At 63.7% G+C, this 57076-nt stretch carries 56 protein-coding genes and 1 riboswitch (1 of these 57 running past the window's edge); of the genes, 40 read left to right on the plus strand and 16 right to left on the minus strand.

Features of this window, described 5'->3' with window-relative positions; translation table 11 throughout:
- Positions 1-47: 47 nt before the first annotated feature.
- The 5 genes from ACZ51H_RS01205 to ACZ51H_RS01225 are packed head-to-tail and all read right to left on the minus strand — an operon-like array spanning position 48 to position 5049.
- Complete coding sequence (locus ACZ51H_RS01205; protein ID WP_196225420.1) at positions 48-1328, minus strand: pilus assembly protein CpaE; 1281 nt, start codon at positions 1326-1328, stop codon at positions 48-50.
- A gap of 2 nt (positions 1329-1330) precedes the next feature.
- On the minus strand, positions 1331-1972 hold the full coding sequence (locus ACZ51H_RS01210) for a CpaD family pilus assembly protein (protein WP_449471299.1): 642 nt from the start codon (positions 1970-1972) through the stop codon (positions 1331-1333).
- 17 nt (positions 1973-1989) lie between these two features.
- Entirely contained in the window at positions 1990-3510 is a 1521-nt protein-coding gene (locus ACZ51H_RS01215; RefSeq protein ID WP_464802197.1) for a type II and III secretion system protein family protein, read from the minus strand.
- 1 nt (position 3511) lies between these two features.
- Complete coding sequence (cpaB, locus tag ACZ51H_RS01220; RefSeq protein WP_464802198.1) at positions 3512-4525, minus strand: Flp pilus assembly protein CpaB; 1014 nt, start codon at positions 4523-4525, stop codon at positions 3512-3514.
- A gap of 50 nt (positions 4526-4575) precedes the next feature.
- A complete protein-coding gene (locus tag ACZ51H_RS01225; RefSeq protein ID WP_460987543.1) occupies positions 4576-5049 on the minus strand; it encodes an A24 family peptidase in 474 nt (157 codons plus the stop codon).
- Between the two features lie 41 nt (positions 5050-5090).
- Between ACZ51H_RS01225 and ACZ51H_RS01230 the strand changes: the two genes are divergently transcribed.
- The 3 genes from ACZ51H_RS01230 to ACZ51H_RS01240 all read left to right on the plus strand — a co-directional run bounded on the left by ACZ51H_RS01230 (position 5091) and on the right by ACZ51H_RS01240 (position 7796).
- Positions 5091-6056, plus strand: coding sequence for an alpha/beta hydrolase (locus ACZ51H_RS01230; protein WP_464802199.1), 966 nt, complete (start codon positions 5091-5093; stop codon positions 6054-6056).
- A complete protein-coding gene (locus ACZ51H_RS01235) occupies positions 6053-7156 on the plus strand; it encodes an NAD(P)/FAD-dependent oxidoreductase (RefSeq protein WP_464802200.1) in 1104 nt (367 codons plus the stop codon). The genes ACZ51H_RS01230 and ACZ51H_RS01235 overlap by 4 nt, the downstream gene beginning before the upstream one ends.
- A gap of 277 nt (positions 7157-7433) precedes the next feature.
- Entirely contained in the window at positions 7434-7796 is a 363-nt protein-coding gene (locus ACZ51H_RS01240; protein WP_449471309.1) for a UrcA family protein, read from the plus strand.
- Between the two features lie 34 nt (positions 7797-7830).
- Here ACZ51H_RS01240 and rnhA read toward each other — a convergent pair whose 3' ends face one another.
- From rnhA to ispH, 3 genes are read right to left on the minus strand one after another with little or no spacing between them, the layout of a single operon-like run.
- Positions 7831-8277, minus strand: coding sequence for a ribonuclease HI (gene rnhA, locus ACZ51H_RS01245; RefSeq protein ID WP_464802201.1), 447 nt, complete (start codon positions 8275-8277; stop codon positions 7831-7833).
- A complete protein-coding gene (thrB, locus tag ACZ51H_RS01250; protein WP_449471312.1) occupies positions 8274-9251 on the minus strand; it encodes a homoserine kinase in 978 nt (325 codons plus the stop codon). Before thrB ends, rnhA begins: the two co-directional genes overlap by 4 nt.
- Before the next feature lie 4 nt (positions 9252-9255).
- A complete protein-coding gene (gene ispH / locus ACZ51H_RS01255; RefSeq protein WP_464771922.1) occupies positions 9256-10203 on the minus strand; it encodes a 4-hydroxy-3-methylbut-2-enyl diphosphate reductase in 948 nt (315 codons plus the stop codon).
- A gap of 151 nt (positions 10204-10354) precedes the next feature.
- On the opposite strand from ispH, the gene ACZ51H_RS01260 reads away from it, so the two are divergent.
- The 10 genes from ACZ51H_RS01260 (at position 10355) to tatC (ending at position 18272) form a co-directional block, all read left to right on the plus strand.
- On the plus strand, positions 10355-10963 hold the full coding sequence (locus tag ACZ51H_RS01260; RefSeq protein ID WP_464772567.1) for a hypothetical protein: 609 nt from the start codon (positions 10355-10357) through the stop codon (positions 10961-10963).
- A gap of 121 nt (positions 10964-11084) precedes the next feature.
- Positions 11085-12812, plus strand: a complete 1728-nt coding sequence (gene argS, locus ACZ51H_RS01265) for an arginine--tRNA ligase (protein WP_464802202.1) — start codon at positions 11085-11087, stop codon at positions 12810-12812.
- 20 nt (positions 12813-12832) lie between these two features.
- Positions 12833-13543 (plus strand): SPOR domain-containing protein, encoded by a 711-nt coding sequence (locus ACZ51H_RS01270; protein WP_464802203.1) that lies wholly within the window; start codon positions 12833-12835, stop codon positions 13541-13543.
- Between the two features lie 69 nt (positions 13544-13612).
- Positions 13613-13987, plus strand: a complete 375-nt coding sequence (locus tag ACZ51H_RS01275; RefSeq protein ID WP_464802204.1) for an endonuclease domain-containing protein — start codon at positions 13613-13615, stop codon at positions 13985-13987.
- A gap of 85 nt (positions 13988-14072) precedes the next feature.
- On the plus strand, positions 14073-15086 hold the full coding sequence (nagZ, locus tag ACZ51H_RS01280; protein WP_464802205.1) for a beta-N-acetylhexosaminidase: 1014 nt from the start codon (positions 14073-14075) through the stop codon (positions 15084-15086).
- Positions 15087-15379: 293 nt separating this feature from the next.
- The gene (locus ACZ51H_RS01285; RefSeq protein ID WP_464802206.1) at positions 15380-16162 is read left to right on the plus strand and encodes a segregation and condensation protein A; all 783 of its coding nucleotides are present in this window, start codon (positions 15380-15382) and stop codon (positions 16160-16162) included.
- On the plus strand, positions 16162-16752 hold the full coding sequence (gene scpB / locus ACZ51H_RS01290; RefSeq protein WP_464794332.1) for an SMC-Scp complex subunit ScpB: 591 nt from the start codon (positions 16162-16164) through the stop codon (positions 16750-16752). Before ACZ51H_RS01285 ends, scpB begins: the two co-directional genes overlap by 1 nt.
- Positions 16753-16781: 29 nt before the next feature.
- The gene (locus tag ACZ51H_RS01295) at positions 16782-17024 is read left to right on the plus strand and encodes a twin-arginine translocase TatA/TatE family subunit (protein ID WP_196225436.1); all 243 of its coding nucleotides are present in this window, start codon (positions 16782-16784) and stop codon (positions 17022-17024) included.
- A gap of 31 nt (positions 17025-17055) precedes the next feature.
- Complete coding sequence (gene tatB, locus ACZ51H_RS01300) at positions 17056-17481, plus strand: Sec-independent protein translocase protein TatB (protein WP_464794333.1); 426 nt, start codon at positions 17056-17058, stop codon at positions 17479-17481.
- Positions 17478-18272 (plus strand): twin-arginine translocase subunit TatC, encoded by a 795-nt coding sequence (gene tatC, locus ACZ51H_RS01305; RefSeq protein ID WP_449471326.1) that lies wholly within the window; start codon positions 17478-17480, stop codon positions 18270-18272. The genes tatB and tatC overlap by 4 nt, the downstream gene beginning before the upstream one ends.
- A gap of 54 nt (positions 18273-18326) precedes the next feature.
- On the opposite strand, the gene ACZ51H_RS01310 is transcribed toward tatC, so the two are convergent.
- Entirely contained in the window at positions 18327-18455 is a 129-nt protein-coding gene (locus tag ACZ51H_RS01310; protein ID WP_196225439.1) for an entericidin A/B family lipoprotein, read from the minus strand.
- Positions 18456-18796: 341 nt separating this feature from the next.
- On the minus strand, positions 18797-19711 hold the full coding sequence (locus ACZ51H_RS01315) for a cell wall hydrolase (protein ID WP_464802207.1): 915 nt from the start codon (positions 19709-19711) through the stop codon (positions 18797-18799).
- 185 nt (positions 19712-19896) lie between these two features.
- On the opposite strand from ACZ51H_RS01315, the gene ACZ51H_RS01320 reads away from it, so the two are divergent.
- From ACZ51H_RS01320 to ACZ51H_RS01450, 27 genes are all read left to right on the plus strand, one after another.
- Complete coding sequence (locus ACZ51H_RS01320) at positions 19897-20892, plus strand: cysteine synthase A (protein WP_464771930.1); 996 nt, start codon at positions 19897-19899, stop codon at positions 20890-20892.
- A 40-nt stretch (positions 20893-20932) separates the two neighbouring features.
- Entirely contained in the window at positions 20933-21238 is a 306-nt protein-coding gene (locus ACZ51H_RS01325) for a hypothetical protein (RefSeq protein ID WP_449471330.1), read from the plus strand.
- Between the two features lie 469 nt (positions 21239-21707).
- Positions 21708-22205, plus strand: a complete 498-nt coding sequence (locus ACZ51H_RS01330) for a division/cell wall cluster transcriptional repressor MraZ (RefSeq protein ID WP_464771931.1) — start codon at positions 21708-21710, stop codon at positions 22203-22205.
- Entirely contained in the window at positions 22202-23167 is a 966-nt protein-coding gene (rsmH, locus tag ACZ51H_RS01335; protein WP_464802208.1) for a 16S rRNA (cytosine(1402)-N(4))-methyltransferase RsmH, read from the plus strand. The genes ACZ51H_RS01330 and rsmH overlap by 4 nt, the downstream gene beginning before the upstream one ends.
- On the plus strand, positions 23164-23814 hold the full coding sequence (locus ACZ51H_RS01340) for a colicin transporter (RefSeq protein ID WP_464802209.1): 651 nt from the start codon (positions 23164-23166) through the stop codon (positions 23812-23814). Before rsmH ends, ACZ51H_RS01340 begins: the two co-directional genes overlap by 4 nt.
- Entirely contained in the window at positions 23814-25526 is a 1713-nt protein-coding gene (locus tag ACZ51H_RS01345) for a peptidoglycan D,D-transpeptidase FtsI family protein (RefSeq protein ID WP_449471336.1), read from the plus strand. The genes ACZ51H_RS01340 and ACZ51H_RS01345 overlap by 1 nt, the downstream gene beginning before the upstream one ends.
- Before the next feature lies 1 nt (position 25527).
- Positions 25528-26970: a UDP-N-acetylmuramoyl-L-alanyl-D-glutamate--2,6-diaminopimelate ligase gene (locus ACZ51H_RS01350; RefSeq protein WP_464802210.1), complete on the plus strand. Its 1443-nt coding sequence runs from the start codon at positions 25528-25530 to the stop codon at positions 26968-26970.
- Entirely contained in the window at positions 26967-28346 is a 1380-nt protein-coding gene (locus ACZ51H_RS01355) for a UDP-N-acetylmuramoyl-tripeptide--D-alanyl-D-alanine ligase (protein ID WP_464802211.1), read from the plus strand. Before ACZ51H_RS01350 ends, ACZ51H_RS01355 begins: the two co-directional genes overlap by 4 nt.
- Positions 28346-29419: a phospho-N-acetylmuramoyl-pentapeptide-transferase gene (gene mraY, locus ACZ51H_RS01360; protein WP_464802212.1), complete on the plus strand. Its 1074-nt coding sequence runs from the start codon at positions 28346-28348 to the stop codon at positions 29417-29419. Before ACZ51H_RS01355 ends, mraY begins: the two co-directional genes overlap by 1 nt.
- A gap of 5 nt (positions 29420-29424) precedes the next feature.
- Positions 29425-30786, plus strand: coding sequence for a UDP-N-acetylmuramoyl-L-alanine--D-glutamate ligase (murD, locus tag ACZ51H_RS01365; protein ID WP_464802824.1), 1362 nt, complete (start codon positions 29425-29427; stop codon positions 30784-30786).
- A gap of 33 nt (positions 30787-30819) precedes the next feature.
- Positions 30820-32022 carry a putative lipid II flippase FtsW gene (gene ftsW, locus ACZ51H_RS01370; RefSeq protein WP_464771937.1) on the plus strand — a complete coding sequence of 401 codons (1203 nt, stop codon included), beginning with the start codon at positions 30820-30822 and terminating at the stop codon, positions 32020-32022.
- A complete protein-coding gene (murG, locus tag ACZ51H_RS01375; protein ID WP_464802213.1) occupies positions 32019-33185 on the plus strand; it encodes an undecaprenyldiphospho-muramoylpentapeptide beta-N-acetylglucosaminyltransferase in 1167 nt (388 codons plus the stop codon). Before ftsW ends, murG begins: the two co-directional genes overlap by 4 nt.
- Before the next feature lie 64 nt (positions 33186-33249).
- Positions 33250-34668: a UDP-N-acetylmuramate--L-alanine ligase gene (gene murC, locus ACZ51H_RS01380; protein WP_464802214.1), complete on the plus strand. Its 1419-nt coding sequence runs from the start codon at positions 33250-33252 to the stop codon at positions 34666-34668.
- A gap of 49 nt (positions 34669-34717) precedes the next feature.
- On the plus strand, positions 34718-35608 hold the full coding sequence (gene murB, locus ACZ51H_RS01385; protein ID WP_464802825.1) for a UDP-N-acetylmuramate dehydrogenase: 891 nt from the start codon (positions 34718-34720) through the stop codon (positions 35606-35608).
- A 121-nt stretch (positions 35609-35729) separates the two neighbouring features.
- On the plus strand, positions 35730-36689 hold the full coding sequence (locus ACZ51H_RS01390) for a D-alanine--D-alanine ligase (RefSeq protein WP_464802215.1): 960 nt from the start codon (positions 35730-35732) through the stop codon (positions 36687-36689).
- Complete coding sequence (locus ACZ51H_RS01395; protein ID WP_449471349.1) at positions 36682-37620, plus strand: cell division protein FtsQ/DivIB; 939 nt, start codon at positions 36682-36684, stop codon at positions 37618-37620. Before ACZ51H_RS01390 ends, ACZ51H_RS01395 begins: the two co-directional genes overlap by 8 nt.
- Before the next feature lie 5 nt (positions 37621-37625).
- Positions 37626-38912, plus strand: a complete 1287-nt coding sequence (gene ftsA, locus ACZ51H_RS01400) for a cell division protein FtsA (protein WP_464771941.1) — start codon at positions 37626-37628, stop codon at positions 38910-38912.
- A 110-nt stretch (positions 38913-39022) separates the two neighbouring features.
- Positions 39023-40483, plus strand: a complete 1461-nt coding sequence (ftsZ, locus tag ACZ51H_RS01405) for a cell division protein FtsZ (RefSeq protein WP_464802216.1) — start codon at positions 39023-39025, stop codon at positions 40481-40483.
- A 120-nt stretch (positions 40484-40603) separates the two neighbouring features.
- Entirely contained in the window at positions 40604-42271 is a 1668-nt protein-coding gene (locus ACZ51H_RS01410; protein WP_464802217.1) for a tetratricopeptide repeat protein, read from the plus strand.
- Positions 42272-42281: 10 nt separating this feature from the next.
- Positions 42282-43439 (plus strand): deoxyguanosinetriphosphate triphosphohydrolase, encoded by a 1158-nt coding sequence (locus ACZ51H_RS01415; RefSeq protein ID WP_464802218.1) that lies wholly within the window; start codon positions 42282-42284, stop codon positions 43437-43439.
- Positions 43440-43485: 46 nt separating this feature from the next.
- Complete coding sequence (locus ACZ51H_RS01420) at positions 43486-43779, plus strand: hypothetical protein (protein WP_464802219.1); 294 nt, start codon at positions 43486-43488, stop codon at positions 43777-43779.
- Positions 43780-43846: 67 nt separating this feature from the next.
- Positions 43847-43946, plus strand: a riboswitch (glycine riboswitch).
- 176 nt (positions 43947-44122) lie between these two features.
- Positions 44123-45274 carry a glycine cleavage system aminomethyltransferase GcvT gene (gcvT, locus tag ACZ51H_RS01425; RefSeq protein WP_464802220.1) on the plus strand — a complete coding sequence of 384 codons (1152 nt, stop codon included), beginning with the start codon at positions 44123-44125 and terminating at the stop codon, positions 45272-45274.
- A 60-nt stretch (positions 45275-45334) separates the two neighbouring features.
- Positions 45335-45706: a glycine cleavage system protein GcvH gene (gene gcvH / locus ACZ51H_RS01430; RefSeq protein WP_464779059.1), complete on the plus strand. Its 372-nt coding sequence runs from the start codon at positions 45335-45337 to the stop codon at positions 45704-45706.
- Between the two features lie 145 nt (positions 45707-45851).
- Positions 45852-47210: an aminomethyl-transferring glycine dehydrogenase subunit GcvPA gene (gene gcvPA / locus ACZ51H_RS01435; protein ID WP_464802221.1), complete on the plus strand. Its 1359-nt coding sequence runs from the start codon at positions 45852-45854 to the stop codon at positions 47208-47210.
- Positions 47207-48778 carry an aminomethyl-transferring glycine dehydrogenase subunit GcvPB gene (gene gcvPB, locus ACZ51H_RS01440; protein ID WP_464802222.1) on the plus strand — a complete coding sequence of 524 codons (1572 nt, stop codon included), beginning with the start codon at positions 47207-47209 and terminating at the stop codon, positions 48776-48778. The genes gcvPA and gcvPB overlap by 4 nt, the downstream gene beginning before the upstream one ends.
- A complete protein-coding gene (locus tag ACZ51H_RS01445) occupies positions 48775-49422 on the plus strand; it encodes a DUF938 domain-containing protein (protein WP_464802223.1) in 648 nt (215 codons plus the stop codon). Before gcvPB ends, ACZ51H_RS01445 begins: the two co-directional genes overlap by 4 nt.
- A 57-nt stretch (positions 49423-49479) precedes the next feature.
- A complete protein-coding gene (locus tag ACZ51H_RS01450; RefSeq protein WP_464802224.1) occupies positions 49480-50355 on the plus strand; it encodes a hypothetical protein in 876 nt (291 codons plus the stop codon).
- On the opposite strand, the gene ACZ51H_RS01455 is transcribed toward ACZ51H_RS01450, so the two are convergent.
- From ACZ51H_RS01455 to ACZ51H_RS01480, 6 genes are all read right to left on the minus strand, one after another.
- Positions 50312-52285 (minus strand): ATP-binding protein, encoded by a 1974-nt coding sequence (locus ACZ51H_RS01455; RefSeq protein WP_464802826.1) that lies wholly within the window; start codon positions 52283-52285, stop codon positions 50312-50314. The genes ACZ51H_RS01450 and ACZ51H_RS01455 overlap by 44 nt on opposite strands.
- A 141-nt stretch (positions 52286-52426) precedes the next feature.
- Complete coding sequence (spt, locus tag ACZ51H_RS01460) at positions 52427-53689, minus strand: serine palmitoyltransferase (protein WP_464802225.1); 1263 nt, start codon at positions 53687-53689, stop codon at positions 52427-52429.
- 129 nt (positions 53690-53818) lie between these two features.
- Positions 53819-54061, minus strand: coding sequence for an acyl carrier protein (locus ACZ51H_RS01465; RefSeq protein ID WP_464791739.1), 243 nt, complete (start codon positions 54059-54061; stop codon positions 53819-53821).
- A 122-nt stretch (positions 54062-54183) separates the two neighbouring features.
- Entirely contained in the window at positions 54184-54462 is a 279-nt protein-coding gene (locus ACZ51H_RS01470; protein WP_460987583.1) for an ETC complex I subunit, read from the minus strand.
- Between the two features lie 59 nt (positions 54463-54521).
- Positions 54522-56969 carry an ATP-dependent helicase HrpB gene (hrpB, locus tag ACZ51H_RS01475; protein WP_464802226.1) on the minus strand — a complete coding sequence of 816 codons (2448 nt, stop codon included), beginning with the start codon at positions 56967-56969 and terminating at the stop codon, positions 54522-54524.
- 78 nt (positions 56970-57047) lie between these two features.
- On the minus strand, positions 57048-57076 hold the end of the coding sequence (locus ACZ51H_RS01480) for a TSUP family transporter (protein WP_464802227.1). The gene runs 718 nt beyond the window's last position; 29 of the gene's 747 nt are visible here — the last part of the coding sequence; the start codon falls outside the window, past its right edge; the stop codon is at positions 57048-57050.

The raw sequence follows: 57076 nt of genomic DNA on the forward strand, positions 1-57076 counted from the left end.
TTCCGTTAAAAGGTATGCCGCCAGATGACGGCATGCCAGAACCAAATCTAGGCCTTGGCCTTGTCCTTGCGCGCCGGGATCAGCCCCCGGAGGTCGCCGATCTTGCCGAGCAGGGAGTCGCCCTTTTTCTTTGCGGGCTTGCCATCGACGGCTTCGCTATCCTCGGCTGCCCCCATGGTGGCGTCGAGCAGGCTGACGCACGCGGCGCCGACCTTGCTGCCCTTGGCCGCCTCGGCCAATGTCTTGCCCAGCTTGGCGGCCTGCGCCGCGACCCGCAGGTCGAAGGGGATCAAAATGTCGACCTTGCGTTCGATCGAGGTTTCGAAATCCTTGCGGCTGATTTCCTGCGCGCTTGCATGGACGCGGTTGGCAACCACGATCACACGCGTTTGGGGGGCGTTGCTCTTCAGCCAGGACAGGATGCGAATCGAATCGCGCGCCGCCGCCAGCGTCAGTTCCGTGACCACTACGGCGACATTGACGTCGCTCATCAGGTGCGGATGCTGGATCAGCATATGGCGCGGCAGATCTACGACGCTGCATTCGAAAGCGGCGCGGAACTCCTCCAGCAGCTGGTAGAAGGCGCCACCATCGGTCAGCATCGGCTGGCTGATCGGTGCTTCGGCCGACAGGATCGCCAGCGTGTCGCTCGCCCGTACCATTGCGCGCTCGATGAAAAGACCATCGATGCGGCTGGGGTTATCGATCGCGTCGGTCAGGCCACGGCCCGGCTCCAGGTCCATCGCCAGTGCGTTGGTGCCGAAATGAACGTCGAGGTCGAGCAGCGCGGTCGGCCGCTTCTGCTTGTCGCTAAGTAGCCAGGCGAGCGAGGTGGCGATGCTGGAAGCGCCCACGCCGCCGCGCGTGCCGATGACGGCGGTGGTCAGATGCGGCCGTTCAGGCGCCGCGTCGCGCGGGGCGAAGAACACCGCCTGCGCCTGAGCCAGTGCGTCGCGAAGCTGGTCCGCACCAAAGGGTTTCAGGAGATAATCCTGAATGCCGCTGGCGACGAGGTCGCGGTAAAGGCGCACGTCGTTGACCTGACCGGCGGCGATCACCACCGTGCCGGGTTCGCACACTTCGGCAAGGCTGTTGATGTCGTTCAGCGGGTCGCCGCTTTCGGACATATCGACGAACAGGATTTGCGGGCTGGCGCTGACCGACAGGCTCTGCACGGCATTGCGCATGCCGCCCTTGTTCACCTTTTCCGGTGCCCAGCCCATCTCGGCCGCGACCATCGCCAGCAGATCGTGGCTATGATCGTCGCAAACAAAGGCGTGGAAGGGATCGCGCTGTCCAGACATGGCAGGTTTCCAGGGTGCGTTCATGATCAGCGTCCTAAGTTCTTGAGATCGCCCGAACCGGTCGGCGTCTTTTCACGGTAGGTCGAAATGGCCCGGTTGGATGTCGCTGTGCGCAGGTCGCTTTCGCTGCTCTGGCCGCGCACCAGATCTTCAGGATTGGCGACCATCGCGGCAAGATTGCTGTTCACGGCGCAACCGTAGTTGGAGGTGGCGCCGAGCTGGGATTCGGTTTCCTTCTTGCTCGACCAATCGGGGCAGCCGGGCACGCGTGCCGTTGCACGGCGCACCACCAGCCGGACGCTGCCAGCAGGCGCGGAGCCTGCCGCAGCGGAGCTGTCCTCACCCACCAGCATGCCGTGGCGGGCGACGACATCGGCGATGCTTTCGCGCAATTCAGGACTGTAATAGGCATCGGTAACGATCGCGACCTGATCGCCATAGCCAAGGCCGATGGAAGCGAACCAGTCGTCCAGGCGCCGCGCTTCCGAAGGGGCAATGGCGCCGTCAGGGCCAGCCTGAACGTCGAAAGTGTAGGTATCGTGGCTGACGACCGGCTGATGCACCGATTCGACCCCGCGATTGACGCTGGAATTGCAGGCGGCAAGCGGCAGCGCCAACATGGCGAGCGTGCCGAAGCGGAGGATATTTTTGGCGGACAGGGAAGTCATGACTGTCGTCCTTCCGATCAGAAGCTGAAGCCAGGCGCGGCGGCGGCTTTCGCCGAACGCTTGCCTGAGTCGCGGGGAGCTACCGCCCGCGGGTCGGACGTCGGCGCCGGGCCGGGTTCGCGGCGTGGCAAGGGCGCGCGCGCGCCGCTCACCCCGTCATTCCCCTGCTGGAGCAGAAGGCCCTGGGCGATATTGGCATTGCGGAAGCCATCGGTCGGCAAGTGCACGTCCGACGCGTTCATCGGCTTCACCAGATAAGGGGTGACGACGATGACCAGTTCGGTCTCATGACGCTGGAACCGGCGTGACTTGAACAGGCTTCCAAGGATCGGGATTTCGCCGAAGCCCGGCGTCTTGCTGATCGAGTTGGCGGTGTCGTTGTTGAGCAGGCCAGCGATCATGAAGGCCTGGCCCGAACCCAGTTCGACCGTCGTTTCAGCCGTGCGGCTCTTGAGCGCCGGGACGGTGGTGTTCACCGAGAAGTCGAGGCTCGACACGGTGGGGCGGACGCGCAGCGAGATGCGGCCATCGGCCAGCACGGTCGGCGTGAAGGCAAGCTGCACGCCATATTGTTTGAACTCGATGCTGTTGCCCTGCGTGCCGTTGCTGACGGTGTAGGGATATTCACCACCCGCCAGGAAGCTCGCCGTTTCGCCCGACAGCGCGGTCAGGTTCGGCTGGGCCAGCGCGGTGGCAAGGCCGCTCGATTCGGCAAGGTCCAGCGCACCCGCGACATCCATGCCGAGCAATTTGGCTACGAAGCCGAGCGACGTGGTGCCGTCGATCGGGCTGTTGAACGTCCATTGACGAGTGATATCGCCATTGGGAAGGCCCGGCACGAAACTACCTGAAGTCGCGAAGCCACGATCGGATCGGTTCATGTAGCCGCTGAAGTTGCCTGATCCCGTCCCAAGACCCCTCAGATTCACGCCGATCTGATGCCCTATGTCGCGGCTGACTTCCGCGATCTTGACCTGAAGATTGACCTGAAGCGGCGTCGCGGTGCGCAGGCGGCTGACCACGGTCACTTCCTTGCCCACAAAGGCCTGCGTCAGCCGTTCGGCCTCCGCTGCATCTTCTGGCGCGGCGACGGTGCCGGTCAGCAGGACCATGCCGTTCATCTTATTGACGGCGATGGCGGCCTCGGGCATCGCGAGCTTCAGCATTTCGTCGATATTCGACAGGTTGTTGCCGACCCGGACGGTGCCGGAAAACAGCACCTTGCCGTTGGTCGCGGTGGCGAAGACGGTGGTTTCACCGGCTGCCTTCGCGATCAAATAGAGCTGGTTCTGGGCACGGACATGGACGTCGACCACATTGGGGTCGCCGATCACCACGTCCGACATCTTCGCGCCCAGGTTGATGACCTTGCTGCCGCCCACCGACATCAGGATCGCATTGTCCTGCATCGATGAAGGCGCGGCGTTGAGTGCGGTGGTCGGCGTGGCGGCCATGGCGGCGGCGAGGCCGAGAGCGATCGCGGGGCCGATGAGCGGTTTCACCGCCTTCTTGCCCGCATCAATGTTGATACGCTTCATCTTATTTCCCCCCGACCGGAACGACGGTCACATTGGTGCCGCGAGCGATGCGGATCACAGGTCCGCTGACGCCGCCCGGCGCTGCCTGACCGCCGCCCGCGGGCACTTCGATTCCGGCGGTCTGCACTGGCTTGGCGGGGACGGAGCTGCGCTGGTAGCGAGATACGTCCGCGCCTGTGGAAAAGGTGCTGCCCTTGTCGACCGGGCGAGCGGCGAGCTTTGCGATGATCTTCTTTTCCGCGTTCGGATTGGCGCCATCAGGCAGATCGACGTCGGCGCCAGCTATGGCGGCGTCGAGGTCCGATGCATTGTCGGCGATCGAGCGCAGCGTCAGCGACAGCGAACCGATGGTCTGCGCCACCGCGATCTTTTCCGCGATCTTGGGTGTCACTTCGATGGTGACGTTGGAATAGGTTTGCACGACCGGCTTTCCGTCCGCGCCCAGCGCGTCCATGCGCTGGTCGGTGGCGAGCACGCGCAGGTTGCGCAGGATGGTTTCAGACACCTTCAGCGCTTCACCGTCGCCGCCGCCCGCTACGCTCTGCGTCAGCATCAGGTCGACGCGGTCGCCGGGGAACACGAAGCCCGCGACCGAATTTTGCGCGGACACCGGCACGGTGATGGCGCGCATGCCCGGCCCGAGCGCTGCGGCGAGGAAACCGCGCTCACCCGGCTTGATCACCGAACCGACGGTCATCGGCTGACCGGCCGAGATGGCGGTGCGCACGACGCTGCCCGCCAGCTTGGCGGGATCGGTCTGGCCCTGAATGTAATAGGCCTGCTCGACCAGATCTTTCGGCCATGGCTGGAAGCGGAAGCTTTCCGCGTCGAGGATGGTGCCCACTGGGAGCGCCTTGGTCGCGACCAGCACATGAGGCTGATCCGCTTCCACCGGCATGGATGAAGCACTAGCCTGGGGCGCGCTAGACGAACTCAGCATGTTGCGCGCGAGAAGAGCTGTTGTGACCGCTATGATAAGCGCCCCCGCCAGCAGCACGATTTTCTTGCCGTCCATGATGAAATTCGCCTCCCTCAGTCAGGCAAGTGTCGCCCGAACCCCGAATTTTACGCAAAATGGTTAAGATATCGTTCGCCAATCAACCAAAGGGCTGCGACCGATATTGCGATACCGTAAGGAATCTGCGGCTGGCCCAGCCGTCGGGTCGTCCGGTGGTGGACCACGGTGACGATCGTCACCACGCCCCCGACCATGGCCATGACCATCAACATCGACAGCACGGCTTCCCACGGGAACCACAGCGCCAGCGCGCCCAGCAGTTTGACATCGCCCCCGCCCATGCATCCCATGGCGAAGAGCGCGGCGAAAAGCGCGAACACGGTCAGTGCCAGTGCGACCTGCAACAGCATGCCCGGCCAGACTGGCATGCCATTGGCGATCCACCACAGCGGAGCGAGCGCAGCGATGACCAGGTTCAGCCGGTTGGATATGATCCGGGACCGCAAATCCGTCACCGATGCGATGACCAGCAGCACGCCAAGGGCGCACAGCAGCGCCGTCGTGAAATATTCCCCCGTCATGAATCTAAACCCTAGACCGAATGGCTTACCAAACCGTAACCATGCGCCCCATGGATTCGCCCGTGTCTGTTCCCCCGGCCTTTGACCGTCGCGCATGGCCGATGGATGGGCGGCTCGATTACTGGACCGCGCCCGATGGCTGGCCGTTGCGCCGCTATCGGCTGGGCGAGGGACAGCGCGGGCGGTTGCTGATGCTCGGCGGGCGCGGCGACATGATCGAGAAATATCTCGAAGTCATCCACCACTGGGCGGACCGGGGCTGGGCGGTCAGCGCCTTTGACTGGCGCGGGCAGGGCGGCTCGGGCAGGCTGAGCAGCGATCCGCTCTGCGGCCATATCGACGATTTCGCGCTATGGGTTGCGGACCTGGAGGCTTTCGTCGCCGATTGGCGGGCGCGGGGGACAGGGCCATGCGTGATCGTAGCGCACAGCATGGGCGGGCATCTGCTGCTGCGCGCGCTGGCCGAGGGCATGGCCCCGCCCGACGCTGCGGTCGCCGTCGCGCCAATGATGGGCGTCCATACCGCCCCGCTGCCACGCTGGCTGGCGGTGCTGATCGCCCGGACCATGTGCGCGCTCGGCTTGTCCCACCGGCAGGCCTGGGCCCAGAAGGAAGATTCGCAGCGGCAGCGGGCAATGCGGCAGAAGCGGCTGACGCATGATCCGGAACGCTATGCCGACGAACTCTGGTGGCGCGATCATAGCCGGGACGTGGCGCTTGGCGCGCCCAGTTGGCGCTGGGTGGTGGAGGCGCTGCAATCGACCTTCGCGCTGGAGAAGGGCGGCAAGCTGGAGCGCATCGCCGTGCCGCTGCTGATCCTTGCCGCCAGTGCCGACCGGCTGGTGTCCACGCCCGCCATCCGCCGCATCGCCGCGCGCATTCGGGGCGCGCGCCTGCATGTCTATGGGCCAGAGGCTGCGCATGAGATCTTGCGCGAAATCGACCCGGTACGGCTGGATGCCCTGCGGCGGATCGACGCCTTTCTGGATGAGAACGCGCCAGCATGAGCCGTTTCGACATCGTGATCGTCGGCGGCGGCATAGCAGGTGCCAGTCTGGGCGCGGAACTGGCGGGCCAGGCGTCGGTGCTGATCCTGGAACAGGAGGAAAGCGCTGGCTATCACGCCACCGGCCGCTCCGTCGCTTTCTGGGAGGAAACCTATGGCGGGCGGCAGGTGCAGCCGCTCACCACGGCGTCCGGGCCGCTGTTGCACTCGCCCGATCCGGCCTTCGCAAGCCGATCCTTCCTAACGCCCCGACAGACGCTGTTCGTCGGGCGGGAGGCCGATAGGGCAGAGCGCGACCAGTTGATGCGGGAATTTTCGGGCTGCGTCGAACTGCGCCCCGTTGATCCCGCCGCGCTGGTAACGGGGCTGCGACCCCATTGGACGATCGGCCTGCTGGAACCGGGCGTGTGCGACATCGACGTCGCCGCATTGCACCAGGCGTATCTGAAGCGCTTCCACGCGAAGGGCGGCAAATTGCGGCTGGGCACTGTTTTCGAGCAGGCGACCGCAACGCCGGGCGGCTGGCGCATTCAGACGAACGGCGGCGTCATCGATTGCGGCATCATCGTGAACGCTGCTGGCGCATGGGCCGATGATGTCGCACGGCGCAGCGGCGTCGCTGCGATCGGCATTACCCCCTTGCGCCGCACCGTCGTGCAACTGCGCGTGCCCGCGATGCCGTCACCCGACCTGCCACTGGTCATGGACCTTGGCTCCAGCTTCTATTTCAAGCCGGAAGGCGAGGGGCGCATCTGGCTGACCCCGCATGATGAAGAACCTTCGCCACCCTGCGACGCCGCGCCCGAAGAACTGGCGGTGGCGCAGGCGATCGCCCGCTTCGAAGATGTCGTGGACTGGCCGGTCGAGGCGGTCGAACGCAAATGGGCAGGGCTGCGCAGCTTCGCGCCGGATCGCGCGCCTGTCTATGGCTTTGACATCGATGCACCGGCTTTCTTCTGGTTCGCGGGGCAGGGCGGTTTCGGCATCCAGACCGCACCCGCAGCGGCGTTGCTGGGATCGGCGCTGGTGACCGGCGGATCGATGTCCGAAGCGGTGAGCGGGATCGATCCAGCCGCTTATTCTCCCGCCCGTTTCAAGTAAACTAAGGCCGGGGTACGGCTATTCGGAACGAAGAGGCGGCCATCACGTTGGGTCAATGGCCGCGCCCATATAGATGGGATACAATAAAGATGCGGCCGATCCTAAAGCATTTTCGAAGCGGATGGGATCATCTGCTGGGTAAGAAAATGCGGAAAACAAAAGACAATTAGAGCATGATCCAATTCAGTCTGATCGGCTCATGCTCTAGGAGTAGGAGAATGCCGTGATGAGAAAGTCGATATTATCAGGGTCGGTCCTGATCCTGTCAGGACTTTTTATGGCAAGTAGCAGCACCAGCTTTGCTCAGCCAACAGAGGAAATTATCGTGACGGGTCGCTATAGCGACGCCCAATCCCTTTCACAGAATGTCAGTTATGCCGATCTCGACCTCAGCACAAAGGCCGGGAAGGACGAACTGCGCCACCGTGTCGCGCTGACCGCCCGCTATCTGTGCGACAAGCTGGGCGAATCGGGTTCCTCGTCAGCCGTCGTGCCCAGTTGTCGGGATGCCGCGGTGAAGGACGCGATGGGACGGGTCGGCACGGTCGAAGAGGGCTTTGCGCCGCGTGGGACGACATGGGTCGCCGGTACGCGCTGGCAACCGCCTTATCCTGCGGACTGGACAGCAAAATATCCCTGAGCCCTGTCGGGGGAGCGGCGTTTCGCTCCCCCGTTCAGATGCGGAAGAGTTCGGCGGCCGCGCAGGCGAGTTGATCGGCGCGCTCATTTTCAGGGTGACCGGCATGGCCCTTCACCCACTGCCAGCTGACCTTATGCGGCGCGGCTGCTGCCAGCAGCGCCTGCCATAGCTCGGCATTCTTGACCGGCTTGCGATCGGCGGTCTTCCAACCATTCTTCTGCCAGCCGAACATCCATTTGGTGATGCCGTCCATCACATATTTGCTGTCGGTGTAGAGCGTCACCTGACAGGGCCGCTTGAGCGCATTCAGTGCTTCGATGGCGGCCGTCATTTCCATGCGGTTATTGGTCGTTTGCGCCTCTCCGCCGGAAATTTCCTTTTCCGTGGCCCCAGAGCGCATCACCGCGCCCCAGCCGCCTGGGCCGGGATTGCCCTTGCACGCGCCGTCGGTGAAGATTTCGACCTGCGACAGCGCGCTCACGCTCGCAGCAACTCGGCCGGGGCGGTCTGCGCATAGAAATCCAGCCGCCGCAGATAGGCCAGCGGGTCCTTGCGCGTCACCAGCGCGTCGGCGGGCGTGTTGATCCAGTCATAGGCTCTCGTCAGCAGGAAGCGGAGCGCCGCACCCCGGCACAGGATCGGGAAGGCGGCCTGCTCGGCATCCGAAAGCCCATGCGCCGCCTGATAGCCAGCGAGCATTGCGGCCGACCGATCGGCAAAGAAGTGCGCGCCATCATTGCTGAACACCCATGCGCTGTGCGTGACGGCCAGGTCATAGGCGCGGATATCGGTGCAGCTGAAATAAAAGTCGATCAGGCCCGTCACCTCATCGCCCAGCATCAGCACATTGTCGGGGAAAAGGTCCGCGTGAATGACGGCGCGCGGCAGCTCGGCGGGCCAGTGCGCGTCGAGATAGACAAGTTCATCCGTGACCCGCTGGCCAAGGCCGGGCGCGATATCATCGAAATGGTCGCCGCACTTTGCCGCCAGATCGTGCCAGCCAGCGATGTCGAGCGCGTTGCGGCGTTCGCCCGCAAAGCCTTCCGCCGCGCGATGCAGCTGGCCCAGCGCCGCGCCTGCGGCTTTCGCCTGTCCGGCGGTCGGCTCGGTGACGGATATGCCGGTCAGGAACTCGATCAGGCAGGCGGGTCGTCCGCCGAGCTGTTGCAGGCGCTTGCCCTCTCGGTCCGCGATAAAGCGCGGCACCAGACAGCCGCGCGCGCCGAGATGATCGAGCAGGTCCATGAAGAAGGGCAGATCCGCTTCATCCACCCGCTTCTCGTAGAGAGTTAGGATATAGCGGTGGCCATTGCCGTCCGCGCCGGTGGTTTCCAGCAGATAGTTGCTGTTTTCCACCCCCTCGGCGATCCCCTTGGCGGAGACCAGCCGTCCCGCGTCATAGCGAGTCAGGAAGGCGTCGATTTCCTCGGCCGGGACATGGGTATAGACCGCCATAGTCTTACGCCGCTCCCAATTCGCGGGGAAGCTTGAACGAGATGGTTTCGCGCGCCGTCTCCACCTGCTCCTCCGTCACGTCGAATCGGGCGGCGAGCCGGTCCACGACTTCGCGCACCAATATTTCGGGGGCGGAGGCGCCTGCGGTCAGGCCGAGGGTCGCTACATTCTCCAGCCACGCAAAATCGATGTCGTCCGCGCGCTGGATCAGCCGGGCCGGCGTGCCCTCGCGTTCGGCCACCTCGACCAGACGCAGCGAGTTGGAGCTGTTGGGCGCGCCGATCACATAGACCGCGTCGCAGGCGGCGGCGATCGCCTTCACCGCCGCCTGTCGGTTCGACGTCGCGTAGCAGATGTCCTCGCCCTTGGGCGCGTGGATCGACGGGAATCGGCGCTGAAGCGCTTCGACAATCGCGGCCGTGTCGTCCACCGACAGGGTGGTCTGGGTCAGGAAAGCAAGATTGTCGGGATTTTCGGGGATGAAGCTCTCCGCATCCTCGACCGTTTCGATCAATGTCATGTTGCCTGCATCGACCTGCCCGAAGGTGCCGACGACCTCGGGATGTCCCTTGTGACCAATGAACAGAATATGGCGCCCTGCCTCGACCTGCCGCTCTGCCTGCCGGTGCACCTTGCTGACCAATGGGCAGGTGGCGTCCAGATAGTCAAGGCCGCGTTCTTCCGCCTTTGCAGGCACCGCCTTGGGCACGCCATGGGCGGAAAAAACCACGGGTACGCCGTCGGGCACTTGATCCAGTTCCTCGACGAAAATCGCGCCCTGCGCCCGCAGATTGTCCACGACATATTTATTATGGACGATCTCGTGTCGGACATAGACGGGCGCGCCATATTTCTCGATCGCCTTTTCGACGATGATGATGGCGCGGTCCACGCCAGCGCAAAAGCCGCGCGGGGCGGCGATCAATAGCTTTAAGGGAAGACGGGCGGTCATGGCTGCCGCTTAGGCCAATGTCGCGCCGGAAGGAAGGGGTGAGGGGAGGCGCGTTCCTTTCGGTTGCGTGAGCGGCGGGGTGCGGATAAGAAGCCCCAGCCTGTTCCCAAGGGATTGCCTCGTGACCTTTTCTCGACTTGCGCTGACCGGAATGCTCGCCCTTGCCCTTGCGGGCTGCTCGCGCCGGGGAGAAATCGATGCCACGGGTGGCGTCGTCGCCGTCCGCTCGGCCTGCCCGACCGCCGCGATCCCCGCCTATACGGGTGACGTGACGCTGTTCAATCCTGCTGGCAGCACCGACGCCCGCGCGATCGACGTGGTGGCGAACATCACCGACCTGCGCGCCACCTGCTCAGAAGGCGCGCAATTCTACAGCGAGGCGAGCTTCACCGTGAACGCCCGCCGTTCCGACGCCACCGCCGCGCGGCAGGTGACGCTGCCCTTCTTCTCCGCCGTGGTGCGTGGCGGCAACGCCGTCGTCGCCAAGCGTGTCGGCCAGGTCGTGCTGGACTTCCCCGCTGGCCAGTATCGCGCCACCGCGACCGCGAAGGCAGGCTCCTATGTCGACAAGGCCGCAGCGACGCTGCCCGCCGACATTCAGGCGAAGATCACGCAGAAGCGCAAGGCGGGCGATGCCGACGCGGCGATCGATCCCTTCGCCCAGCCCGACGTCAAGGCGGCGCTGCAACGAACCAGTTTCGAGCTGCTCGTGGGTTTCAACCTGACCCAGGACCAGCTCCGATATAACGCGACACGTTAAGAGCGAACCCAATCTTCCGTTCGCCCTGAGCTTGTCGAAGGGCTCTACTTCTTGCAGGGAAGGATGAGGCTTCGATTTTAGCCCAGCCCGGACGGGTCTTGTGCTTTTCGAGGAAACACCCTTGTCTCTCTACATTCGTTTCACTGCCCATCTGAATGCCGTGCTGGACGCGCTGGAGGCGGAGGGCACCTTGCCCGCTGGCCTCAATCGCAAGCCGGTCACGGTCGAGCCGCCCCGAGATGCCAGCCATGGGGACCTCGCCACCAACGCGGCCATGGTCCTCGCCAAGCCCGCAGGCACCAACCCGCGCGCGCTGGCGGAAAAGATCGTCGCTGGCCTTGAAAAGCTGGAAGAGGTGGAAAGCGCCACCATCGCTGGCCCCGGCTTCATCAACCTGACGCTGACCGACGCCACCTGGCGCGCGGAACTGGCGGCGATTCACGCCGAGGCTGCGGATTACGGCCGATCCGACACGGGCAAGGGCGTCACCGTCAACGTCGAATATGTTTCCGCCAACCCCACCGGCCCCATGCATATGGGCCATTGCCGGGGCGCGGTAGTCGGCGATGCGCTCGCGACCTTGCTCGAATATGCCGGGCACAAGGTCATCCGCGAATATTATATCAATGACGCAGGCGGCCAGGTCGATGTGCTCGCCCGCTCGGCCCATGTCCGCTATCGCGAAGCGCTGGGCGAAGATGTGGGCGCGATCCCGGAAGGCCTCTACCCCGGCGACTATCTCGTCCCAGTCGGCCAGGCGCTCGCCGCCGAATATGGCGACAAGTTCGTAGGCGCACCCGAAAGCGAATGGCTCGTCCCCTTCCGCACCAAAGCCGTCGCCGCAATGATGGTGATGATCCGCAGCGACCTCGCATTGCTTGGCATCCACCACGACATCTTCGCGTCCGAAGCCGAACTGCAAGCCGCCGGAAAGCCCGAAGCCGCCGAGAAATGGCTGCGCGATCATGACCTCGTCTATGACGGCGTTCTCGAAGCGCCCAAGGGCGAAACGCCCGAAGATTGGGAGCCGGTCGAGCTTCCCCTGTTCCGCTCCACCAAATTCGGCGACGATCAGGACCGCCCGATCAAGAAGTCGAACGGCGCCTGGACCTATTTCGGTGCCGACATGGCGTACCATTTCCAGAAGGCGCAGACCGCCGACCAGCTGATCGACATTTGGGGCGCCGACCATGCGGGCACGGTGAAGCGCATCCAGGCCGCCGTCGCCGCGCTGACCGAGGGCAAGGCGCGCTTCGACGTCAAGCTCATCCAGATGGTCCGCCTGCTGCGCGAAGGCGAGCCGGTGAAAATGTCCAAGCGCGCGGGCAATTTCGTGACGCTCGCCGATGTCGTCCGCGAAGTGGGCAAGGACGTCGTCCGTTTCACCATGCTGACGCGCAAGGCCGACGCCCAGATGGACTTCGACTTTGCCAAGGTGGTGGAGGCGTCGAAGGACAATCCTGTCTTCTACGTCCAATATGCCCACGCCCGCATTTCTTCGCTTGGCCGCCGCGCCGAAGAGGCACAAATTGCACTTCCCGCGCCCGACCTGTCCCGCCTTGGGACTGAAGAACTTAATCTTGTTAAGTTAGCGGCGCAGTTCCCGCGGGTGGTGGAAGGGGCTGCATCGGCCCGTGAGCCGCATAGAATCGCTTTTTATCTCAACGACTTGGCTTCTGAATTCCATAGCTGGTGGAATTTGGGGAACGACAATCCGCGCGCCCGCGTCATCCTGACGGACGATCCGGACGTAACTTCTGCGCGCCTTTTCTTAAGCCGTGGAATCGGGCAAATCATCCGTAATGGCCTAGCCCTGATGGGCGTGGCTGCGTTGACGGAAATGCAATAGCCAGGCGGAGGCACGGATAAATGGGCGACTTTGCGAGGGGGCGGCTCGATCTGGACGACGACGAGCGTCTGCCCTGGCTGGAGCCTGGTATCGAGGATGAGGAGGATGAGGGGCTTTCCCCCGTCCGCCTGCTCGGCTTCATCCTGGTTGCGCTCGTCCTGCTGGGCGGCGTGGTTGCGGGCGTCTGGTTGCTGAAGAACCGTTCGACTGGCGGCGGCGAAGGCAAGCTGATCGCCGCGCCTGCGGGCGATTACAAGGTCCCCGCCCGCGAGGCTGATGCGAAAAAGTTCGAGGGCGAGGGCGATGCCAGCTTCGCCGCCAGCGAAGGCGTCGTGCGCGACGGCCGGATCGATCCCAGCCGTGTGCCTGAAGCGCCCGTGACCGCCACGGCCCCTGCAAAGACGCGCCAGGCCGTGCCCGGCAAACCATCGCAGAGCGTGACCGCGCGCGTCGCCGACGAAACCAACGTCCGCCCCGCCGCCGTCCAGCCGGTGCACAAGGGCGGGGCCGTGATCCAGCTCGGCGCCTATGGCAGCCAGTCCGGCGCCCGGGACGCGTGGACCCGCCTCTCCAAACGCTTCGCCTATCTCGCCCCGCTCACCATGTCGGTCGAGCCTACGCAAGTCGGCGGCAGCACCCTCTACCGCCTGCGCGCGACGGCGGGCGCTCAGGCGAATACGCTCTGCGGCAAGCTGAAGGTTGCTGGTGAGAGTTGCATAGTTGTGAACTGACGAGAACTTCCCTCTCCCCTTTAGGGGAGAGGGTGCCGAGCGTAGCGAAGGCGGGAGAGGGGAACGCCGGTGCGCGATCGAAAATCGCTGGAATTTGCTAAGCAACTGCGATCCAGCTTAACTCCCGCAGAAGCGCGCCTCTGGTATCACCTGCGCGCCAAGCGTTTCTCTGGCGCTAAGTTCCGCCGCCAAAGTGTGATCGGCCCGTTCATCGCCGATTTCACCTGTCGGGCGGCGATGCTGATCATCGAGATTGACGGCGATACGCACGGTTCAACTGCTGAGTACGACGCAGATCGCACTGCCTATCTAAGCGAGCAAGGCGGGAGCGTCATTCGCTTCACCAACACAGACGTTATGCAGAACATCGAGGCCGTCCTGTCCATGATAGCGCAGCGCCTTCCCCTCTCCCCGACCCTCTCCCCTAAAGGGGAGAGGGAGTAAGTTCTCACTCTCTCTCGCTCTCTACTACTCCCACCCCCAACAACCCCTTCGACACGCCGCTCCTTCGCCGCTACCATCCGCCCTCATGAAACCGGTAATCTTCGGCCTCTCCGGCGAGACGCTCACCTCTGACGAACGCGCCTTCTTCGCCGATGCGCAGCCTGCGGGCTATATCCTCTTTCGCCGCAACATAGCTGACCGCGCCCAATTACGCGCGCTGACGGACGACCTGCGCGCGCTTCACGGCCGCGACGACCTGCTGATCATGATCGATCAGGAAGGAGGCCGCGTCGCCCGCATGCAGGCGCCTGTCTGGCCCAGCTTCCCGCCGGGCGCCGTGTTCGACCGGCTGTATGACATCGCTCCGTCCAGCGCGATCGCAGCCGCCCGCGCCAATGCCCATGCCATCGCGGTGACGCTGGCCGAAGTGGGCATCACCGTCGATGCACTCCCCCTGCTCGACGTGCGGCAGGACGGGGCCAGCGACATCATGGGCGACCGCACCTTGGGCGCTGAGCCGATGCGGGTCGCCGCGCTTGGCCGCGCTACTCTCGAAGGATTGGCCAGGGGCGGGGTCGTCGGCATCATCAAGCATATGCCAGGCCATGGCCGCGCGATGGTGGACAGCCATCATGAATTGCCGATCGTGACGGCGAGCGAGGAAGAACTCGCCATCGACCTCGCGCCCTTCCAGACATTGAAGGCCGCACCGATCGGCATGACCGCCCATGTCATCTATACCAGTTGGGACCCGGACCTGCCCGCCAGCCTCTCCGCCTCGGTGATCGAAACGATCATCCGTCAGCGGATCGGCTTTAACGGCCTTCTCATGTCGGACGACCTCGACATGAAGGCACTGAACGGAAACATCCCTGAATTGGCGGCGGGCGTCGTCGCAGCCGGCTGTGACCTCGCGCTCAACTGCTGGGCGCGGATGGACGACATGATCGGCATCGCCAACATTCTTCCCGATATCAGCACGCACTCGAGGGCCCGGTTGGACCGCGCCATGGCGTCGACGCAACTCGATCAGGACAGCCCGTCCCTGGAACAGCTTCTCGCCACCCGCGACAGCCTGCTCTCCGTGGTGGCTGCGTGAAGGCGAACGCCATCCGCCACCTTCCGGCGGAGCCGCTTGAATGTTCGCGAGGAGCCCGCAGAATGCGCAGAGAAGGCGCGATGGGGCATCTCAGCGCGCATAAATTTTCACGCGGAGGCGCGGAGGCGCGGAGGCGCGGCGCCCCTGGCGAAGCCGCTAATCCCGCTACCCTCACCCTCAATTTTCAGGCAACTTTCAGAGCGCTGCGCGCGCCTCAAACCCTCCGCGTCTCCGCGCCTCCGCGTGAAAAATCACTCTTCGCGCAGCCCACGCGCCAGAGAGCCGCCTGAACCATGGACGACCTCTTCATCCCCCCGCCGCAGCCGCGCGAAGACATGCTGAACGTCAGCTTCGAAAGCTGGGAAGGGCCGCTCGATCTTCTTCTCGCGCTCGCCCGCTCGCAAAAGGTCGATCTGCGGGAAATCTCCATCCTCGCGCTGGTCGAACAATATCTGGCCCATATTGAGGGCGCGCGGAAGCTGAAGCTGGAGCTGGCGGCCGATTATCTGGTGATGGCGGCGTGGCTCGCCTACCTCAAATCCTCGCTTCTGTTGCCCAAGCAAGCCCAGCCTGATCCCAACCCCGACGAACTGGCGCTGCGCCTGCAATTGCGGCTCCAGCGGTTGCAGGCCATGCGGGAAGCCGGTGCCCGCCTGATGGCGCGCGACCGTGTCGGCCGGGACGTGTTCGTTCGCCCCCGTCCGGAGGGGCTTCGCCTCGTGCGCAAGGCGAAATGGGCCGCCAGCCTCTACGATCTTCTGCAATGCTATGGGCAGGTGCGCGCGCGGACGCAGCCCGTCGTTCACATGGTCGTCGCCCGGCCGGTGATGACACTCGACGAAGCCATCCAGCGTGTCGGCGCGCTGGTCGGGTCGGCGATCGACTGGACGGTGCTGGAATCCTTCCTGCCCGATGGTCAGGATGGGCCGATGGCGAAATCCGCGCTCGCCAGCAGCTTTGTCGCCGCGCTGGAACTGGCGCGGCAGGGGCGGCTGGAAATCCAGCAGGACGGCATTTTCGAGCCCATTTACCTGCGCGCCGCGCTGCCGGAACAAAGTGGGGGACGTTTGTTGTAATGCAGGAACCGGACGATTTCATGCGCGCGGTGGAGGCCGCCCTGTTCGTTGCCGAACATCCGTTGACCACCGTCGAATTGCGGCAGCATGTGGGGGAGGCCGGGGACATCGCCGCCGTGCTTGCCGCGCTGTCGGATCATTATGCCGGGCGTGGCATCAATCTGGTCGAACGGGGCGGGCGCTGGCATTTTCAGACGGCGGCGGATCTTGCCCATATATTGCGGCGGGAAAAGGATGAGACTCGCAAACTGTCCCGCGCCGCGATGGAGACGCTGGCCATCATCGCCTATCATGAACCTGTCAGCCGCGCGGAGGTCGAGGCCATTCGCGGCGTGCAGGTGGCCAAGGGAACGCTGGACGTGCTGATGGAAGCGGGCTGGGTCCGGCCAGCGGGCAGGCGGGAAGTGCCGGGCCGTCCACTGATTTACGCCACCACGCACGAATTTCTGTCACATTTCGGTCTTAGCAGCCGCCGGGATCTGCCGGGCATGGACGATCTGCGCGCTGCCGGATTGCTCGATCCCGTCGATCTCGCGCTGGAGGGCCTGGGGGCTCAATCCGTTCTGGAAAATGATGAGGAAGAAGCCTAGAAAGGGCTTACTGTCAGGAGAAAGTTAAAATGGGTTCCTTTTCGTTGATGCACTGGGTCATCGTTCTCCTGGTGGTCATGCTGTTGTTTGGCGGCGGCCGTATCTCCGGGTTGATGGGTGACGTTGCCAAGGGCATCAAGAGCTTCAAGAAGGGTATGGCCGACGATGACGACGACATCGCGCCCGCCAAGCCCGCTACGCGGATCGAAGGACATCGTGTTCCTGAACAGGACGCACCGACCGCCACGTCCGAAGAAAAGACCAAGGCCTGATTTTCATTTCACGCCCAAGCGGTAGGCGCGCATGTTCGATATCGGTTCGACCGAACTTCTGCTGATCGTGATCGTCGCGGTGGTCGTGATCGGTCCAAAGGATTTGCCGCGTGCCCTGTACAAGGTGGGCCAGATCGTCGGCAAGGCGCGCGGAATGGCGCGCCATTTCCGCACCGGCATCGATGCCATGGTGCGGGAAGTCGAGATGGAAGAACTGGAAAAGAAGTGGGCCGATCAGAACCGGCGGATCATGCAGGAACATCCGGCCGACGCTTCAGCAGTTCCCGCGATCGAGCCATTGCCGGGCTCTGTGGACAATCCCGCACCCGCCGCCACCACGCCTCCGCCGCCCTTCGTGGCGGAATCGGCGCCCGTTGTTCCGGCTCCTGCTGCCGACGGCCCACCCTATATCGCGGCGCAGTCCGCTCCGGCCGGTAAGGGCGACGCGCAGGCATGAAGGACATCGATGATTCCAAGGCGCCGCTGCTCGACCATCTGATCGAACTACGCGGGCGCCTGCTGAAATGCGTATGGGCGTTGTTCATCACCGGCGCGGTCTGCTTCTATTTTTCAGACAAGCTATTCGCCTTTCTGGTGCATCCTTTGAAGGAAGCCTTTGGCGACGCGGGCGGGCGACTGGTCTATACCAAGCTGTACGAGGCCTTTTTCGTGCAGGTGAAGGTGGCGATCTTCGGGGCTTTCTGCATCTCCTTCCCGATCATCGCGAACCAGCTCTGGGCCTTCATCGCTCCGGGCCTTTATGCCAAGGAAAAGAAGGCGTTACTGCCATTCCTGGTGATGACCCCGGTCCTGTTCCTGATGGGCGCCAGCCTCGCTTATTATATCGTCATGCCGACCGCGTTCCATTTTTTCCTTGGATTCCAAGGAAAAAGCAGCGGTCTCCAGGTAGAGGCGCTCCCCAGCGCCGATGCCTACCTTACGTTAGTTATGCAGTTCATCCTTGCATTCGGAATTAGCTTCCTGATGCCCGTCCTGCTGATGCTGCTCAATCGCGCCGGTTTCGTCACCCGCGCCCAGTTGATTGGCCTGCGCCGCTACATGATCGTCGGCGCCTTCATTCTCGCCGCCGTACTGACGCCGCCCGACGTCGTGTCGCAGCTGATGCTCGCCATTCCCCTATTGCTGCTTTACGAAATCACGATCGTCGCGATCTGGTTCACCGATCGCAAGCAGGCCCGGGAAGCTGCCGTCGCAGCCGCGGACGGAGCCGACGCTTCCACCAGCTAAAAAAAAGGCCCGCCATTAGGGCGGGCCGCAAGGGTGGGAGCCTGTTTACGCTGCTTACTTCGCCGCGTCTTCCACGGCCGCGCCAGCGCTCTGCACGTCTTTGCCAGCGCCTTCGACGGTGTTGCATGCAGCCACCATCAGCGAACCGGTAAGCAGCAGAGCGGCAAGGATCTTCTTGGTCATGGTCGTCTCCTAGGAAAAACTCGAGCCGGACAGCCTCGCTATCCAGCAGCTGAGGAGGAGAACCCACGGCCGCGAAATACGTTCCGCATCCGGAAATATCTGGTTTTGAATGGAAAAAGCCCAAAAAATCTGAGCCCGGAACGCGTCGGGGGGGGGAGATGCGTTCCGGGCTCATGTTTTTTTGGATAGCAAGAGCGGGGGGCAAAAGATTTGCTATCCGGTATGCAGAACCCACCATCGTGAGATTTGGTTCCGCCGTTTTTTCATCTCGAGATATTTTTATTTTCCAGCAAAATCAGATAATTGGATAATTATCCGAAAAATCTCTCATGCTGGCTCCTTTAGATGAGTGGCCGTCCGCTATTCCTATATTCGGGCCGGATGGTGGACGGCGGGAGTGTGTCCTGAGGCACTGGGGGCGGAACAATGATAGGCGCTGTAACATCGGGACCGACGGGTTCGGCGTAGCGATCAGCGGCGCGTGGACTGGTCGGCCAAGCGCGAAGGGAGGGGCCTGACTGCCATTCCCGGCCGGAATAAGGAATGCGAAACGCCGCCTCCGTACCGTGAAACCCGGGCATCTGATAGAAGATGTGCGCGCCGATCACGGCGACGGCGCGCTTCGATGCAGCCCATCCTGGCCGCACTGCCAGCGTGTGGTAGAAGGTCGCGAGCCCCACTGGGGCATAGACACGGCCCGCAAGCGCCTGTTCCGCTATGCGGCGGGCGCGCGTCCAGCTTTGCACATGGTTGGCCCGGCCCATGGACCCGTCGCAGCTGAAGGTGAATTGACACAGGGAATCGGTGCGCTCCGACCCCTGATAGACGACGCCGCATACGCTATGGGGCCAGAGCGGATTGCGAACGCGGTTGAGAACAACCTGAGCGACGGCGCGCTGGCCTTCTTCGGGTTCGTTGCCCGCCTCATAATAGATGGCGGAGGTCAGGCAGTTGATTGCCCGGGAGCTGTCCAGCGGCGTTTGCCCACGAAAGGCTGCGGCTGGAGCGGCATCGACGTTGCCGAGCTTCAGGACATGTGGGCTGTTGCCGGGTGAAGCGGGCAGATCCTGAAAGATGCCGTCAACGAAGAAGTAGGCAGAACCGGGGAAATTTTCGCCCGGCTTTTCCGCGACAGCATCGCGTGACGCTGCGTCAGCCAGCATATCTAGCGGAGCGGCAGTGATCAGGCGCGGCAAGGCAAGCGCGATCACCGCCAGCGCGGCTAATGCCATATGCCATAATCGCGCGCGCGCCATGTCTGAAGCCGTCTGCTTTCACAAATTCATCGCGGCGGTGTGCCGCACGACCCGTCCTTAGCGCAAAAGCCTTGCCACTTTCTTCCCGCCCGATGCGATCTTTGTGCGGCAATGAAAACGGCTCTTTGGGTGGATGAGCATTCCCTTGCTTGGCAAGCGTGCATCCGCTCCGCTATGCGGGGAACATGCTGGTTCAGAATGATAGCCTCGCCCTGATTGGCAACACGCCGCTGGTACGCCTTACCGGCCCATCGGAAGAGACGGGCTGCGACATCTTCGCCAAGTGCGAATTCGCCAACCCCGGCGCGTCGGTAAAGGACCGCGCAGCGCTCTTCATCGTCAATGATGCGGAGGAAAAGGGGCTGTTGCAGCCGGGCGGCACCATTGTCGAAGGGACAGCGGGCAATACCGGCATCGGGCTTGCGCTGGTAGCCAATGCGAAGGGCTATAAGACGATCATCGTCATGCCCGAGACCCAGAGCCGGGAGAAGATGGACACGCTGCGCGCACTGGGCGCGGAACTGGTGACCGTGCCTGCGGCGGCCTATTCCAACCCCGGCCATTTCGTCCACACGTCGCGCCGGATCGCCGAAGAGACGGAGAATGCGGTCTGGGCCAATCAGTTCGACAATATCGCGAATCGCAAGGCGCATATCGTCGGTACGGCCGAGGAAATCTGGCAACAGCTGGAGGGGCAGATCGACGGCTTCACTTGTGCAGCGGGCACTGGTGGCACGATCGCTGGTGTCGGGCTCGGCCTCAAGGCGCATGACGAGAATATCACCATCGCGCTGACCGATCCCTATGGCGCGGCGCTCTATAATTATTATGCCCATGGCGAGTTGAAGGCGGAAGGGTCGTCGGTGGCCGAGGGCATCGGGCAGGGCCGTATTACCGCCAATCTGGAAGGCGCGCCGATCGACACGCAGTTCCGCATTTCCGATGAGGAAGGACTGCACTGGGTCGAACGATTGCTGGCGGAGGAAGGGCTTTGTCTTGGCCTGTCCTCAGGGATCAACGTCGCAGGCGCGGTGGCGCTGGCGAGAGAGCTGGGGCCGGGCAAGCGGATCGTCACCATCCTGTGCGACACAGGCTTCCGTTATCTGTCCACCCTCTACAATCGTGAGTGGCTGGAAGCGAAGGGCTTGACGGTCTTCCCCTGGCTCGCGCACAATCGCTGATCGCCGACAAGGGTCGCGGCGACAAGATAAAGAGCGCTTAATGGCTGAACATCCCCGCCGACAGGAAGGGTTGCAGCGTGTCCAGATCGGCCTGACGGGGCTGGCGGGCGTGGTGCTCCTCGTGGGTCTGGCGAATATCGTGATCGACAAGGCGCGGATCGATGATCCGGCAGTGCCGCCGCCGACCGTGCCGACCCTGGACGTCAATGCAGTCGCGCCCAAGGAGCCCTTGGCGGAGCTGGGCGTGCAGCCCGCGCCGGAACAGCAGCCGATCGTCCCGGATCTTCAGCCGGACCCTAATCTGAGCAAGCCGATGGATCGCGACCCACAGCCATCCGGCCGCTGAACGTCCGAACCGAGCCGTGCATTGCCTGAAGGGCGCTACGCACATTCCTGATGCTTTGGCTGGGATCGGCGCTGGTCCTGCTCAGTGGCCCGCGCTGATCCCGGTTCCAATCGCTGTCATGCTGGGCTGGAGGCTGGGTGGCTTCGCGCGGTATGGGCCGAGGACACTGATCGGCGGGATTTTCTGGGCAATGTTGGGATTAGCGATTTTGGCGAGGTTAAGCTGTTGGCGCGGGGAGGTGTTGCCTTGCCAAACTCGTCTCAAGGAGCGCGAAAATTGATATAGAACCAGAACAAAACGGGATTTCCCAAAATCTCCCGACTTTTCCCTTTTCTTGTGCCCCGGCCCTTGGTATCTAATTCGCATAGGGGTTTGTCAGGCTTTGCTAGTCCTGCGCACCGGGCCGCAATGACGCGGGTTGGTGAGCGGCTGCCTGCGCCCTTGCGAACAGAGGGGCAGCAGTCCGCACGTGCCGGAAATCATTCTCTTTACAGGCAACGCGTTCAGCGTAGCGGACGGCAAGGGCCGTTTCGTGCTGCCTCTGGAGATGCGTCGGCAAGTCAAGCTGTCCAGCGCTGGCGAAACGCGGCTTTATCTCTCCGTCCATGGCGACAACCCCTGCGCCACGGGCTTTGGAGAATCGCATCGCCGTTTCCTGTTCACCGAAGTCGAGGAACTGGCTCGCGAAGCACGGGCGCATGGCCGCGACTATAATGCCGACCTAGAGCTGGAACGCCGACTCGGTACGATCGAGGAGGTGAATTTCGACGACGGCGGCCGTTTCGCCATGCATCCGGACATCAAGGATGAATATGGCATCACCGACGCTGTCTTCTTCTATGGTGTTGGCCGCTACATCCAGATCTGGAAGCCGGAAACGCTGGTCGACAGCAAGGATCGTCCGGAATTGATCCGCAATAAGGTGCGCCGCTGGCTGGACCAGCGGATGGCGGGGGACGGCAAGTGACCGCTCCTGCTGATCTGGATCGTCACATCCCGGTTCTGCTTAATGAAGTGCTGCATGCCCTCGCCATCAACCCCGGCGAGATTCATGTTGATGGCACGTTCGGCGCGGGCGGATATTCCAGTGCGATGGCGGCACGGGGCGCGAAGGTTTTTGCCTTCGACCGCGATCCCGATGCCATCCGGGAAGGCGAGGCGCTGGCGATGGAGAAGGGTATCACCCTGATCGCCGGGGAATTTTCCCGCATGGAGCAGTTGCTGGGCGATCGGGGCATTACTTCGGTATCGGGCGTGACGCTCGACATCGGCGTGTCTTCGATGCAGCTCGACCGGCCGGAGCGCGGCTTTTCCTTTCAGGCGGACGGCCCCCTCACCATGACGATGAGCCAGAATGGGATGAGCGCCGCCGATTTCCTGAACAATGCCCCTGAGCAGGAGATTGCCGACGTCCTCTATCGCTATGGCGAGGAGCCGCGCTCGCGCCGAGTGGCCCGCGCGATCGTGGAGGCTCGCCCGTTGGAGCGCACCGGTCAACTCGCCAGCGTCGTTCGCCGGGCGCTGGGCCACAAGCCGCACGACAAGAAGGACCCGGCAACCCGCACCTTCCAGGCGATCCGCATCCATGTGAATCGCGAGCTGGAAGAATTGGAGCGTGGGCTGGAAGCGGCGGAAGCGATGCTGGAAGAGGGTGGTCGATTGGCCGTGGTGACTTTCCACAGCCTGGAAGACCGTATCGTCAAGCAGTTCTTGCGCCAGCGTAGTGGCGGAGAAGGCGCGGGATCGCGCCACCTGCCGGAACGCAAGGCCGCCGCTGAGCCCACCTTTCACAAACCGGCCAAAGCGATTCGTCCCGGCGAGGCGGAGTTAGCCCGCAACCCGCGCGCGCGCTCCGCGACCCTGCGCAGCGCCGTTCGTACATCAGCGTCCGTTTCTCAGCCAAGTTCTTCCAGGAGCGCCCGCCCATGATCGCGGTGAAGAGGTTGCAGAGCCTGATCTGGATCCTGCTAGTCGCGCTGGGTGCGCTTGGCGCCTATCTGGTATCGCTGAAAGTCGCGAACGAGCGTAATGAACTGATGAAGGTGCAGACGCAGATCGCGCGGGCGCGGGCGGACATCCGTTATCTGGAGACGGAGTTCAGCGCGCGAGCGAGCATGCGGCAGCTGGAGCGGTGGAATCAGGATGATTTCATGTATGCGACGCCGACCGCGCAGCAATATCTGGGCGGTGAGCGGGCGCTGGCGAACCTGGATGGCATCCAGCCTAACGGCCCCGACTATGTCGCGCCGCCGGTGATGGTGGCGATGGTCGAAAGCCCTGCCGACTTGCCATCTGCGCCGCAGGCCGCCCCGGCGAGTCCCGCAGCCACCCAAATCCGCAGCGATATCGCCGTGATCCGTGAAGCGCATGCGGCCGACAATGTCGAAAAGATTGCTAAGCCCGCCGCCAAGACTCCTGCGGAAAAGGCGAAGGACGATGCGGACGTGTCGAAGCCCAATCCGGTGGCTCGCCATGCGGAGCGGATGGCGATGCTGGATGCCAAGCTGCTTGACGACAGCACCATCGGCGACATCAGCGCCAAGGCGGCGCGCGAACGCAAGAAAGGCGCGCGCTGATGGCAACGATCATCGTTCAGCCGGGCGGCGCCAGGGCAGGCAAGCAGCGGGTTGATCTGACGGCGGTTGCGCACAACCGACTGATGTTGCTGCTGATCCTGTTCATGGCGATCACGGCGGTCGTGATTCTACGGCTCACCTGGGTGGGCATCTTCGCGCATGGCGCAAGCGGCGATGGCGCCGTTTCGGGCCTGCTTCCCGCCCGCGCTGACATTGTCGATCGCAATGGCGTGCCACTCGCCCGCACGATGGACGCCTATTCCATTGCGGTGCGCCCGTCGAAGCTGATCGGCGAGCCCGCCGAACTTGCGCGCAAGCTGCACGAGATTTTTCCCGATGAGCCTGAGGCGGCGTTCTACAAGAAGCTGACCGGCAAGGGCTGGGCCTATCTGCGCCGCCGCGCGCTGCCGGAAGAAGTTGCGGCGGTGAATGCGCTGGGCGAGATCGGCATCGAATTTCCCCGTGAGAAGGAACGCCTGTATCCCCAGCGCAGCCTGGCGGCGCATGTCCTCGGCTTTGCACCCAATGCCGACGGGCAGGGCGGCATGGGGGTCGAGGCGGCGTTCAATGACCGGCTGACCGATCCGGCGCTGCGTGGTCAGCCTTTTGCCATTTCGATCGACAGCCGGGTGCAGGGCGCGCTGGAGAGCGAGCTTTATGCGCAGATGGTCGCGCAAAATGCCAAGGGCGCGGGCGGCATCATCATGGACGTGAATACCGGCGAAGTGATTGCGATGGCGTCGATCCCCGTGTTCGATCCCAACAAGCTTCAGAATTATGCGGGCAAGAAATGCAGCGAATCGCCACTCTGCAACCATATGGTTCAGGCGCGCTACGAACTCGGTTCGACGTTCAAGCCATTGTCGATCGGCGAGGCGATGGATCGCGGTGTCGTCACTTCGATGGCGAAGCGCTACGACGCGACCGCCCCGCTTGCGGTGGCCGGGTTCAAGATCAAGGACGACCATGCGCTCGGCCGTTGGATCAATGTGCCGGAAATATTGGTGCACAGCTCCAACATCGGAACGGCACGGATCGCCGATGAAATGGGCGCCGCGCCGATGCAGCAACTGTTCCGCAACCTGCAATTCGACCAGCGGGCGCCGATCGAGCTGAAAGAACGCGCCAAGAGCATTTGGCCCTATAATTGGGGCCGCATAACGACGATGACTGTGTCCTATGGTCATGGCATCGCGGTGACGCCGCTGCACCTTGCCGCCGCCTATGCGGCATTGGTGAACGGGGGCATCTGGCGGCCTGCCACCTTGCGCAAGCTGCACGCCAATGAAGTGCCCGAAGGCCACCGCGTCTTTTCGGCCGCCACCAGCGCGCGGATGCGGCAACTGTTGCGGATGATCGTCGCCGCAGGTACAGGTCGCAGCGCCGACGCCAAGGGATTCCGGGTGGGCGGCAAGACGGGTTCCGCCGAGAAGCCTGAAGAAGGCCGGTACAATAAGAGTTCACTGGTGACGACTTTCGCGTCCGCATTTCCGATGGATAATCCCCGCTACGTCGTGCTGACGATGATGGACGAGCCCAAGGGCAACGCGCAGACTTTCGGCCTGCGCACGGCTGCCTGGACGGCCGCGCCGGTGGTCAAGCGCGTGATCGAACGTACCGCCCCGATGCTGGGTGTGTTGCCCGACGAACGGCGGGACGTCGATATTTCCGACCTCATGCCCCTGCTTGGGCAAGACAAGGACAAGGATTGAGATGCGCCTCGGGTCGCTTATCGAGGGGCTGGATGTGAAGCTAGACACGGGGGCGCCGCTGGACGCCTCGGTGTCGGGCTTCGCGATCGATAACCGGAAGGTTGCGCCGGGCACGGTCTTTGGCGCCTTCCAGGGACTGCGGGTGAATGGCGAGGATTTTATTGCCGACGCCGTGCGCGCGGGTGCTGTTGCGGTCGTCGCGCGGCCGGAGGCGAAGGTGGAGGGGGCGGTCCATATCGCCCATGACAATCCCCGCCGCCTTTTTGCCCTGCTCGCCGCCCGATATTTCCCGCCTTTCCCCGAAGTGACCGTTGCCGTCACCGGCACCAACGGCAAGACTTCCACTGTGGAACTGGCCCGCCAGCTATGGCGGATGCTCGGCCATCATTCCGCTTCGATCGGCACGCTCGGTGTCACCACTTCAGTCGATCAGGTATCGACGGGCCTGACAACGCCGGACATCGTGACGTTCCTGTCCAACATGTCGGGCCTGAAGCGCGAGGGCATCACCCATGCAGCCTTCGAAGCGTCGAGCCATGGCCTTGCGCAATATCGGACGGAAGGACTGCCGGTGTCGGCCGCCGCCTTCACCAACCTGTCGCGCGACCATCTCGATTATCATGGCGATATGGACAGCTATTTCGACGCCAAGATGCGGCTGTTCGATGAGGTCGTCGCATCCGATGGAACGGCGGTCGTCTGGGCCGATGACGCATGGTCCGACAAGGTCATCCAGCGAGCTACGAAGCGGGGGCTTCGTGTGCTGAGCGTCGGGGTGCAGGGGCAGGCATTACGTCTTGCCAACCGCACCCCGACCCAGTTGGGCCAGACGCTGGAGGTTGAGGCTGGGGGCAAGCTCTATAAGGTCAATCTGCCGCTGATCGGCGCCTATCAGGCCGCGAACGCCTTGACTGCCGCTGGGCTCGTCATCGCAGGCGGCGAGGATGTGGCGAAGGTTTTGGAGCTGCTTGGCCGGGTTCAGCCGGTGCGCGGTCGCCTGGAGCGGGCGGTGATCACCAAGGCAGGCGCCCCCGTCTATGTCGATTATGCGCATACGCCCGATGGACTGCGCGCCGCGATCGAAGCGCTGCGCCCCCATACGCGCGGTAAGCTGATCGCGCTGTTCGGCGCTGGCGGCGACCGGGACGCTGGCAAGCGCCCGCAAATGGGCAAAGTTGCTGCAGAGTTGGCTGATCATGTCATCGTCACCGATGATAATCCCCGTTCGGAAGATCCTTCTGCCATTCGCGCCGCCGTTATGGCGGGGGCGTCGGGCGCGGAGGAAATCGGTGGCCGCCGCGCCGCCATCGCCGCCGCCATTGCGCGGGCCGGTGGTGATGATATCGTGCTGCTCGCGGGCAAGGGGCATGAACAGGGGCAGATCATCGGCGATCGGGTGTTGCCGTTCGACGATGTCACTGTTGCCCGGGAGTGCGCTGGGTGAGCGAGCTTTGGACTTCCGAAGAAATAGCGCAGGCTACAGGGGGTGCCGCTTCGGCACCCTTCGCCGTTTCGGGCGTCGCCTTCGATAGCCGCGAAGTGACCAATGGTGACCTGTTTGTCGCGATGAAGGGCGAGACGACGGACGGCCATCGTTTCATTGACAAGGCTTTCGGTCAGGGCGCCGCTGGCGCGATCGTCAGCGAGCCTGTTCCTCAACCTCATATATTGGTTCCCGACAGTGCGGCTGCGCTGGAAGCGCTGGGCCGCGCTTCCCGCGCGCGCATGCAGGGCAAGGTGGTCGGGGTCACGGGGTCAGTCGGCAAGACGGGCACCAAGGAAGCCTTGTTCCAGGCTCTGGACCGCATCTGCCCGGGTCAGGTGCATCGGTCGGTCAAGAGTTACAATAATCATGTCGGCGTGCCGCTCAGCCTGTCGCGCATGCCCCGCGCATCGGCCTTTGGCGTGTTCGAAATGGGGATGAACCATGCCGGTGAACTGGCGCAGCTGACGCGGCAGGTGCGGCCCCATGTCGCCATCGTGACGGCCATCGCCCCGGCGCACATCGAATTTTTCGGCACCGAAGAGAAGATCGCGCAGGCCAAGGCGGAGATATTCGAAGGGCTTGAGCCCGACGGCACGGCGGTCATCCCCTATGACAGCCCGCATGTCGCGACGCTCTACGCAAAGGCAGAGCAGCATGCCTCCCGCATCCTGACCTTCGGTTTTGACGAAGAGGCCGATGTGCGCGCGCGTGACATGGTTCCGGCGGCAAATGGCGGCACATTGGTCACGGCCACGCTGCCCAGCGCCGAACTCTGCTTCACCGTGGGTGCGCCCGGCGAACATTGGGTTTCCAACGCGCTGGCCGTGCTGGCGGCGGTCGAAGCCTTGGGCGGCGATTTGGCGGCTGCGGGTTTGGCGCTTGCCGAAATGCCGGGTCTGCCCGGCCGTGGTGAGCGGCGGTCTGTCGCGGTCGCTGGCGGCGAAGCGCTGCTGATCGATGAAAGCTACAATGCCAATCCGCTGAGCATGGCCGCCACGCTCAAGCAGTTGGGCAGGGAAAATGCGAGCCGCCGCATCGCCGTGTTGGGCGGCATGCGGGAATTGGGCGATCGCAGCCACGAACTCCATGCCGGACTTGCCGAGCCGCTTGCCGCCGGTCAGGTCGACTACGCCATTCTGGTGGGCGATGAAATGAAACCGCTGGCCGAGGCGCTGCACGGTCAGCAGTTGGCCTTTGATCATGTGCCGGATACGGCGGCCGCCACCAATCTTATTCGGACGGAAATGCGCGCTGGCGACGCCATATTGGTCAAGGGCTCGAACGGCATCGGCCTGTCGCGCCTAGTCGCCGCGCTTGGGGAACATAAGAACTGATGCTCTACTGGCTCGCCCAGACCATGGATTTCGCGGGGGTTTTCAACCTCATCCGCTATCTTAGCTTCCGCGCGGGCGCGACGATCGCGACGGCCTTCGTCATCGGTCTTGTGCTGGGTCCGCGCTTCATCGGCTGGCTGCGGGTGCGGCAGGGCAAGGGTCAGCCGATCCGTGATGATGGTCCGCAGACCCATCTGGCAAAGCGCGGCACGCCGACCATGGGCGGGCTGATGATCCTCACCTCCATGATCACATCGGTGCTGCTCTGGATGGATTTGTCATCCATCTATGTTTGGGCATGCCTGTTCGTGACGCTGGGTTTCGGCGCGATCGGCTTCCTCGACGATTATGACAAGGTGACGAAGGCCAGCCACAAGGGCTTGTCGGGCAAGATGCGCCTGGGTTTCGAGTTCCTGATTGCGGGTATAGCCGCCTGGTTGATCGTCAACCAGCATGGGAATACGGCGCTCTACCTGCCCTTCTACAATGGCCCGGCGATCGAGCTTGGCCCCTTCTACTTCCTCTTCGCCGCCTTCGTGATCGTGGCGTTCGGCAACGCTGTGAACCTGACCGATGGTCTCGATGGCCTTGCGACCATGCCGGTGATCATCGCCTGCATGGCGTTCATGGCGATCGTCTATCTGGTCGGCCGCGCGGACTTTGCCTCTTATCTTGGCATTCCGCATGTGCCCGGCGCAGGCAATCTTACCATATTGTGCGGCGCGATCATTGGCGCGGGCCTGGCCTTCCTTTGGTTCAACGCCCCTCCCGCCGCCGTATTCATGGGTGATACCGGCAGCCTCGCGCTTGGCGGGACCATCGGCGTCATCGCGGTGACCGCGCATCATGAAATCGTGTTGGGCGTGATTGGCGGCCTGTTTGTGGTCGAGGCGATGAGCGTGATCATCCAGGTGTTCTTCTACAAGCGCACGGGCAAGCGTGTGTTCAAGATGGCGCCGATCCACCATCATTTCGAGCAGCTGGGCTGGGCCGAACCGACGGTCGTGATCCGCTTCTGGATCATCTCTTTCGTGCTGGCCCTTGCCGGTCTCGCTACGCTGAAGCTGCGGTGATGGGCATGGGAATCGTTTCCAACGTCTTTGCCGGAAAAAAATATGCGGTGCTGGGCCTTGCGCGCTCTGGACTCGCCACCGTCGAGTGCCTCGCGGCGAGCAGCGCGCAGGTCGTGGCTTGGGATGGCCGAGATGAGGCCCGTGAAGCAGCAATAGATGCAGTGCAAGAACTGGCCGTGGAGATCGAAGGTGATGTAAGCCTGACGATTGCTGATCCCATCGAAATCGATCTTAGAGGCTTTGACGGCGTTGTCGTTTCCCCCGGCGTGCCTCTCAACAAGCATCCGATCGCCATGCATGCCAAGCTCGCAGGCGTGCCCGTCATCGGCGACATCGAGCTGTTCGCGCTCGCCCGTCCGACGCTGCCCACTCACCGGGTGGTCGGTATTACTGGCACCAACGGCAAGTCGACTACGACGGCGCTGGTTCACCACATCATAGAGACAGCAGGCATCCCGACCCGCATGGGCGGCAATATAGGCCTGCCGATTTTAGGGCAGGAGCCGTTGCCGGAGGGCGGCATCTATGTGTTGGAACTGTCGAGCTATCAGATTGACCTGACGCAGAGCCTAGACTGCGATGTTGCCGTGCTGCTCAATATCACGCCGGATCATCTCGATCGCTATAATGGCTTTGAAGGCTATGTCGCGTCCAAGGCGCGGTTGTTCGGCATGCAGTCGCCCGACCATGTCGCGGTGATCGCGACGGAGGATGAACCGAGCCGATCCATCGCGGCTCAGCCGGGCGCTCGGCGGGTAGAGGTGAAGGCCGATGACATCGATCCCGCCGCGCAGGCGAAGTGGCCGTCGCTTCAGGGGCCGCACAACGCGCAGAACGCAGCGATAGCCCTCGCCGTCGCGCGCGCTCTGGGCATCGATGAAGCGACGATCGAGGCCGCGCTGCAAAGCTATGCCAGCCTGCCCCACCGGATGCAGCGCGTGAAGGAACTGAACGGCGTACTCTACGTCAACGACAGCAAGGCGACCAACCCCGCCTCGACGGCGCCCGCGCTCGCAGCCTATCCGCCCCTCGATGGCCGCCCGCGGCTGCACTGGATTGTCGGAGGTCTGGCAAAGACAGACAATCTGGACGAATGCGCGCCATGGTTCGGCAATGTCGCTGCCGCTTACACGATCGGCGAAGCGGGTCATATGTTCGCCGATCTGCTCAAAGATCATATGGCGGTGGATGATAGCGAGATGCTATCGGCCGCCGTTCGCCGCGCGGCGCGTGTAGCACAGCCGGGCGATGTCGTGCTGCTTTCGCCAGCCTGTGCCAGTTTCGACCAATTCCGGGATTTCGAGGCGCGAGGCGATGCCTTCGTCGCGGCCGTCGCGGCGCTGGAAGAAGGGGGCCTAGACGGCTAAGGGCGGCGCAGGGGCGCAGAAGGGGCGATTACAATGTTCAGGGCAGGCGAACTGGTGAAGGGGTTCAAGAACCGCACCGTTCCGCGCGAGCGCACGGCCCTGGCCATCTGGTTCTGGGAGATCGATCGCGTTCTCCTCTCGCTGATCGTCGCGTTGATGGCGATCGGTCTGGTTGCCGTCGCGGCCGCTTCGCCCGTTGCAGCGATCGACCGCTCGACCAGCAGCGTATCCGTCACGCCGCTCATCTATTTCTATCGCCAGCTTATGTGGGTCTTCATCGGCCTGCCGATCATGCTGGTCATATCGATGTTGCCCCGTCAGCAGGCCCGGCGGCTCGCCATGTTCATGACGGCCTTCTTCATCGTGATGCTGCTGTGCGTGCCGGTCCTCGGATCGACCGTTAACGGCGCGCGGCGCTGGATCGACCTGCCCGGATTTCGCTTTCAGCCCTCGGAATTCCTGAAGCCTGTCTATGTCGTCTCCATGGCCTGGTTGCTTTCGCTGCGGGGCAAGGACATGTCGCTGCCGGTCATTCCGCTGACCGGCGTGTTGACGCTGTTGATCGCGGCGATCCTGATGAAGCAGCCGGACTTTGGCCAGACGGTCATTTTCCTTGCCTGCTGGGGATGCCTGTTGCTGCTGTCCGGTGTGTCGATGCGGTTCATCGGCATGATGGTTGGCGTGGCGCTGGCTGGCCTGATCGCCATGTACATGTTCTACGAAAATGGCCGTCAGCGCATCAATGACTTCCTTGGCATCGGCGTCGCGCAGGATACGGGGCCGGACCAGACCGAGCTGGCGTTTCGCACGATCACCCATGGCGGTTTTACAGGGGTGGGGCCGGGGGGCGGCCAGGAGAAATTCCGCCTGCCCGAAGCGCATACCGACTATATCTTTTCCGTGATCGGTGAAGAGTTCGGCCTCCTCGCCTGCATCGGCATCGCCTGCGTCTATCTGGCGATCGTTGTCCGCGTGCTGCTGCGCATGCTGGACGAGGATGATAATTTCACGATCCTGGCGGCAGCGGGACTTACAACGCAGTTCGGGTTGCAGGCGATCATCAACATGGGCGTCAATGCCCAGATATTTCCTTCGAAGGGCATGACGCTGCCCTTTATCAGCTATGGCGGCTCCTCTATGCTGGCCCTTTGTATCGGGGTCGGCCTGCTGCTTGCGTTCACACGGCGCAATCCCTTCATGGGGCGGCATACCGTCGTCAAATGGAGTGGTCGATGAGCATTTCCCGTCACTTCGTCCTCGCCGCGGGTGGGACAGGCGGTCACATGATTCCGGCGCATGCTGTGGCCGAGGAGTTGATGGCGCGCGGCCACCATGTCGCTTTGGTCACGGATGAGCGCGGCGCCAAGATCCCGGGCATCTTCGATCGCGCGCAGGTCCATGTCCTGCCTGCTGGCCGCATGACCAAGAACCCGAAAAGCTGGCTGGGCGCGCTTAAGGCCATCCTTGCAGGCCGCGCCATGGCCCGCCGGCTCAACGAGACCTTCCGCCCCACCGCTGTCGTCGGGTTTGGCGGCTATCCCGCCATGCCTGCGCTGTTGGGCGCGCTGGCGGATGGCATCCCGACCGCCATCCACGAACAGAATGCCGTGCTAGGCCGGGTCAACCGCTTCCTCGCCCGCCGCGTCGATGCGATCGCTACGGCTTACCCGAAGGTGGAGCGCCTGCGCGACAAATATGCGGGCAAGGTCCACTTGGTCGGCAATCCGGTCCGCGAGGAAGTAAAGGCGCTACGGGAGGAAGAATTCCCTGCGCTGACGGACGAGAGCGTATTCCGCGTGCTCGTGATCGGCGGCAGTCAGGGCGCCAGCATCCTTTCGTCGGTCGTGCCGGACGGCCTTGGTATGTTGCCGCTCAGCCTGCGTCGCCGCTTGCAGGTGACGCAGCAATGCCGGGCCGAGGATATCGAGCGGGTCCGCCGCTTCTACGCCGACCTGGAAATTCCCGCTGACCTAGCGACCTATTTCAATGATGTGCCGGAAAAGCTCAGCTGGTCGCATCTGGTGATTGCCCGCGCGGGCGCTTCGACGCTGGCGGAACTTACCTGTGCGGGTCGTCCCGCGATCCTTGTCCCGCTGCCGAGCGCGATGGATGACCATCAGACGGTCAACGCGCGGGAGATGACGGAAGCGGGTGGCGCGCGGACTATCCCGCAGTCGCGCTTCACCGCCGTGGAACTCGCCAAGCAGATGCAAAAGATGGCGATGGAGCCCGGCGCGCTTCAGAACGCAGCCAAGCGCGCTCGTGCCTGCGGCCGTCCCCATGCGGCGCGTGACATGGCCGACCTGCTGGAAAGCATCGGCCCCGCGCCGATCATGAACGATCCTTTGAAGGTCGGGCCGATCCCGACCAGCCTGAATTTGCAGGGCGTCCCTGCATGAATATGAACCCCCTTTGTCATCCCGGCTCGCGCGGGAATGACGGAGTTTTCCCGGAGATTAAGGCATGAAGGGTGTCGGCACCGACATCGGCACGATCCATTTCATCGGCATTGGCGGCATCGGCATGTCCGGTATCGCCGAGGTGATGCACAATCTGGGTTACAAGGTTCAAGGGTCCGACGTAGCGGAAGGCTATGTCGTCGAAGGGCTGCGCAAGAAGGGCATCGACGTAATGATCGGTCACAAGGCCGAAAATCTGGGCGATGCCGCCGTTGTCGTGACCTCCACCGCGATCAAGAAAGGCAACCCCGAAGTCGATCTGGCGCTGGAAAAGCGGGTGCCCGTCATTCGCCGCGCGGAAATGCTGGCCGAGTTGATGCGCCTGAAATCCACCGTTGCGGTTGCAGGAACCCATGGCAAAACCACGACCACCTCGATGGTCGCGGCGCTGCTGGACGCTGGGGGGGTTGATCCGACCGTCATCAATGGCGGCATTATCAACAGCTATGGCTCCAACGCTCGCCTCGGCAAGAGCGACTGGATGGTTGTCGAGGCCGACGAAAGCGACGGCAGCTTCCTGCGCCTCGACGGCACGCTGGCAGTCGTCACCAACATCGATCCCGAGCATCTCGACCATTATGGCAGCTTCGACAAGGTGAAGGACGCCTTCGTCGAGTTCGTCGAAAATGTGCCCTTCTATGGTGCCGCGATGCTCTGCCTCGATCATCCAGAGGTGCAAGCGATCCTGCCGCGCGTGCAGGACCGTCGCATCGTCACCTATGGTTTCTCGGCGCAGGCCGATATTCGCGGCGAGAATGTGCAGCCGATCCCCGGCGGCAACCGCTTCGATGTGCAAATCCGCGAGCGCGACGGTTCGCTCCGCCGGATCGAAGGGATCGAAATGCCGATGCCCGGCCGCCACAACGTGCTGAACGCCATGGCGGCGATCGGCGTGGCGCTGCAAATGGGCATTGATGATGCGACGATCCAGACGGGCTTTGCGAAGTTTGGCGGGGTGAAGCGTCGTTTCACTAAAGTCGGAGAGATTCCGACGGGACAGGGGGTCGCGACCGTCATCGACGATTATGGCCACCACCCGGTCGAGATAAAGGCCGTGCTGGCGGCCGCGCGCGAGGGTGCCAAGGGCCGCGTTATCGCGGTGGTACAGCCGCACCGCTATACCCGCCTTCGCGACCTGATGGATGAATTTCAGCAGGCGTTCAACGACGCCGACATCGTCTATGCGGCCCCGGTCTATTCGGCGGGCGAGCAGCCGATCGAAGGCGTGGATAGCGCTGAGTTGGTCGCGGGTCTGAAGCGTCGGGGGCATCGCCACGCTGCGACGGTCGAGGGCGCGGACGATCTGGCCCGCGTAATCGCTGACGGTCTTCAGGCTGACGACATGGTCATCTGCCTTGGCGCGGGTGACATCACCAAATGGGCCGCAGGTCTGGCCGCAGCCGTCGCGGCGAAAGCCGCTTGATGAGTCGGTATCAAACCTTGGCGCCGGGAGCATTGGGTTGACCACGACAGTGGCGCCCCTTCCTCCGGTTCGCGGGTCGCTGAAGGCTGACGCCCCGCTGGCTCCGCTCGTCTGGTTCAAGGCGGGCGGCGTCGCACAGTGGCTGTTCGAGCCCAAGGATGGCGAGGATTTGGCAGACTTTCTCGCCCATCTCGATCCAGCGGTCCCGGTGATGGCGCTTGGCCTTGGCTCCAACCTAATCGTGCGCGACGGCGGCGTTCCGGGTGTCGTTGTGCGCCTGGGCAAGCCCTTCGCGAAGGTTGAGCAGATCGACGGCACCTCGCTCCGCTGTGGGGGAGGGGCGTCCGGCATTCTCGTATCCTCGACGGCACGGGACGCGGGCATTGCGGGGCTTGAGTTCCTACGCTCGATCCCCGGAACGGTGGGTGGCTTCGTGCGGATGAATGGCGGTGCCTACGGGCGCGAGACCTGCGACATTCTGGTCGAGTGCGACGTAGTTCTGCGCTCCGGCGATCGTGTGACGCTGCCGCTTGACGCCTTGGGCTATACCTATCGTCACAGTAGCCTGCCTGAAGGCGCGGTGGTGGTAAGCGCCGTGTTCCGGGGTGTTCCTGGCGAACCCGCCGCGATCCAGACCGAAATGGACCGCATCGCCGCAGCGCGCGAAGAAAGCCAGCCGCTCCGCAGCAAGACCGGCGGATCGACCTTCAAGAATCCGGACGGTCACAAGGCCTGGGCTCTGGTCGATGAGGCGGGCTGCCGGGGGCTGCAATTGGGTGGCGCTCAGGTTTCGGATAAGCATACCAACTTCCTCCTCAACCTTGGCGATGCCACCAGTGCGGACATCGAGGCGCTGGGGGAGGAAGTGCGCCGCCGGGTGAAGGCAAAGAGCGGCGTCGAGCTTGAATGGGAAATCCAGCGCGTGGGAGTGAAGAAGTGATCCGCCCCACCCGCCCGTCATCCCAGCGACCCGAAGGGCGGCGCCAGCCAACGCTGGGATCTCCTTCCTCCTTCCCAGCTTCCGCTGAGATGACGAATATTTCTGTTCTGGAGTTCTACAGATGACCCGTGGCCCCTGGCATATCGCCGTCCTCATGGGAGGCTGGTCCGCCGAGCGCCCAGTGTCGCTGATGAGCGGCGAGGGTGTTGCAAAGGCGCTGGAATCGCGTGGGCACAAGGTCACGCGGATCGACATGGACCACAATGTCGCCGCCCGTCTCGCCGAAACCAAAGCGGATGTCGTTTTCAACGCGCTTCATGGCGTTCCGGGCGAGGATGGCACGGTACAGGGCATGATGGACCTGATGGGTCTCACCTATACTCATTCGGGTCTCGCCACCTCGGTCATCGCGATCGACAAGCAACTGACCAAGCAGGCACTGGTCCCCCAAGGCATCCCCATGCCCGGCGGTCACATCGTTGACAGCGCCAGCCTGTTCGAAGCCGATCCCCTGCCGCGCCCCTATGTGGTGAAGCCGGTCAACGAAGGCAGCTCCGTCGGCGTCGCCATCGTCACGCAGGACGGCAATTACGGTTCGCCCATCGGCCGTGATGTGGAAGGCCCCTGGCAGCATTTCGATCAGCTCCTCGCGGAGCCCTATATCCGGGGCCGGGAGCTGACCACCGCCGTGCTGGGCGATGAGGCGCTGCTCGTGACCGAACTGCGTCCCAAGAGCGGCTTTTATGATTTCGACGCCAAATATACCGACGGCATGACCGAGCATGTATGCCCGGCCGAAATTCCGAATGACATCGGCGAAGCGTGCAAGGCCATCGCCCTGCGCGCGCATCAACTGCTGGGCTGCAAGGGCGCTTCGCGATCCGATTTCCGCTGGGACGATACGCAAGGGGTAGAGGGGCTCTACCTTCTGGAGGTGAACACCCAGCCCGGCATGACGCCGCTCAGCCTCGTGCCGGAGCAGGCGGCGAAACTGGGCATTGACTATGCCGAGCTGGTCGAGCGTATTGTCGAGGATGCGCTGATGCAGAAACAGGGCGCTAAGGGGGCAGGGCATGGCTGAAGCACGCATCCGGCGGGGAGGCACGGCGCGTCTAACGGGTGCGGGTGGACCTCGCGGCCGTAATGGATCGGGCCGGGGCAAGCCGGGCAAACGCCGTTCCTGGTTTGGTCGCATGCTTCATGCACTTCCAGTCAGCGAAGACACGCTGCAACGCATGGCGAGCTGGGCCATAGTTGGCATCGTCGTCGCCGCAGCCGGTGGCATCGCCATGCTGCTGGGCGTGCCGGCAATGGCCGGGCAGAAGGCGGCGGAGGTCGCAGCCAATGCCGGTTTCGAGGTTCAGAAGGTCGAAGTGCGCGGCGTCGAACGAATGGACGAACTGCCAGTCTATAATATCGCGCTCGGCCAGGTGGACCGCTCCATGCTGTCGCTCGACCTGCCCAAGGTCCGCGACGAAATGCTGAAGCTCGGCTGGGTCAAGGACGCGCGCATTTCGCGGCGCCTGCCGGACACGCTGGTGGTCGATATCGTGGAGCGCGATCCGGTCGCTGTGTGGCAGCATGATGGGCAGTTGCACCTGATCGACGTCCAGGGCGTCGTGCTTCAATCGGTGTCTACGGATGCGATGCCCGACTTGCCGCTGGTCGTCGGCCCCGATGCCAATCGCCAGACTGCGGGCCTCAACAAGCTTATGGAAAATGCGCCCGCGCTGAAGCCCATGCTGGCCGGTGCGACCTGGGTCGGGAACCGCCGCTGGGATTTGCGTTTTCAGTCCGGCGAAACCCTTTCGCTGCCGGAAGGAGACAGGGCCTCTGCGACCGCGCTCGTCAATTTCGCGCGCATGGACGGCGTTAACCGCCTGCTGGGTCGAGGCATCGTGAAGTTCGACATGCGCGACCCGGATCGCTTCATCCTGCGTCTGCCGCAGAACCAGGTGAGCGATAAAGCCGAAGTCAATGCTCCCGCCGCGCCTCAGGGCGAGGAAGGCTGACGCGCATGGCCCAGCCCAAGGTCGACAAACTCGTCACCGCGATCGACATTGGATCGTGGAAGGTTTCTGCGCTCATCGCTGGCCGGACCGAAACGGGTGAATTGGCCATTTTGGGCACGGGCCAACGGGAAAGCCGTGGCGTCCGCCGGGGTTTTATAGCCGACATGGAGCGCACCGAACTGGCAGTGCGCGAAACGGTCGAGCAGGCGGAGCGCGTCGCTGGCACCAACATCGAGGATGTGTGGGTCAGCTTCTCTGGCGGGAGCCTCGTTAGCGACGTTGTGACGGTCGAGCGCGACATGGGCGGTTATCGCGTCGAGCAGCCCGACATCGACGATCTGCTCGCGACGGGCCAGCAGGGTATCGATCCCGATGGGCGCGTGGTGCTTCATGCCCAGCCCACCTGCTTCACCATCAATGGCAAGGTGCCGGTGAAAAAGCCGCTCGGCATGCATGCGGACCTGTTGGGCGTTGATATCCATGTCGTGCTGGCGGACGGCGCGCCGCTCGCCAATCTCGACCTGTGCGTGCGTGGGGCCTATCTCAACGTCAATTCGATTGTCGCTTCGCCAATCGCGACCGGCCTTGCCTGTCTTTCCGAGGAGGAAAGGGACTTGGGCGTCGCGCTGGTGGAACTGGGCGCGGGCGTGACCAATGTCTCGCTTTATGCGGGCGGCATGCTGGTTGGGCTGCACAGCATCCCGATCGGCGCCTCGGACATCACCGACGACATCGCCTCTGCCTTTGGCATCCGCCGCAGCCAGGCCGAGCGGATCAAATGTTTCTACGGTTCGGCCATGCAGAACCGCCGGGACTTCCGCGAGATGATCGAGATCGCGGCGCCCCACGGTGATGTCGCCGTGCCGGGGCAGAGCGCTGGCCCGAACGCGGACGGCGGCAAGATCACGCGGGCCGCGCTGGTCGCCGTCATCTGCGAACGGCTGAATCAGTTGATGACGGAGGTCAACGCGGCGCTCGCGGGCATGGGCTTCAATACGCCGACGGGACGCCAGGTCGTGCTGACCGGCGGCGGCGCGGAAATGAAGGGCATTGCCGACTATGCTCAAGGTGCGCTGGGCCGGGCCGTCCGGATCGGCAGGCCTCGTGGATTGGCTGCGTTGCCGGAGGCGCATAGCGGCCCTGCCTTCGCAACGCTCGCCGGTCTGGCGCTTTACGGCGCATCAAACCCGGTTGATCTTAGAACGATAGCGCCTGCGCCCCAGACCGTTCATCGTATCAATGCGCCGCAATGGTGGCAGCGGATGGTGCGGGCGATGAAGACAAACTATTGAATAAATCTAAAGCCAGACGAACTTTGCTAGTGAAATACGCTGTTTTCTGTTGCATTAACTTTCGATGACAGTTTCGCTCATGTCGCCGAAGCTGGAGGGAGCTAGAATTTATGAGCATTGAGATCAGCCCACCGCATGTGGACGAGTTGAAGCCTCGCATCGCGGTGATCGGCGTAGGCGGCGCGGGCGGTAATGCCATCGCGAACATGATCGCCGCGTCGGTTGAGGGCGTGGATTTCATCGTCGCCAACACCGACGCGCAGGCGCTGAACGCCTCGCCCGCCGAGCGCCGCATTCAGCTTGGCCCGCAGATCACCGAGGGTCTGGGCGCAGGTTCGCGTCCGGAAATCGGCAAAGCGGCTGCTGAGGAAACCATCGTCTCGGTCGAAGAGGCGCTGAACGGCGCGCATATGTGCTTTATCGCCGCTGGCATGGGCGGCGGCACCGGAACCGGCGCTGCGCCCGTCATCGCCAAGGCGGCGCGCGACAAGGGCATCCTGACCGTCGGCGTGGTGACCAAGCCCTTCACCTTCGAGGGCAATCGCCGCATGAAGTCGGCCGAGAGCGGCATCGAGGAACTGCAAAAGCATGTCGATACCCTCATCGTCATTCCGAACCAGAATCTGTTCCTGATCGCGAACCCGAACACCACCTTCAAGGAAGCCTTCCAGATGGCTGACGAGGTGTTGCAGCAGGGCGTTCGCGGCATCACCGACCTCATGGTCATGCCGGGCCTCATCAACCTCGACTTTGCCGACGTCCGTTCGGTGATGGGCGAGATGGGCAAGGCGATGATGGGTACTGGCGAAGCCGAAGGCGACGGCCGTGCACTTCAGGCGGCGGAGAAGGCGATCGCCAACCCGCTGCTCGACGGCGTGTCGATGCGGGGCGCGAAGGGCGTCATTGTTTCCATCGTGGGTGGCGACGACATGCGCCTGATGGAAGTCGACGAAGCCGCCAACCACATTCGCGAACTGGTTGATCCCGACGCAAACATCATCTGGGGTTCGGCCTTCAATGACGGCCTCAACGGCAAGATCCGCGTTTCGGTTGTTGCCACCGGCATCGACAGCGAAGCGACTGGCGGCGCCGCGCCGCTGACCCAGCCGTTCAGCTTCGCCAGCCGCCCGGCTGTCGCCGTTCCTGCCGCAGCATCGCGTCCGGCTCCGCAGCCTGCTCCGGCTTCAGCCCCCGAAGCCGAACCCGAAACGCTCGAACTCGATGTGCCTGCCGCGCCCGAGCCCGCGCCGATTGCGCCCCCGGTCGAGGAACGGGCCGCAGTAGCGCCCCGGCCCACCCCGGCGGCTGCCTCCGCGCGTCCTGCTGCCGTGTTTTCGGATGAGGACCCGGCGCAGGATGAACTGCTGCTCGGCGCAGAGGAAGTTGAAGCACAGCCTGCACCGGCTCCCGCTCCCGCGCCTCAGGCTGCGCCGCGCGCCGCTTCTGGTGGGACCCTGTTTGAACGTATGGCCGGTCTCACGCGAGGTTCCGACAAGAATGCCGGAGTGAGCGACGATGCCGGATCGACGCCCGACATACCGCGGTTCCTCAACCGTCAAAGCAATCAATAAGACGGCGATCCACAGGCTGTCTTATGTTTTAAAGCGCGCCATCGACTGCATCGGGCGGCCGGGCGCGCTTTATCTTGCGGTAAATTTCCCATTCACGCATTGATCCGGTAAAGGGCTAGTGTGAAACGCTCAGCTTTATGGATCCTTGGTGGCCTGCTCCTGACAGGAACCGCCCAGGCACAGCCCGCTCAGATCCAGTCGATCAGGCCGTCAGGCGCTGAAAATCTCAGCCGGAACCTGTCTCGCCTTGCATCCAATCCGCGCGATGTCGATGCGCTGGTCGGTGCGGGTGAGGCCGCGATCGAGATGGATGACATGCGCGCGGCGGCGGGCTTCTTTTCGCGTGCCGATGCGATCCAGCCGAATAATGGGCGAGTGAAGGCCGGGCTTGGCCGGGTCGCGCTCAAGGCGCAAAATCCTGCCGAGGCCTTGCGCTTGTTCGATCAGGCCACCCGTCTCGGCTACGGCGAGGCAACGCTGTTGGCGGACCGTGGCCTTGCGCGGGACATGACCGGAGATCAGGCCGGTGCGCAGCGGGATTATCAAGCGGCCCTCAAGCGCGCGCCGGATGATGCCGAACTAACCTATCGCTATGCCGCGTCGCTGGGGATTTCGGGTCAGGTCGATGCGGCCGAAAAGGCGCTCCAGCCCCTCCTGTACAAGAGTGATCGCGCCGCTTGGCGATACCGCGCGTTCATCCTGGCGATGAACAACAAGCAGGCCGAGGCGCGAAAGATCGCCAGCCAAACCTTGCCCGCGCAACTTGCCGCAGCCTTGGCGCCCTATATGGAGAAAATGCCCTATCTCACCCCGGCGCAGAAAGCGGCGGCGGTGCATTTCGGTCACTTCCCGACCAATGTGGGGACGTCGCTGGCGGCTGCGACGCCCAGGCCTTCAGCGCCGACGGTGGCCTCGGCTCCAGTTCAGGCGGCATCTCCGGCCCCCGCGCAGCCCGCCATTCCGGCGGCGCGCGCGCAACTGCCACAGCCAAGCCGACCTTCGCCAGCGCCCACGCCAACGCCGCCCGCCCGCCCAGTTCCTGCCAGCCCCGCGCCCTCTACGTTCGCGCAGACTTCAACTGAAACACGCTCTGCACAGGTACAGGGTCCGCCCGCTTCAATTCAGGATTCCGCCCCGCGCCTGGCCGCTCCGCTGCCCGCGTCTCACAGCCAGTCCAGCGCGCTCGCGCAAGCGTCCATTCCAGCGCCGCAGCAGCCCGCCCCCGTCCAGCGCCAGCAGCCCGATCCGCAAGCGACCCGGACGTTGGCTGACATCATCCATGCCATCGACGTTCCCGAATCCGAACGCCAGGCGAGCGTAGCCGCTGTCGACCTGTCCGAGATCGAAGCGCTTCAGGCCGCCCGCCGCGCCGAACGGCAGGCAGCCGCCGACAAGGCAAAGAAGGCAGCCACGACGGCCAAGGAAAAGGCAGACGCAGCAGCCAAGGTCAAAGCGAAAGCCGAAGCTGACGCCAAGGCGAAGAAAGCCGCCGAGGAAAAGGCGCGGCTCGCCGCCGATCCCTCGCGCAATTGGGTGCAGATCGGCACGGGTGCCGATCGCAATGCACTGGGCTTCACGCTCAAGGCTCTTCGCCGGAAATATGACGCTGTTGCGCCGCAGGACGGCTGGGTCGCCAGCTGGGGCCGTACCAACCGTCTCCTGATCGGACCCTTCGCCAGCTTCACCCGCGCCAAGACGGTGGAAGCGAAGCTGAAGTCCGCCGGTGCCGATGCCTTCGCCTGGCAAAGCGACGCGGGCGAGGTGGTCGAACGGCTGGGAGGCAAGTAGGGGCGTCCAGATGACGACGCTCGCCCCCTACGCCTCGCACCCGGCCCGAAGCCGTGGCCGCCTGCATCCCGAAGCGGGAGGCGAGACGCGGGGTCCCCGTGACATCTTCCAGCGCGATCGCGATCGCATCATCCATTCCATCGCCTTCCGCAGGTTGCGGCACAAGACGCAAGTGTTCGTGTCGCCCGATGGCGATCATTTCCGTGTCCGCCTGACCCACAGTCTGGAGGTGGCGCAGATCGGCCGGACGACAGCGCGCACCCTGGGCCTGAATGAAGACCTCACCGAAGCACTTTGCCTCGCCCACGACATCGGCCATCCACCCTTCGGTCATGCGGGCGAAGACGCGCTGGAAGCAGCGCTCGATGATCATGGCGGATTCGATCACAACGCGCACACGCTGCGCACGCTCATGCTGCTCGAATCGCCTTATCCCGGTTTCCAGGGGCTTAATCTCAGTTGGGAAATGCTGGAGGGCCTCGCCAAGCATAATGGTCCCGTCGATCATCCCGGCTGGGCGATGCGGGAAGTCGATGCGCTCTTCCCGCTGGAGCTGTCCTCTCATGCCTCGCTGGAGGCGCAACTGGCGGCGATCGCCGACGATATCGCTTATGACAATCACGACATTGACGATGGCCTGCGCGCTGGGTTGCTGACGCTGGATCAGCTGCTTGCCGTGCCCGTCGTCAAACATTGCTGGGACCGGGTGCGCGCCCGCTATCCGGACATCCCGCAGGACCGGCTGCTTCGCGAACTGGTGCGGGAACAGATCGGCCTCATGGCGAACGATCTCATCGCTTCCACCCGGCGGAACATCGCCGAGGCCCGCGTCGAAACGGTCGAGGATGTGCGATCCGCCGGACGCTCTCTGGTCTGCTTCTCGCCTGAACTCGCGGCGCAGGAACGCGACCTGAAGCGCTTCATGTATGCGTCGCTCTATCACCATCCATCGCAACTCGCCGCGGCGAACCGTGCGCGGATCATCGTGCGCGACCTGTTCCGGGCCTATCAGCAGCAGCCGGAACTCATGCCGTCCGAATGGCAGGACGATCGCCTGCTGAATGAGCCGGGCCGCAGCAGGCATATCGGCGACTTCATCGCGGGCATGACCGATCGCTATGCGGAAAAGCGCCACGCGGAAATCTTCGGAGAGATGGCTCTCGCCTGAAGCGACGGTTGCGCTCGCCCTGAACGCGCCCTAGCCTTCGCCCAACATGGCCCTTCACCCACAAATCGCCGCGCTAGCCGCCGGGTTGGAAGACCTCGCCGTATTCCTGCGCAGCCGGGGTGATCGCAAATGGTCGGGCCGGGTGGAGCTATGCGCCCATCTCGTGGCTGATTCCAACTTCACCGGGGTCGAGCATTTCCTGCGCCTGTTCGAGGGGGAGGAGAGTCTTGGCCAGCTCATTCTGGGGGATCCTGCGGCCGATGCCCGGCTGGATGAACTGCGCAAGATGACGCGCACCCTCGCCGATCGGTTGGTGAGGGAAGAACGGGCAACCGATTGAGCAATTGACGCCGCCTCCCATTTCCCGCAATGCGAGAGGGTCACCGGCGCCCGATAGATTCGGGTCCGGACATGATGCGGGAGAGCATGGGAAGCCTTTCAGGCCACCCCGTCGCCGAAGGAGCAACCGCCCCGGAATCTCTCAGGCCAAAGGACCGCATCATGGGCAGGCACTCTGGAAAGCGGACGGGTCATTCCGTCCCACCGAAGGGGTAAGCCATCCGGTCGCTGGACCGGTGGTCAAAGCTCTCAGGTTCCGTGACAGAGGGGGTGGCAGACGCCGGGATTCCGACTCCGGATCATTATGTCTGTCGCCATGAACCCTGCCACGAAAGGCCGCTCTCATGTCCGGCAATGACGACATCGCCCATATCGAAGAAGAACTGCCGCTGCAGGACTTGCCGCTCGACGCCTGGCATCGTGCCAAGGGCGCGCGCATGGTCGGCTTTGCGGGCTACCATATGCCCATCCAATATGAAGGCATCATGGCCGAACATGCCTGGACCCGCGAGCATGCCGGGCTGTTCGATGTCAGCCATATGGGGCAGCTCACCTTTTCCGGTGAAGGCGTTGATGAGGCGCTGGAGCATTTGCTGCCAAGCGACATCAAGGGGCTGAAGCCCTTTTGCCAGCGTTACTCGATGCTGCTTGATCAAGAGGGCGGCATCCTCGACGATCTCATGGTCTCGCGCCTTGGTGCGGGGGCGTTTGACGGCGCGGACATCTATATGGTCGTCAATGGCGCGACCAAATATGACGATATGGGCTGGATGATCGAACATCTGCCTGATGAGGTCGTCATGAACCATATGGACGAGCAGGCGCTGCTCGCCCTGCAAGGTCCTGAAGCGGGCGAGGCGCTGGCCAGCCTGATCCCTGACACCGCCGACCTCCTTTTCATGCAGTCGGGCCTTTTCACCTGGCGCGGCGTTCCGCTGTGGGTGAGCCGTTCCGGTTATACCGGCGAAGACGGGTTCGAGATCAGCATATCCGCCGCCGACGTTGCGCTGCTGGCCGATGCGCTATGCGCCTTGCCCCAGGTAAAGCCGATCGGGCTGGGCGCGCGCGATTCGCTTCGGCTTGAGGCGGGGCTTCCTCTTTACGGCCACGACCTGACGCCCGCTGTCAGCACCATCGGCGCGGATCTTGGCTTTGCCATCCAGAAGCGCCGTCGGGAAGAGGGCGGCTTCATCGGTCATGCGCGAGTCATGAAGGAACTGGCCGATGGACCGGGGGCCAAGCGCGTGGGCCTGAAGATCGAAGGCCGCCTGCCCGCTCGCGAAGGGGCGCCCATCTTCGCCGATGGTGTCAAGGTGGGAGAGGTGACCTCTGGTGGCTTTGCGCCAACCGTGGGCGCTCCCATCGCCATGGGCTGGGTCAGCCTGCCGCACAGCGCCATCGACACCGCGCTGGAAATCGAAGTGCGCGGCAAGCGCATCGCCGCCACCGTCGCGCCCATGCCGTTCGTGCCGCATCGTTACCGCCGCAAGGCCTGAATTTCCTGGTTTTTTGTTGGTCGTGATTTTCAACTAAATCACTCCGAGGGGAGCAGTAAAATGAGCCGTTATTTCACCGACGAACATGAATGGATCGACGTAGAGGGCGAGATCGCCACTGTCGGCATCACCGATTATGCGCAGGAGCAGTTGGGCGACATCGTGTTCGTCGAACTGCCTGCCGAAGGCGCAACTTTCGAAAAGGGCGACGATGCCGCCGTCGTTGAATCCGTCAAGGCGGCTTCGGACGTCTATGCGCCGATTTCCGGCGAGGTCGTCGAAGCAAATGGCGCGCTGGAGGAAGAGCCCGCCCTCGTGAACAGCGATGCCGAAGAGGATGGCTGGTTCTTCAAGCTGCGCATCGCCGACGCCAGCGAGCTGGAAGGCCTGATGAACGAAGCCGCCTACAAGAAGTTCGTGGCCTCGCTTTAAAATTAAGCCCCTCCCTTTCAAGGGAGGGGGAAGGGGTGGGTCGCGACCGAAGGGAGCGTCCGCCCTCACGTCACGGAGCAGCGCTCGCTGCGCTCGCGACCCACCCCCGACCCCTCCCGCCTGCGGGAGGGGGGAGATAAGTGAAATGCGCTACCTACCCCTTACCGACACCGACCGGCAGGACATGCTGTCCGTCATCGGCGCGTCTTCGGTCGATGACCTGTTCGTGGACGTGCCCGCCGAGGCCCGCCTTTCCGGCAAGATCGCGGGATTGCCCGATCATGCCAGCGAACTGGCGGTGGAGCGCCACATGGCGGCTCTCGCGCGGAAGAATCTGTCGGCGGGGGAAGCGCCTTTCTTCCTCGGCGCGGGCGCATATCGCCACCATGTGCCCGCCAGCGTCGATCATCTGATCCAGCGCGGTGAGTTCCTGACCGCCTACACGCCTTACCAGCCCGAAATCGCGCAGGGCACATTGCAGGTGCTGTTCGAATTCCAGACCCAAGTGGCGCGTCTGCTGGGTTGCGACGTCGCCAACGCGTCCATGTATGACGGCTCGACCGCCTGCTGGGAAGCGATCGGCATGGCCCGCCGCATCACCAAGCGCGGCAAGGCGATCCTGTCCTCTGGCCTGCATCCCCATTATGTTTCCGTCGCCAACACCATGGCGAAGTTCACCGGCGATGCGCTGGTGCATGAAGCGCCGACCCTCGACGCCGCCACCGATATCGATGCGCTGATCGCCGGGATCGACAAGGATACGAGCTGCGTCGTCGTCCAATATCCCGACATTCTCGGCCGCATCACTGACCTGACCCCGCTCGCCGATGCCGCTCATGAAGCAGGCGCGCTGCTGGTCGCGGTCGTGACCGAGCCTGTGGCTCTGGGAGCGATCAAGGCGCCGGGTCATATGGGCGCGGACATCGTCGTGGGCGAAGGCCAGTCGATCGGCGTCGGCCTCCAGTTCGGCGGTCCTTATCTCGGCCTCTTCGCGTGCAAGCAGAAATATGTCCGCCAGATGCCCGGCCGCCTCTGTGGCGAGACGGTGGATGCGGCGGGCAAGCGCGGCTTCGTGCTGACCCTGTCCACCCGCGAGCAGCATATCCGCCGTGAGAAGGCGACATCGAACATCTGCACCAATTCGGGCCTCTGCGCGCTGGCGTTCAGCATCCACATGACGTTGCTAGGCGAAAGGGGTCTGCGGGACCTCGCGACGCTGAACCATGGCTTCGCTGTTCAGGCGGCCGAGCGTCTGGCCCAGGTGCCGGGCGTCAAGCTGCTCAACGACAGCTTCTTCAATGAGTTCACGCTGGTCCTGTCGAAGGATGCCCGTGATGTCGTCCGCAACCTCGCCGACAAGGGCGTTCTTGGCGGCGTGTCGCTTGGCCGCCTGTTCCCGGATGCGGCGGAGATCGGCAACGGCCTGGTTGTCGCCGTCACAGAGACCGTGACCTCGGAGGATATCGAAGCCTTTGCCAAGGCGCTTGAGGAGGAACTGGCATGACCATGCTCAAGGAAGGCCGCCCCACCGCGCCGCAAGCCATCACCGGGGCCGACAGCGCCCCGGTCACCGCGACGGGCAACCGCGCGCTGATGCTGGAAGAAGCGCTGATCTTCGAGATCGGATCGACCCAAACCACCGGCGTTGACTTCGCCGAGGCGCCCAAGGTCGCCAGCCGCCTCGGGAATCTCGCTCGCACCGAAAGCATCGGTCTGCCCGGCCTGTCCGAGCAGGAGACGGTGCGCCACTATACCCGCCTCAGCCGCCAGAATTACGCCATCGACCTTGGCCTGTTCCCGCTCGGCAGCTGCACGATGAAGCACAACCCGCGTCTCAACGAGAAAGTCGCGCGAATGCCGGGTTTCGCGGACCTCCACCCGCTTAGCCCCCAATCGACGGTTCAGGGCGCGCTGGCGGTGATCCATGAACTTGCCGAATGGTTGATCAAGCTGACCGGCATGCACTCGGTCGCGATGAGCCCCAAGGCGGGCGCGCATGGCGAACTGTGCGGCCTGCTGGCGATCCGCGCGGCGCTCGAAGCCCGTGGCGATGCGCGCAGTGTTATCCTCGTCCCGGAAAGCGCTCACGGCACCAACCCGGCGACCGCGGCCTTCTGCGGTTACAAGGTCGAGGATATTCCCGCGACCCCCGATGGCCGCGTCGATCTGGCGGCTCTCAAGGCGCGCCTCGGCCCGGACGTCGCGGCCGTGATGATTACCAACCCCAACACCTGCGGCCTGTTCGAGCGCGAGATGAAAACCATCTCTGACGCGGTTCACGCCGCCGGGGCCTTCGTCTATTGCGATGGCGCGAACTTCAACGCCATTGTCGGCCGTGTCCGCCCCGGCGACCTAGGCGTCGATGCGATGCACATTAACCTGCACAAGACTTTCTCCACCCCCCATGGTGGCGGCGGTCCCGGCTCCGGCCCGGTGGTGCTCAGCCAGGCGCTCACCCCCTTCGCGCCGCTGCCCTTCGTCGAGAGGCAGGGCGACAAGTTCGTACTGATCGAGGAAGAGACGGCGGACGAACATCACGCCAGCAGCTTCGGCCGCATGGTCGCCTTCCATGGCCAGATGGGCATGTTCACCCGTGCGCTGACCTATATCCTCAGCCACGGCGCGGACGGCCTGCGTCAGGTCGCGAGCGACGCGGTGCTGAACGCCAACTACATCCTGCGTAGCCTGGACGATGTGCTGGACGCACCCTTCGGGCAGAGTGGCCCCTGCATGCATGAGGCGCTGTTCAGCGACAAGGGCCTGGCAGAAGGCTTCACGACGCTCGACATCGCCAAGGGCCTGATCGACGAAGGCTTCCACCCGATGACCATGTATTTCCCGTTGGTCGTCCACGGTGCGATGCTGGTCGAACCCACCGAAACGGAAAGCAAGGCAGCGCTCGACCAGTTCATCATGGCGCTGCGTAGCCTGGCTGAACGTGCCAAAACCGGTGACGAAGCGCTGAAGGGCGCGCCCTATTTCGCGCCCCGCCGCCGCCTCGACGAAACGCTCGCCGCGCGCAAGCCTGTCCTTAGCTGGAGCGATCCAGCTCTCGTGGAAGCAGCCGAGTGACGGACAGACCGGAGCCGTGGGAACCCGGCTCTGGTCCCGTGGCGTCGGGCAAGCGCCATGCGCCCGCGACCCAGCGCAACCGTGACGCCATCCTGGCGATATTGCGTGAGGCGCTCCCGCCTCTCGGCCTGGTTCTAGAGGTGGCGAGCGGCAGCGGCGAACATGCCAGCTATTTCGCGGCGGCGCTGCCCACCCTGGAATGGCAGCCGAGCGACCCCGATCCCGTTGCGCTGGCATCAATCGAAGCATGGCGCGCCGAGGCACTGCTACCGAATCTTCGCGCCCCCATCAGACTTGATGCCGCCGCCGCATGGCCGGTCACAAAGGCCGACGCGATCCTTTGCATCAACATGACCCATATCAGCCCATGGGCGGCGACCCTTGGCCTGATGGCCGGGGCGGGGAGGGCGTTGCCGCCGGGTGGATTGCTCTACCTCTATGGGCCGTTCATACGGGATGACGTCGATACCGCGCCCAGCAATCTTGCCTTCGACGCTTCGCTAAAGGCGCGCGATCCGCAATGGGGATTGCGCCGCGTCGAGGATGTTGCCGCAGCCGCAGCAGCGAGCGGGCTGGCGTTGGACCGGCTTGTAGAGATGCCCGCCAACAATCTGTCGCTGCTGTTCCGAAGGGCTTCTTCCTGAAAGCCGACCCGCGCTGACCCTTCGACAAGTTCAGGGTGAATGCGTATGGGAAGCGCAATGCCCAATCAATTACTGCCCCTTGTGACCGCCGAACTCACCGCGCCCGCCGATCCGCGCGCGGCGGCGATGGGGGGTGCGTTGGCGGCGCAATATCCGCATGCCGCCCGCGCTGTGCTCTTTTACGGCTCCTGTCTGCGGGAGCAGAATCTCGACGGGCTGATGCTCGATTTTTACCTCATCGTGTCGGATTATCGCACGGCCTATGGAAAGCGCTGGCTCGCTACGGCTAACCGCCTGATCCCGCCCAATGTCTTTCCGTTCGAACATAATGGCCTGATGGCGAAATATGCCGTGCTGTCGGAAGCGGACTTCGCGCGCCTCAACAGCCCAGCCGCTGACAATGTCTCTGTGTGGGCGCGCTTTGCCCAACCTTCCCGGCTGTTGTGGGCAGCGGACGACCTCGCCCGTCAGCGAGCGATCAGCGCAGTTGCGGGCGCCGCGCCCAGCTTGTTGTCGCTCGCCCGTCCCATGACGGACGCGCAGGACGCGCTATCGCTCTGGAAAGCTGGCTTCACGCTTACCTACAATGCCGAATTGCGGGCGGAGAAGAAGGGGCGTTCGGTTTCGATCGTCGATGCCGACCCCGATCGCTATCGCCGCTTCGGAGAAGCCGCCTTGGCACAGGGCCTGCCGCCATCGCCGCCGGAACCCGCCAAGCGTTGGCGCGCGCTGCAACGACGCGGCAAATATCTGTCCGTCATCCGCCTTGCCAAGGCCAGCTTCACCTATGCGGGCGGCATCGATTATCTGGCGTGGAAGATAAACCGCCATGCCGGAACCGCCATCCAGATAAAGCCCTGGCAGCGTCGTTGGCCCCTGATCGGCGCGCTTACTCTGCTGCCGCAGCTGTTCCGGGGTGGCGCGATCCGCTAAGCGCGTTGGACAGCGCGTGTGACAGGCCCTTCAGTGTGTAAGGCTTGCGCAGCACCTCATGTCCGCCAAAGTCAGCGCCCTCCGCAATGTCCCCCGCATAACCGGTGACGAACAACACTGGCAGGCTGGCATAGGCGGCGGGCAGGGTGCGGACCATTTCCGGGCCGGTCATTTCCGGCATCAGCACGTCGCTTATGATCAACCCGATGTCGCGATGGCTGGTCAGCAGCTTCGCCGCTTTCGACGGATGGTCGCAGGCGACGGGCAAATGGCCCAGTTCTGCCAGGGCCGCCATCGTCTGGTTCAGCACGCGGGGATCATCTTCCACCACCAATATGCGTGTCGGCGGATGCAGTACCGGCTCGCGTTCGGGCTGCGACGGGTCCGTTGGTAGCGCGCCGTCCGTCACTGCCTTGCGCGGCAGATATATGGAAACGCAGGTGCCTTCACCGACCTGGGATTCGATACGGATTTCACCCTGGCTCTGCCGAACGAAGCCGAAAATCTGGCTGAGCCCCAGGCCGGTGCCCTTGCCGACCGGCTTGGTGGTGAAGAAAGGCTCGAACACGCGGGCCAGCACATCGGGCGTCATGCCACAGCCATCGTCCTTGACGCTCAGCGTGACATAATCCCCCTCGGCACATTCGCCGATTTCATGATCCGCCAGATGCACCTGGCCCGTGCCGATCACCAGCCGCCCGCGTCCATCCATTGCGTCTCGCGCATTGACGCACAGGTTCAGAATGGCATTTTCCATCTGATGCTGATCGACGAAGATGCGCCAGCCCTTCGCCTGGTTCTCGATCGCGACGGTAATCTGATCGCCGATCGACCGGTCGATCAACTCTACCATGCCGCTGACCAGAGCGTCGGGGTCCACGGCGCTGGGCAGCAGCGGTTCGGACCGTGCAAAAGCGAGCAGACGGCGGGTCAGGGCGGCGGCCCGATTGGCGCCTTCCATCGCATTGTCCAGGTGCCGCGCGGCCTCCTGCGGCTTCAGCCGCAGTCTGCGCTTAGCCAGTTCCAGCCCGCCGACGACCACCGCCAGCATGTTATTGAAATCATGGGCAATGCCGCCGGTCAGCTGGCCGACAGCATCCATCTTCTGCATCTGGCGCAGCGTTTCTTCGGCTGCCGCGCGCTCGGACGTTTCCTTCTTCAGCTGTTCATAGGCATCGGACAGTTCGGCCGTGCGCGCCGTTACCGCTTCCTCCAGCCGATCGGCGCGTTCAGCCTCCATCTCGGCCATGCGCCGCGCGTTTCGCCGCTCGGTATAGGCGGCATTGGCGACCCACAGGGCAAACAGGACGCATACGAACAGCACCAGCCCGAACAGCCTCGATGTGCGGTCCACAAATTGCGTGCGGTTGCCTGCCAGACTCACGGCAAGGCTACGCTCGCGCAGGCGGGCATTTTCCGCCTGAATGACGCGGTCGAGCAACGCGGTGATGTGTTTCAGGTCTTCCGACCGCCCCGCTTTGTGGAATTGAGCGAGCGCTGCCATCTTCTGGTCATAGGTCGTGCGCAGCCCTATTTCATTCAGCGTCTTGCCGCGTTGGATGAATGCTTCCTGCAACTCCCGGACATTGGCGCGCTGCCATCCTGATCGACGGGTGGCGTAGTTCAGCAGCTTGAGCTGGCTGGACGCGGTGCGCCACTGATCCTGGAAAAGACGGCCGACATCGGGGTCTAGGCTGATCACATATCGCGCCAGCGTAACTTCCGCGCGCGCCGTCTTGGCTTCGAAAGCTCTTGCAAGGGCGATGATTTCGAAGCTGCGGCGTTGTTCCTGCAACGCCCGTTCATGGTCACGGGATGCATTGCTGGCGCTGTAAAGCAGGGTGCCCAGCGCCCCCACCAGCAGTATCACGAGGACCAGCGGAAGAAAGCGCCGTACCGCAGCCCGCCAGCCAGAATCCTGGTCGTCCATGTAATAGCTGTCTGCCATCAACCCCAGATCTTAGTCGAACAGCATTACAGGCGGAATATCAAGGAATAAAAGGTTCCAAGGGGCACTAACGCCTCATCTGCCCCTTATCTCCCTGTATCGCGGCGATGGTTATCCGCGCGATCAACCGATTGCGCCGGTTGCCTTCCCCGCTGCCTCGAACATGCCGATAATCTGGCCAACCTGCTCGTCGCTATGCTCCGCGCAAAGCGAGCAACGCAGCAGGAAAGTCCCCGCCGGTGTGGCGGGCGGGCGCGCCATATTTACGTAGAGCCCCAACTCCAGCAGCGCTTGCCACATGGCGACCGCCTGCGTCTGATCCGTCAGGATCACGGCAATGATCGCTGATTGCGGCGTTTCCGTCCCCAGCTTGAAGCCAAGATCGGTGAGGCCCTTGTGCAGCCGCTGGCTGTTCTTCCACAGATGCGCGCGCTTTTCGCCCGCGTGCATCAGCTTGCGGATGGACGTTGCGGCTGTCGCGACGACGCTTGGCGGCAGCGAAGCGGTGAAGACATAGGGGCGGCAGACAAGGCGCAGCACCTCGAACTTGGGGTGGTTCGATACGCAGAAGCCGCCAACCGTGCCGACCGACTTGGAGAAGGTGCCGACGACGAAGTCCACATCCTTCTCGACGCCTTGCTCCTCATAGACGCCGCGGCCATTGGCGCCGAAAAAGCCCATGCCGTGGGCTTCGTCGACCAGGATCATGCAATTGGGATGCTTGCGCACCGCCGCCACCATCTCGGGCAGGGGGGCGACGTCGCCCAACATGGAGTAGACGCCTTCCAGCACGACCAGCTTCTGCGCGTCGGCGGGCAGGCGGCCAAGGCGCTTGTCCAGATCCTCGACGCTGTTGTGGCGGAAGCGGACGATTTCCGCATCGCCCAGGAAACAGCCGTCATAAATGGACGCATGGCTGTCGGCATCCAGCACGACATAGTCGCCCCGGCCCGCCAGCGTGGAAATCATGCCGAGGTTGGCCTGATAGCCGGTCGAAAACACCATGGCACCCGAAGTGCCATAGAAGTCCATCAGCGCGTCCTCGACTTCCTTATGGCCCTGATAGGTGCCGTTGAGCACCCGGCTGCCGGTGGTTCCTGCCCCGAACTCGTCCAACGCCTTCTTGCCTGCCGCGACGACGTCCGGGTCGAAAGTCATGCCCATATAGTTATAGGTGCCGAGCAGGATCGTGTCCTTGCCCTTGATCACCGCCTGGGTGGGGGACTTCACCTCGTCCATGACGATCGCGAAAGGATCGCGCACGCCGGTCGCCAGCAGCGCCTCGCGCTCGGCGATCAGCGGATCGAATTTGGAAAAGAGGTCGCGCGCGTCAGCCACTTCGGCGGGCGTGTGGGCGTCGGTGGCGGTTTCAGCAGCGTCGGTCATCGCATATATCCGTTCGGTTCGAGCAGCATCGAGCATGTCGAGATGCGTCAGGCGAGAAGTTTTCCCGTCATCTCGACCATCGGTCCTCGGCAAAGGCGAACCGGTTCGATGCGAACGGGGAAGGCTAGATTAGCCCTTCAACTTTGCTACAGCGTCCACAAGCTGGCCGATATTCTCGATCTCAGCCTGCATGTTCATCGTGATGATGATATCGAACTCATCCTCGATCGCCGCGACGAAGTCCATGACGGTCAGGCTGTCCCACTCCAGGTCGCCCGCAAAGCTGGTTGCCTCGCTGAGGTCGACGCCCTTCTTGTTGAAAGGAGCGATCTGCGCGGCGATGCTGTCGAAAATCTGCTGGCGATCCGTCATTATCTGTTCAAAGCTTTCCCATGAAAGGGCGACTTTTGCCCCCAAGTCCCGCCTTTTGGCAAGGGAATAAGGCGGCAATCGGGCAGCATCGCGCCCGATTATGAGCCGCCCCGTGCTCGCCTTTAGCGGAAATTGTCGGCGTAGGCCTGGATCTTCAGCGTCTTTGGCGGCGTCGGGATGAAAGCGTAGCCGATCTCATACTTGTCGGCATAGGCGCGCGCCGCGTCCAGCGATGGGAAGGTCAGCTTGACCTGGCTCTGCGTATCGCCTGATCCGGCCCAACCGGTCAGCGGGTCCGGCTTCTTCGCCTCGCTCGGCGCAAATTCCAGAACCCATTTGTCGGTCCGTGCCTTGCCGGACTGAAGGGCGTTCTTCTGAATCTGATAGATGCGCGCAGCCATCGTGGCGTCAAACTCCTGGGAAGGGCGATGCGTCCGTTGCACCAGCGGACGGGCGGAAGTCAAGGCTTGCCACGGGCGTCGGCGCGTTTCGTGCGCAGCGTCGCGGCGGCGCCAGCCGGGTCGTCGGGCCAGGGATGCCGGGGATAGCGCCCGCGCATCTCCTTTGCGACCGCGCTCCAGCTCCCCGCCCAGAAACCCGGCAAGTCCCGCGTAGTCTGGATCGGCCGCCCGGCGGGAGAGGTGAGAGACAGGACCAGCGGAATACGCCCGCTGCCGACCACCGGATGCTCGGCAAGCCCAAACAGCGCTTGCACGCGAAGTTCCACGCGCGGTCCACCCTCGGCCGCATAGTCGATCTCATGGCTGCTCCCGGCGGGCGATTGAAATGCCGGAGGAGCCAGCCTGTCGAGCTGCTGTTTGCCATCCCAGCCGATAATGCCCTCCAGAACGCCGGACAATTGCGATCGGTCAATGTCGGACAGTCGCCGCTTGCCCGCGAGCAGGCGCGCAAGCCAATCGTCGAGCGTTGCCAGCAGCGAAGCATCCGACAGCGCCTCTATCCCTGCAAAAGCCCCCCGAATCCGCAGAGACCGCGCGGCATCGGACCAAGGCAGCAGGTCGAGCCCGCCCTGTCTGACGCCGTCCAGCAGAGCCGAGACGACAGCATCTGGGTCCGGCCTGTCGTCTGATCCCGACGACAACCGTACCGCGCCCAGCCACCTTTCCCGCAGAGCCTCTATCCCTCCGGTTTCCGCCCGGAACCGCACCGTCCGATGTTCCTTCACCCGCCCGCTGAACAGGCGCAGCACTTCGACCTCGCTGATCGGCGCGGCGGAGAGGATACGCGCCCCAGCCGCGCTTCCCTGCACTGCCCCTACCGCGAGCCATTCCTCACGCGCCAGCGAGCTCAGCGGATCGATCCGAAACCCGCGCCCGCCGACGCTGGCCCATTCGGCACCATCGGCCGAGCGCCGCTTGGCCACCCGGTCAGGAAAGGCCAGCGCAAGACATAGCCCCGCATCATGCTCGCCCGACGCTGCCTTCTGCCCGGAGCCGACCAGCTTCGCCCAGCGCCTCGCCATGGCGCGCGCGGCATCAGCCCGCTTCCCGCTTTCCCGCCGCCAGCGCGTCCGCCGTTGCGACAGATCGACATCCTGCCCGCCAACCCCGCGCTCTCCCAGCAGCACGGCCACCTCTGCCGCCACCTCGGCCAGCCCCAGCTCGCCCGCGCGCGCCAACATATGTCCGATCCGCGGCTCCACCGGCAATCGCGCTAGTGCTTTGCCATGCGCCGTGATCCGCCCGTCATCGTCCAGCGCTTCCAGCACCGTCAGCCGCTTGCGCGCCTCATCCAGCGCGGCGGACGGCGGCGGGTCGAGCCATCGCAAGCTCGCCGGATCGTTCACCCCCCAAAGCGCGCAATCGAGCAGCAGGCTGGAAAGGTCGCTCTCCAATATCTCGGGCGGATCGAAGGGCGGCATGCCCGCAGTCGCCGCCGCTTCCCACAGCCGATAGGCGACGCCCGGCCGCTGCCTTGCGGCACGCCCCGCGCGCTGGGTCGCCGCCGCCTGGCTCGCCCGCTCCGTGACGAGCCGCGTCACCCCCGCCGCCCGGTCATAACGCGGCCGCCGCGCCAGCCCGGAGTCGATCACGATCCGCACCCCATCAATCGTAAGGCTGGTTTCCGCGATCGAGGTCGCAAGGATCACCTTCCGCCGTCCCTCCCGCGAAGGACGGATAGCGGCCCGCTGCGCCGCCGGGTCCAGACTGCCGTGCAGCCGATGCACCTCGACGCCAAGGCCCTCCAGCCGCTCCGCCGTCCGCTCAATCTCCGCCACGCCGGGCAGGAAGGCGAGCAGGTCGCCCTCCGCCTCTTCCGCCAGCGCCCTTCGCACGGCCCCGGCCATCTCATCCTCGATCCGCTTTTCCGCCGCCCGGCCGATATGCCGCAACTCCAGCGGCTGTATCCGCCCTTCGCTTTCCAGCACCGGCGCATCGTCCAGCAACGCCACAAAGCGCGCCCCATCCAGCGTCGCCGACATCGGCACGATGCGCAGGTCCGGCCGCAATGCCGCCTGTGCATCCAGCGCCAGCGCCAGCCCAAAGTCGCTGTCCAAACTCCGCTCATGCACTTCATCGAACAGGACCGCCGATACGCCCGTAAGCTCCGGATCATCCTGAATGCGGCGGACGAAAATGCCCTCCGTCAGGACCAGCAGGCGCGTGGCGCCCGACTGCCTGCTGTCCATCCGCGTCGCATAGCCGACGATCCCGCCCGGAACGCTGCCCATCAGTTCGGCAATGCGCTCTGCCGCCGCGCGAGCCGCCAGCCTGCGGGGGGACAGCAGCAGCACCTGCCCCGTGCACCATGGCTCATCCAGCAGCGCGGGCGCCACCGCCGTCGTCTTGCCTGCTCCCGGCGGCGCGACCAGAACGGCGCTATTCCCCCGCCGCAAGGCGTCCAGCAGCCGGGGAAGAATATCGTGGATCGGCAGCGCGGCACTCATGTCCGTCCCTCTCGCGCCAATCGGCATCCGGTGCAATCCCGCTGTGCAAAGCGAAAGGCAGCACCGAAAAGAATGAGCTTATCCGAATAACAGCTTGTGCATCGGGT

The sequence above is a fragment of the Sphingobium sp. TomMM15 genome, from assembly GCF_055397045.1.

Bases quoted from the DNA above. Each gene is read 5' to 3' on its own strand.
- ACZ51H_RS01205 (WP_196225420.1), bottom strand. From the start codon at position 1,328: ATGAACGCACCCTGGAAACCTGCCATGTCTGGACAGCGCGATCCCTTC.
- ACZ51H_RS01210 (WP_449471299.1), bottom strand. From the start codon at position 1,972: ATGACTTCCCTGTCCGCCAAAAATATCCTCCGCTTCGGCACGCTCGCC.
- ACZ51H_RS01215 (WP_464802197.1), bottom strand. From the start codon at position 3,510: ATGAAGCGTATCAACATTGATGCGGGCAAGAAGGCGGTGAAACCGCTC.
- cpaB (WP_464802198.1), bottom strand. From the start codon at position 4,525: ATGGACGGCAAGAAAATCGTGCTGCTGGCGGGGGCGCTTATCATAGCG.
- ACZ51H_RS01225 (WP_460987543.1), bottom strand. From the start codon at position 5,049: ATGACGGGGGAATATTTCACGACGGCGCTGCTGTGCGCCCTTGGCGTG.
- ACZ51H_RS01230 (WP_464802199.1), top strand. From the start codon at position 5,091: ATGCGCCCCATGGATTCGCCCGTGTCTGTTCCCCCGGCCTTTGACCGT.
- ACZ51H_RS01235 (WP_464802200.1), top strand. From the start codon at position 6,053: ATGAGCCGTTTCGACATCGTGATCGTCGGCGGCGGCATAGCAGGTGCC.
- ACZ51H_RS01240 (WP_449471309.1), top strand. From the start codon at position 7,434: ATGGCAAGTAGCAGCACCAGCTTTGCTCAGCCAACAGAGGAAATTATC.
- thrB (WP_449471312.1), bottom strand. From the start codon at position 9,251: ATGGCGGTCTATACCCATGTCCCGGCCGAGGAAATCGACGCCTTCCTG.
- ispH (WP_464771922.1), bottom strand. From the start codon at position 10,203: ATGACCGCCCGTCTTCCCTTAAAGCTATTGATCGCCGCCCCGCGCGGC.
- ACZ51H_RS01260 (WP_464772567.1), top strand. From the start codon at position 10,355: ATGCTCGCCCTTGCCCTTGCGGGCTGCTCGCGCCGGGGAGAAATCGAT.
- ACZ51H_RS01270 (WP_464802203.1), top strand. From the start codon at position 12,833: ATGGGCGACTTTGCGAGGGGGCGGCTCGATCTGGACGACGACGAGCGT.
- nagZ (WP_464802205.1), top strand. From the start codon at position 14,073: ATGAAACCGGTAATCTTCGGCCTCTCCGGCGAGACGCTCACCTCTGAC.
- ACZ51H_RS01285 (WP_464802206.1), top strand. From the start codon at position 15,380: ATGGACGACCTCTTCATCCCCCCGCCGCAGCCGCGCGAAGACATGCTG.
- scpB (WP_464794332.1), top strand. From the start codon at position 16,162: ATGCAGGAACCGGACGATTTCATGCGCGCGGTGGAGGCCGCCCTGTTC.
- ACZ51H_RS01295 (WP_196225436.1), top strand. From the start codon at position 16,782: ATGGGTTCCTTTTCGTTGATGCACTGGGTCATCGTTCTCCTGGTGGTC.
- tatB (WP_464794333.1), top strand. From the start codon at position 17,056: ATGTTCGATATCGGTTCGACCGAACTTCTGCTGATCGTGATCGTCGCG.
- tatC (WP_449471326.1), top strand. From the start codon at position 17,478: ATGAAGGACATCGATGATTCCAAGGCGCCGCTGCTCGACCATCTGATC.
- ACZ51H_RS01310 (WP_196225439.1), bottom strand. From the start codon at position 18,455: ATGACCAAGAAGATCCTTGCCGCTCTGCTGCTTACCGGTTCGCTGATG.
- ACZ51H_RS01315 (WP_464802207.1), bottom strand. From the start codon at position 19,711: ATGGCGCGCGCGCGATTATGGCATATGGCATTAGCCGCGCTGGCGGTG.
- ACZ51H_RS01320 (WP_464771930.1), top strand. From the start codon at position 19,897: ATGCTGGTTCAGAATGATAGCCTCGCCCTGATTGGCAACACGCCGCTG.
- ACZ51H_RS01325 (WP_449471330.1), top strand. From the start codon at position 20,933: ATGGCTGAACATCCCCGCCGACAGGAAGGGTTGCAGCGTGTCCAGATC.
- ACZ51H_RS01340 (WP_464802209.1), top strand. From the start codon at position 23,164: ATGATCGCGGTGAAGAGGTTGCAGAGCCTGATCTGGATCCTGCTAGTC.
- ACZ51H_RS01345 (WP_449471336.1), top strand. From the start codon at position 23,814: ATGGCAACGATCATCGTTCAGCCGGGCGGCGCCAGGGCAGGCAAGCAG.
- ACZ51H_RS01350 (WP_464802210.1), top strand. From the start codon at position 25,528: ATGCGCCTCGGGTCGCTTATCGAGGGGCTGGATGTGAAGCTAGACACG.
- mraY (WP_464802212.1), top strand. From the start codon at position 28,346: ATGCTCTACTGGCTCGCCCAGACCATGGATTTCGCGGGGGTTTTCAAC.
- murD (WP_464802824.1), top strand. From the start codon at position 29,425: ATGGGAATCGTTTCCAACGTCTTTGCCGGAAAAAAATATGCGGTGCTG.
- ftsW (WP_464771937.1), top strand. From the start codon at position 30,820: ATGTTCAGGGCAGGCGAACTGGTGAAGGGGTTCAAGAACCGCACCGTT.
- murG (WP_464802213.1), top strand. From the start codon at position 32,019: ATGAGCATTTCCCGTCACTTCGTCCTCGCCGCGGGTGGGACAGGCGGT.
- murC (WP_464802214.1), top strand. From the start codon at position 33,250: ATGAAGGGTGTCGGCACCGACATCGGCACGATCCATTTCATCGGCATT.
- ACZ51H_RS01390 (WP_464802215.1), top strand. From the start codon at position 35,730: ATGACCCGTGGCCCCTGGCATATCGCCGTCCTCATGGGAGGCTGGTCC.
- ACZ51H_RS01395 (WP_449471349.1), top strand. From the start codon at position 36,682: ATGGCTGAAGCACGCATCCGGCGGGGAGGCACGGCGCGTCTAACGGGT.
- ftsA (WP_464771941.1), top strand. From the start codon at position 37,626: ATGGCCCAGCCCAAGGTCGACAAACTCGTCACCGCGATCGACATTGGA.
- ftsZ (WP_464802216.1), top strand. From the start codon at position 39,023: ATGAGCATTGAGATCAGCCCACCGCATGTGGACGAGTTGAAGCCTCGC.
- ACZ51H_RS01415 (WP_464802218.1), top strand. From the start codon at position 42,282: ATGACGACGCTCGCCCCCTACGCCTCGCACCCGGCCCGAAGCCGTGGC.
- ACZ51H_RS01420 (WP_464802219.1), top strand. From the start codon at position 43,486: ATGGCCCTTCACCCACAAATCGCCGCGCTAGCCGCCGGGTTGGAAGAC.
- gcvT (WP_464802220.1), top strand. From the start codon at position 44,123: ATGTCCGGCAATGACGACATCGCCCATATCGAAGAAGAACTGCCGCTG.
- gcvH (WP_464779059.1), top strand. From the start codon at position 45,335: ATGAGCCGTTATTTCACCGACGAACATGAATGGATCGACGTAGAGGGC.
- gcvPA (WP_464802221.1), top strand. From the start codon at position 45,852: ATGCGCTACCTACCCCTTACCGACACCGACCGGCAGGACATGCTGTCC.
- gcvPB (WP_464802222.1), top strand. From the start codon at position 47,207: ATGACCATGCTCAAGGAAGGCCGCCCCACCGCGCCGCAAGCCATCACC.
- ACZ51H_RS01450 (WP_464802224.1), top strand. From the start codon at position 49,480: ATGCCCAATCAATTACTGCCCCTTGTGACCGCCGAACTCACCGCGCCC.
- ACZ51H_RS01455 (WP_464802826.1), bottom strand. From the start codon at position 52,285: ATGGACGACCAGGATTCTGGCTGGCGGGCTGCGGTACGGCGCTTTCTT.
- spt (WP_464802225.1), bottom strand. From the start codon at position 53,689: ATGACCGACGCTGCTGAAACCGCCACCGACGCCCACACGCCCGCCGAA.
- ACZ51H_RS01465 (WP_464791739.1), bottom strand. From the start codon at position 54,061: ATGACGGATCGCCAGCAGATTTTCGACAGCATCGCCGCGCAGATCGCT.
- ACZ51H_RS01470 (WP_460987583.1), bottom strand. From the start codon at position 54,462: ATGGCTGCGCGCATCTATCAGATTCAGAAGAACGCCCTTCAGTCCGGC.
- hrpB (WP_464802226.1), bottom strand. From the start codon at position 56,969: ATGAGTGCCGCGCTGCCGATCCACGATATTCTTCCCCGGCTGCTGGAC.